The following is a 50,217-nucleotide window of genomic DNA, read 5'->3' on the forward strand; positions in this document are numbered from 1 at the left end:
GGCCTCCAGGTGCCGCCGGGACGTGAAAGGATTCAGGGGAAAAGGCACGCCCGGGCGGGCCCCGGCAGGTGCCGAGGCCGGTCCGCTGATGAAGGAGCTCCGTTGGGTACGTTGCGCTGGCTGACGGCGGGGGAGTCGCACGGCCCCGCACTCGTCGCGACGCTGGAAGGCCTGCCCGCCGGTGTACCGGTCACCACCGCGGTGGTGGCCGACGCGCTGGCGCGCCGCCGGCTCGGTTACGGTCGCGGCGCACGGATGAAGTTCGAGCAGGACGAGGTGACGTTCCTCGGCGGCGTCCGGCACGGCGAGACCATGGGCAGCCCGGTGGCGGTCATGGTCGGCAACACCGAGTGGCCGAAGTGGGAGCAGGTCATGTCGGCCGACCCGGTCGACCCCGAGGTGCTGGCCGGTCTGGCCCGCAACGAGGCGCTCACCCGCCCCCGCCCCGGCCACGCCGACCTGGCCGGCATGCAGAAGTACTCGATCGACGAGGCACGTCCGATCCTGGAGCGCGCCAGCGCCCGTGAGACGGCCGCCCGGGTCGCGCTCGGTGCCGTCGCCCGCGCGTACCTGAAGGAGACCTGCGGGATCGAGATCGTCAGCCACGTGGTCGAGCTGGCCGCCGCCAAGGCCCCGGCCGGTGTGCTGCCGCTGCCCTCGGACGAGGCGCGGCTGGACGCCGACCCGGTCCGCTGCCTGGACGCCGACGCGTCGAAGGCGATGGTCGCCGAGATCGACCAGGCCCACAAGGACGGCGACACCCTCGGCGGCGTGGTCGAGGTGCTCGCGTACGGCGTGCCGGTGGGCCTGGGCTCGCACGTGCACTGGGACCGCCGGCTGGACGCCCGGCTGGCCGCCGCGCTGATGGGCATCCAGGCGATCAAGGGCGTCGAGGTCGGCGACGGCTTCGAGCTGGCCCGGGTGCCCGGCTCGCAGGCGCACGACGAGATCGTCCCGACCCCCGAGGGCGTCAAGCGCACCTCCGGCCGCTCCGGCGGCACCGAGGGCGGCCTGACCACGGGCGAGGTGCTGCGGGTGCGTGCGGCTATGAAGCCGATCGCCACCGTGCCGCGGGCGCTGCAGACCCTGGACGTGCGCACCGGTGAGCCGGCCAAGGCGCACCACCAGCGCTCGGACGTCTGCGCCGTGCCGGCCGCCGGGATCGTCGCCGAGGCGATGGTCGCGCTGGTGCTGGCCGACGCGGTGAACGAGAAGTTCGGTGGTGACCACGTCTCCGAGACCCGCCGCAACGTGCAGGGCTACCTCGACAACCTGATCATCCGATGACCGTTCCGGTCGTTGTGCTGGTCGGCCCGCCCGGCAGTGGCAAGTCCACCGTCGGGCGGGCCCTGGCCGAGCGCCTGGGCGTCGGTTTCCGGGACACCGACGCCGACATCGAGGCGCTGGCCGGCAAGCCCATCCCGGAGATCTTCATCGACGAGGGCGAGCCGCACTTCCGCGAGCTGGAGGTCCGGGCCGTGCGCACGGGCGCCACGGAGCACGACGGCGTCCTGGCACTCGGCGGCGGCGCGGTGATGGCCGAGGCCACCCGCGCCCTGCTGCGCGAGCTGCCGGTCGTCTTCCTGGAGGTCCCGCTGGCGGACGCGGTCAAGCGGGTCGGCCTGGACGCCCCGCGCCCGCTGCTGGCCATCAACCCGCGGGCCCGCTGGCGCGAGCTGATGGAGGCCCGCCGGCCCCTCTACCTGGAGGTGGCCACCGCCGTCGTCGACACCGCCGGCCGCACCCCCGAGCAGGTCGCGGACGCCGTACTGGAAGCACTGGAGCTGAAGACCCCCCATGACTGACCCCATCGTCAGGATTCACGTCGGCGGCAACGCCGGCCACGACCCGTACGACGTGCTGATCGGCCACCAGCTGCTCGGCGAGCTGGCGCCGCTGATCGGCACCCGCGCCAAGCGGGTCGCGATCATCCACCCCGAGGCGCTGTCCGCCACCGCCGACGCCATCCGCGAGGACCTGCTCGGCGAGGGCTACGAGGCGATCGCGCTCCAGGTGCCCAACGCCGAGGACGCCAAGAGCGCCGAGGTCGCCGCGTACTGCTGGTCGGTGCTCGGGCAGACCGGCTTCACCCGCAGCGACGTCGTCGTCGGCCTCGGCGGCGGCGCCACCACCGACCTGGCCGGCTTCGTCGCCGCGACCTGGCTGCGCGGCGTCCGCTGGATCTCCATGCCCACCACGCTGCTCGGCATGGTCGACGCGGCCGTCGGCGGCAAGACCGGCATCAACATCGCCGAGGGCAAGAACATGGTCGGCGCCTTCCACCCGCCGGTGGGCGTGCTGGCCGACCTCGACACCCTGGCGACCGTGCCCAAGCACGACTACGTCTCCGGCCTCGCCGAGGTCATCAAGTGCGGCTTCATCGCCGACCCGGCCATCCTCGACCTGATCGAGGCCGACCCGGAGGGCGCCAAGACCCCGGACGGCCGGCACACCGTCGAGCTGATCCGCCGCGCCATCCAGGTCAAGGCCGACGTGGTCTCCGGGGACCTCAAGGAGTCCGGCCGGCGCGAGATCCTCAACTACGGCCACACCCTCGGCCACGCCATCGAGCGCAACGAGCGCTACAAGTGGCGGCACGGCGCCGCGATCTCCATCGGCATGGTCTTCGCCGCCGAACTCGGCCGCCTGGCAGGCCGGTTGGACGACGAGACGGCCGACCGGCACCGCACCGTGCTGGCCTCCGTCGGCCTGCCGCTGCGCTACCAGGCGGACGCCTGGCCGAAGCTGCTGGACGCCATGAAGATCGACAAGAAGTCGCGCGGCGACCTGATCCGCTTCATCGTCCTGGACGGCCTCGGCAAGACCTCCGTCCTGGAGGGCCCCGACCCGTCCCTGCTGGTCGCCGCCTACGCGGAGGTCTCGGCGTGACCAGGGTCATGGTGCTCAACGGCCCCAACCTCGGGCGGCTCGGCAGCCGTGAACCGGACGTCTACGGCGCCACCTCCTACGCCGGGCTGGTCGAGCGCTGCACCGCGCTCGGCAAGGAGTTCGGCTTCGAGGTCGAGGTGCACGAGACCAACTCCGAGCAGCAGATGGTGGAGTGGCTGCACGAGGCGGCCGACGGCAAGGTGCCCGTGGTGATCAACCCGGGCGCGTTCACGCACTACTCGTACGCGATGCGGGACGCCGCCTCGCAGCGCACCGCGCCGCTGATCGAGGTGCACATCTCCAACCCGTACGCCCGGGAGACCTTCCGGCACACCTCGGTGATCGCCGCGGTGGCCTCCGGCACCATCGCGGGATTCGGGCTCGGCTCGTACGAGCTGGCCCTGCGCGCCCTGGCCGAGCAACTCACCACGCGCTGACGCCTGGTCAGCGGCCCGGCGGCGGACTGTGCCCGCCGCCGGGCCGCCGTGTAGTCTCCCCGCTGAGAGGTGTCGGGAGGTGACCGTGACGCAGTACGCCGGGGGTGGGCACGTCCCGCCGCGTCCCGCCGCTCCGCCGGGGCCGCAGCCGCCGGGGGCCGCCGCGCCGCCGCCGGTGCCGCCCGCTCCGGCTCCTGTTCCCGCTCCCGTTCCCGCCGCCGCGCCGCCGGTTCCGGCCGCTCCTGTTTCCGCGCCCGCCCCGGCCGCACCCGCGCCCGGCGCGCCGGTCCCCGGCGGGGCCACCGGGCACTTCGTGCTGCCCTCCGGCACGCCCGTGCAACTCCCCGCCCACCCGCCGCAGCGGCACGCGCCCACCAGCCCGATCGCCGTGCTGCTGATCGGCCCGGCCGGGGCGGGCAAGACCACCGTCGCCCGGTACTGGGCCGAGCGCCGGCCCAGCCCGACCGCGCACATCAGCCTGGACGACGTCCGCGAGTGGGTGCAGTCCGGCTTCGCCAACCCGCAGTCCGGCTGGAACAACGCCTCCGAGGCGCAGTACCGGCTGGCCCGCCGCACCTGCGGCTTCGCCTGCCGCAACTACCTGGCCAACGGCATCTCCTGCATCATCGACGACGCCGTCTTCCCGGACCGCCCGGCCATCGGCCTCGGCGGCTGGAAGCGGCACATCGGCCCCGGCATGATCCCGGTCGTGCTGCTGCCCAGCCTGGACTCCGTGCTGCACCGCAACGCCCGGCGCGGCGGCACCCGGCGGCTCGGTGACGAGGAGGTGGCGCGGATCCACGGCCGGATGGCGGGCTGGTACAACTCCGGGCTGCCGATCATCGACAACTCGTACCTGGACGTGGCCGGCACCGCCGCCGAGCTGGACCGCGTCATCCTGGCCCGGCTGATGGGCATGCCGGTGCGCTGACCTGCGACGATCCGGCGGTGTCGGTACCGGCTGCGATGATGTGCGGGTCCTGTCGAACCACCCCGGGGGAGCTGACGCCCGTGCCGGAAGGCCACATCATCCACCGCCTCGCCGCCGAGAACCGGAAGGCCTTCGGCGGCCGCCCGGTCGAGGTGTCCAGCCCGCAGGGCCGGTTCGCCGACGAGGCCAAGGCCATCGACGGGCAGCTGCTCACCGCGGCCGAAGCCGTCGGCAAGCACCTGTTCCTCGGCTTCGAGGAGGGCGCCTGGGTGCACGTCCACCTCGGCCTCTACGGCGGCTTCGCCTTCGGCACCGGGCCCGCGCCCGAGCCGGTCGGCCTGGTCCGGCTGCGGCTGGCCAACGACGACGGCTACGCCGACCTGCGCGGGCCCAACACCTGCGCGCTGGTCACCGATGCGGAGAAGGCCGCCGTCGCGGCCCGGCTGGGCCCCGACCCGCTGCGCGCCGACGCCGACCCGCAGGCCGCCTGGCGCCGGATATCGGCCAGCCGGACGACCGTCGCCGCGCTGCTGATGGACCAGAAGGTGCTGGCCGGGGTGGGCAACGTCTACCGGGCCGAGGTGCTGTTCCGCCACGGGATCAACCCGCACCGCGCCGGCCGCGACCTCACCCGGGCCGAGTGGGACGCGATCTGGGCCGACCTGGTCGCCCTGATGCACGAGGGCGTCGGCGCGGGCCGGATCGACACCGTCCGCCCCGAGCACACCCCCGAGGCGATGGGCCGCCCGCCGCGCGTCGACGACCACGGCGGTGAGGTGTACGTCTACCGGCGGGCCGCGATGCCCTGCCTGGTCTGCGGCACCGACGTCCGGACGGAGCAGCACGCCGCGCGCAACCTCTTCTGGTGCCCCGCCTGCCAGGCGGCCTGACCGGGCACTGTCCGGCCGGTCAGCCGACGGCCGTGCTGGGCTCGTGGTGTTCGGCGGCGGCGCACGCGTCGAGGAGGGGGCGCAGGGCCTCGTCCACGAGCCGGTAGCGCACGACCCGTCCGTCCTTGTCCCCGGCGACCACGCCCGCGGTGCGGAGCAGCCGCAGGGCCTGGGACACGGCGGGGTCGCGCATGCCGGTGGCGACGGCGAGGTCGGAGACGGCGAGCGGGCCGGCCCGGTGGAGGGCGAGCAGGAGGGCGAGCCGCCCGGGGTCGGCGAGCAGGGAGAACCGCTCGGCCCAGGTGCGGACGTGCGCGGGGTCGCCGATCGCGGCGATGGCCTCGCAGACCCGGTGTCCGTCGATGGTGCGGTGGCCCGCGCGGTCGGCCGGTACGAGATGCATGCGCACATTGTTGCAGGAGGGGGCCTGTGATCCTGGACACCTGCGCAGGTACGCAGCCTTGCAAGGGTGGGTCCTGGCCCCTACGGTGTTCCCCGCCGTGGTGCTCGGGAAGACCGGTGACGGATCCTCAGGGGTCCCAGTCCGGAGCGGCCCTCGCCACTGTGATCGGGCCATCGTGATCGTCGACGATGGAGAGACGTCCGTACCCACGACGCCACTGGGAGCCTCGCGCACCTGGGAAGGCGGGTACGGGACCCCCGTAAGCCAGGAGACCGGCCACGGCATCTCACGAAGTGTTTCCACGAGGTGCTGGAGCGTGACCCGAATGACCTTGCCCGAAACCGCCGCGGCTGCCGAGGCACCGGCGACACCGTCCGTGCTGCCCACGTTCCGCTGGAAGCGCGAGGACACCGTCCGTACGGCCGGGCTGATGGGGGTGATCCTGGCCATGCACGTGGTGGCCTTCGGGACGCTCATCTTCCTGGTCGCGCCCCACAACTACGCGGTCGGCACCCAGGTCTTCGGGGTGGGCCTCGGGATCACCGCGTACACCCTCGGCATGCGGCACGCCTTCGACGCCGACCACATCGCGGTGATCGACAACACCACCCGCAAGCTGATGGCGGACGGCAAGCGGCCGGTCTCGGTCGGCTTCTGGTTCGCCCTCGGGCACTCCTCGATGGTGGTGCTGATGGCCGCCCTGGTGGCGGGCGGCGCGCAGCTGGCCAGCACGCTGATGGACGACGACTCGACCACCCACAAGTGGCTCGGGATGGTCGGCACGACGGCCTCCGGCGCGTTCCTCTACCTGATCGGCGCGCTCAACCTGGCCGCGCTGCTCGGCATACTCAAGGTGTTCCGGGCGATGCGGGCCGGGTCGTACGACGAGGCGCAGCTGGAGGAGCACCTCAACTCGCGCGGCTTCATGGCCCGGGTGCTGAACCGGGCGACCCGGTCGATCACCCGGCCCGGGCAGATGTTCCCGGTGGGCATGGTGCTGGGGCTGGGCTTCGACACCGCGACCGAGGTCACCCTGATGGTGATGGCCGGGTCGGGCGCGGCGGCCGGGCTGCCCTGGTACGCGATCGTCTGCCTGCCGCTGCTGTTCGCGGCCGGGATGAGCCTGTTCGACACCCTGGACGGGACGTTCATGAACTTCGCGTACCAGTGGGCCTTCGCCAACCCGGTCCGGAAGGTGTACTACAACCTGACGATCACTGGGCTGTCGATCGCGGTGGCCTTCGTCATCGGCACCATCGAACTGGTCGGCGTGCTGCACGAGAAGCTCGATCTGACCGACCCGGTCACCGGCTGGATCGCGGGCATCTCGCTGGACAACGTCGGCTACGCGATCGCCGGGCTGTTCGTGGTGGTCTGGGCCGCGGCGATCGCCTACTGGAAGCTGGCCCGGGTGGAGAAACGCTGGGCGGCCGCCGAGTAGCGACGGCCGCGATCAGCGACGGCAGCGAACAGCGAGCAGCGACGGCGCCTCCCCCGGGATCCCGGGGGGGGGCGCCGTTTCGTCGCTGCGGGGCGTTGCCGGTCAGTGCCGGTCGCCGTAGCGCCGGCGGAACCGCTCGACCCGGCCGGCGGTGTCCATGACGCGGGACTGGCCGGTGTAGAAGGGGTGGCTGGCCGAGGAGGTCTCGACGTCGATCACCGGGTAGGTGTTGCCGTCCTCCCACTCGACGGTGCGGTCGCTGGTGACGGTCGACCGGGTGAGGAAGGCGAGGCCGCCGACCTTGTCGCGGAAGACGACGGGGCGGTAGGCGGGGTGGATGCCGGGCTTCATGGCGGGCTCCTTCGGGCGGGCTGGTGGGCTGGCTGGCGGGGTTCGGCTCGGGTGGGGTTCGGCTCGGGCGGGCGGGGTTCAGCGCTCTTCGCGGAAGTCGACGTGCCGGCGCGCGACCGGGTCGTACTTGCGCAGGACCATCCGGTCCGGGTCGTTGCGGCGGTTCTTGCGGGTCACGTACGTGTAGCCGGTGCCGGCGGTGGAGCGGAGCTTGATGACGGGGCGCAGTTCACTGCGGGCCATGGGTGTCCTCCCGGGTTGGCGGGGTGTTCGGGGCTGGGACGAAACCGTACATCGAAATGGAAGTCATTTTCATCTGGTGTAACGTGAGCTCCGTCCTGCCCATTCCCGGACGCCAGGGAGCACCCATGTCCGCCCACTGCCAACTCACCGGCCGCCGACCCGGATTCGGCAACGCGATCTCACACTCGCACCGCCGCACCCGCCGCCGCTTCGACCCCAACATCCAGCACAAGCGCTACTGGCTGCCCGGCGAGGGCCGGTACGTCCGGCTCACCCTCAGCGCCAAGGGCATCCGCACCATCGACACGATCGGCATCGAGGCCGCCGTCGCCCGCATCCGCGCCCGAGGGGGGAAGGTCTGATGGCCAAGCAGAGCAAGATCGCCAAGAACGAGCGGCGCCGCGCCGTCGTGGCCCGGTACGCCGAGCGCCGCGCCGAGCTCAAGCGGGTCATCGCCCACCCCGGCACCGCCCCCGCCGAACGCGCCGCCGCCCAGGCCGAACTCGCCCGCCAGCCCCGCGACGCCAGCGCCACCCGGATCCGCAACCGCGACGCCGTCGACGGCCGCCCCCGCGGCTACCTGCGCGCCTTCGGCCTCTCCCGGGTCAACCTGCGCGTCCACGCCCACGCCGGCCACCTGCCCGGCGTCCGCAAGGCCAGCTGGTGAGCGGCGTGGACGGGATCAAGCTGCCCGTGGTGGTCGTCGCCGGACTGCACGCCGACCGGCGCCGCGCCGCCGTCCTGGAGTTGGCGGCGGCCGCGGTGGACGCGGTGGTCCTCCACCACGACCTGCGGGACGCCTCGCAGGGCGTCGTCCACCGCGAACTGCGCGACACCGGAGGCGGGTTCGACGCCGCCGACGTCCCGCTGGTGAACGACTGCCCCTGCTGCGCCCTGCGCGAGGACCTGCTGCCGCGACTGCTGCGGATCGCCGACGAAGGCCGGTACGGGCTCGCGATCGTCGAACTGTGGGGTGGCAGCGACCCGCACCCGGCCGTCGAGGTGATCGCCGGGGGAGAGGCGGACGGCCGCCACCTGGAGGACGCCGTCGAACTCGCGGGCGTGGTCACGGCCGTCGACCCGGACCGGCTGGTCGGCGAACTCTCGGTCTCCGACGACCTGGTGGAGCACGGCGAGCACACCGCCCGCCAGGACCAGCGGACCCGCGCGGAGGCGCTCGCCCACCAGGTCGAGTACGCCACCACCCTCGCCGTCCCGCGCGCGACGGCGCACACGCCCGGGCTCGCGCTGCTCCGCCAGCTCCACCCCACCGCCCGGGTCGTCCGGCTCGGCACCGGCGCGCTCACCCGGGCCGCCCTCGGCGGCTTCGACGTCGCCGCCGCCCGCGACCGGGTCAACCCGGCGATCGCGCTGCTCCCGCAGGAGAGCGACGAGGCCGGCGTCACCACGCTGGTCTGGGAGCGCCGCCGCCCGTTGCACCCCGAGCGGCTGCACCGGGCGCTGGAACTGCTCGTCCCCGCCGCCCAGCGCAGCCGCGGCCGCTTCTGGCTGGCCAACCGGCCCGACCTGATGCTGGCCTGGGACGCCGCGGGGGCCAACCTCGCCGTCGAGGAGTGCGGGCCCTGGCTCACCTCCCTGCCCGACGCCGCCTGGGAGCTCTACCCGCCCGCCCGCCGGGCCGCCGCGGCCCTCGACTGGCACCCGCTGCACGGCGACCGGGTGCAGCAGCTCAGCTTCACCGCGGAGGGCCTGGACGTCGACGGCGTCACCGGGCTGCTCGACTCCTGTCTGCTCACCGACGCCGAACTCGCCGCCGGCGAACCCGGCTGGAAGGCCCTGCCGGACGCCTTCCGGGACCTGCTCGACCCCGTTCACTGAGGAGCCGTCACTGTGCGTAAGCGATCGAACCCGCCCAAGGACCGGCCGAACCCGTTGTTCGCGGCCGGCATCGAGTACATCGACTACAAGGACACCGACCTGCTGAGGCGCTTCGTCTCCGACCGCGGCAAGATCCGGAGCCGCCGCGTCACCCGGCTCACCGTCCAGCAGCAGCGCGCCGTGGCCAGGGCCGTCAAGAACGCCCGCGAGATGGCCCTCCTCCCGTACGCCGCCGGCGCCACCCGGTAAACCACGACCACCGTCACCACCGTCACCGCCCCGTCACCAGCCGACAAGGAGCCCCCGATGGCCGTCCCCAAGCGCAAGACGTCCCGCAGCAACACCCGGCACCGCCGGGCCCAGTGGAAGGGCAAGGCCCCGAAGCTCGTCCCGATCACCCTCAACGGCCGCGAACTGCTCGTCCCCCAGAACCTGGTCCCCGCCTACCGCCGCGGCCTGATCGACCCGGAGGGGGCGTAGCGACCACGGAGGGGGCGTGCGGGGGTGGGGTCGCGCCCTGTCGGGGGTTCTCGGCGGGCGGATCGGAGTGGGGGTTCGTAGGCTCGACGCATGTCTGATGCGTACGCGGGTCGGCGGGAGCGGGTGAGGGAGCACTGCAGTGCGGCCGGGGCCGATGCGGCGCTGATCACCCGGGCGGCGAACGTGCGGTATCTGACGGGCTGCGCGCCCTGCGGGGCGACGCTGCTGCTGACCCGGGAGCGGGTGCTGCTGGCAGTGCCGGACGATCTGCCGGCGGACGACACCGGGGAACACCTGATCGCGCCGGACGTCACCCAGATGCCGGTGGCGGCCGCGGCGGACACCGCCCTGGCGGCGGCCGCCGCCGCCACGCGACTGGGCGTGGCGGACCTCGCGGTGGAGGAGCACGACCTGACCGTCAGCCGCCACCGCGCGGTGGCGAGCCTGGTGGAGGGCGCCCGGCTGGCCGACCTGGGGCAGGTGGTCGAGCGGCTGCGGGTGGTCAAGGACGAGCACGAGATCGCCGACCTGCGGATCGCCGCCGAGATCGCCGACCAGGCGCTCGGCGAGCTGCTGGAGTCGATCCTGGTCGGCCGCACCGAACGGCACCTGGCGATGGAGCTGGAACGCCGGATGATCGACCACGGCGCGGACCGGGCGGCCTACCCGGTGTCCGTCGGCACCGGCAGCCACTCCGGCCAGCCCGCCCACCAGCCGACCGACCGCCGGGTGGAGGAGGGCGACTTCCTCACCGTGGTGATGGGCGCCCAGTACCGGGGCTACGGCGTCTCCACCGCCCGGACCTTCGTGATCGGCGCCGCCCCCGCGCCCTGGCAGGTGGAGCTGCACCGGCTGGTGTTCCGGGCCCAGCGGGCCGGCCGGGAGGCGCTCGGGCCGGGCGTGGAGCAGTACGTGCCCGACCGGGCCGCGCGGCAGATCCTGGAGGCGGCCGGCCACACCGAGACCTCCCCGCACCCGGTGGGCCACGGCATCGGGCTGGAGATCCGGGAGGCGCCGCGCCTCGGTCCGTCGGACATGGGTAAACTGGACAGCCGCGTGCCGGTCACCGTCGGCCCAGGGGTCCACCTCCCGGGCAAGGGCGGTGTCCGGATCGAGGACACGCTCGTGGTGCGCCCCCCAGAGGAGGGCGGGCCCGAGCTGCTCACCATCACCACCAAGGAGCTCCTCGCCCTGTGACCGCGGCCGCCCGTCGGCCGTCGGCGGCAGGACGCAAGCCTTGGTTCCTTGACAGCTATATCCAGGAGTAAGTGCGCCCGTGGCTTCCACGAACGATCTCAAGAACGGCATGGTCCTCAAGCTGGAGGGCGGCAAGCTCTGGTCCGTCGTCGAGTTCCAGCACGTCAAGCCCGGCAAGGGCCCGGCCTTCGTGCGCACGAAGCTCAAGGAGGTCCTGACCGGCAAGGTCGTCGACAAGACCTTCAACGCCGGCACCAAGGTCGAGACCGCCAACGTCGACAAGCGCGGCATGCAGTTCTCGTACAAGGACGGCGAGAACTTCGTGTTCATGGACACGGACACCTACGACCAGATCGTGGTCGAGCCGGCCGTCGTCGGCGACGCCTCCAAGTACCTGCTGGAGGGCTTCGAGGCCCTGGTCGCCATGTACGAGGGCTCCCCGCTGTACATCGAGCTCCCGGCCTCCGTCGAGCTGCTGATCTCCCACACCGAGCCGGGCGTCCAGGGCGACCGCTCCACCGGCGGCTCCAAGCCGGCCACGCTGGAGACCGGCGCCGAGATCGCCGTGCCGCTCTTCATCGTCACCGGTGAGAAGATCAAGGTCGACACCCGCGACGGCAGCTACCTCGGCCGGGTGAAGTAAGTCCGTGTCGGCCGCACGTAGCAAGGCCCGCACCCGGGCCTTCCAGATCCTCTTCGAGGCCGACCACCGCGGGGTCGACCCGCAGCGGGTCCTCGCGGACTGGGTGGCCCGCGCCCGCGAGCCGAAGCCCGACGAGGGCACCCCGCAGGTCGGCGAGTACACCATGGAGCTGATCGAGGGGTACGTCCAGCACGCTCGCCGGATCGACGACCTGATCTCGCAGTACGCGGTGGGCTGGACCCTCGACCGGATGCCGATCGTGGACCGCAACGTCCTGCGGCTCGGCGCCTACGAGCTGATCTGGGAGGACGGCGTCCCGGACGCGGTCGTCCTGGACGAGGCCGTGGAGATCGCCAAGGAGTTCTCCACGGACGACTCCCCGGCGTTCGTCAACGGCCTGCTCGCCCGCTTCCTGGAGCTGAAGCCGAGCATCCGCCGGTAGGTCCCCCTGACCACCGGTGGCGGTGAGACCCGCAGAACGGCCGCTGGACCCGGATTCCGGGTCCGGCGGCCGTCGCGCGTTTCACCCGGGCGGCGTAAGGTGGTGCCCTACTCGCCAGTAACTTGGCGTTCGGAAACCCGCAGTGAAGGGCAGGCCACCCCCATGACCACCGCGACCCGCAGCGAGTTCGACCAGGGCATCGCCCTGACCCGGCACCCTGACGAGCCCGGCCGCTACGAGGCCGAACTCGGTGCCGGCTGGCAGATCGGCGGCGGGGTCAACGGCGGGCTGCTGCTCGCCGTCGCCGGACACGCGCTGTCGCTGGAGCACGGCGACCACCCCGACCCGGTGTCGATCAGTGGTTACTACCTGTCCGCCTCCACGCCCGGCCCGGCCACCGTCCGCACCGAGGTGCTGCGCACCGGCCGCGGGCTCTCCACCGGCACCGCCTCGCTCAGCCAGGACGGCGTGGAGCGGCTGCGGGTGGTCGCCAGCCACGGCGACCTCTCCACCGCCGACGGCGAGGTGCGCACCAGCGCCCTGCCGCCGCAGCTGCCGCCGCCGGACCAGTGCGTCGGCGTCGAGCATGCGCCCCGGGAGCTGATCGCCCAGGCCGAGCTGCTGGAGCGCTTCGACCTGCGGCTGGACCCGGCCACCATCGGCTGGGCGCTTGGGCAGCCGTCCGGCAACGGGCGGATCCAGGGCTGGTTCCGGCTCGCCGACGGCCGCGATCCCGACCCGCTGCTGCTCCTGCTGGTCGCCGACGCGCTGCCGCCGGTGACCTTCGACCTGGGCATGCCCGGCTGGGCCCCGACCGTCGAACTGACCGTCCACCTGCGGGCCAGGCCGGTCCCGGGCTGGTTGCGGGTCACCCACGCCACCCGCAACGTGGCCGGCGGGTACTTCGAGGAGGACGCCGAGGTCTGGGACGAGTCCGGCCGCCTGGTCGCGCAGTCCCGCCAGCTCGCCAGGGTGCCGCGAACGGCGTGAATCACATCGTCTTACCGTCGGTTACATTCCTGTGACACGCCGTACGTGTGCGGCGCGCGCGGATGGGGAGATAGACGGTCAGCGGCGAGCCGGCCGCTGACCGTCACCCGCCGACGGTACCCGTCGATGCCAGGAGCCATCCCGTGAGCGAGCGCAGCGAGCGAACCACCGAGAGGCGCGCAGGGGCGCATGCCCGTGCCGAGCGCAGCGAGGTGGGCGCATGAGCCGCAACGGCCGCGCCCGCCGCAACTCCGACTGCACCGCCGGCGGTCCGCGACCCACGGTGCGGGCGCCGCACCAGCGGCGGCGGGGCGAGGGGGCCGAGCAGGCGTTCGTCATCGGGATCCTGACCAGCGCGGCCGACTTCGCCCGGGCCCGTGCCTGGGGGCTGTCGAACGCCGCCGACCACGAGCAGTACCTGGCCGAGACCGCCGAGCTGCTGGCCGACGCCCTGGAGCGCTTCGACACCGTGCGGGCCCGGATGTTCCACCCGCAGGACTTCGCGGAGTTCTGCGTGCTGCACGGGCTGGACCCGGCCGAGCCGCTCGCCCGCGACCGCTACCTGGTCAATCCGCCGTTGCAGACCCAGCTGTTGGCCTATCAGGGCGAGGAACTGGCCGGGGACTTCGTGCCGCGCCTGGTCCGGGCCCGGGAGAACGGGCTGACGCTCTGCCACGCCGACCTGCTGCTGGACGGCGGCCTGTCCGGCGCGGCGGGCGAGGTCGACGAGGACCACGCCCGCTGGGTGCGCGCCGCCCGCCAGCGCGGCGCCGAGGTGTTTCGCCGGATGCTGGTCGGCGCGGGCGCCGGGGTGTACGAGCTGCGGCTGCGGGTGGACGCCCCGGGCGGGCGGCTGAGCGCGGCGGCCCGGGTGCTGCAGTGGGAGGACGGCGTGGTCCGGATCAACGACGAGGACCTGGAGCTGGTCTGCGCGGTGCTGTGCGCCGGACTGGCGCTGGAGCTGCCGGGGGTGGCGGTGCTGCACGGCTCGCAGGGCTCGGTGGCGGCGGGCGGCGCCCGCGGCGGAGCCGCTGACGAGCACTTCCTGCCGGCCTCCTGGGCCTGGTCGAGCGGCGGGCAGGACTGGGCGCCGGCTGCCGGGCCGGTGCGGCTGGACGGTGTGGCGGCGCAGCCCGGCTACAGCCTGGGGACGGTCTGCTGAGCCGGCCGTGGACGCGCGACGGCGCGGCCCCCGGGATGCGGGGTGCCGCGCCGTGACGTTTCTGCAAGGCCCGGGGCGTGGCCCGGACCGTGGACCGAGCCGACGGGAGCCGGTGCGGCGAGCGTCAGCTCGCCTCCTCCTCGCGCACCGCACGGCGCGCGTCGGGGTTCAGCACGCCCCAGGAGATCAGCTGCTCGGTGAGGATCGACGGCGACTGGTCGTAGATGACCGCCAGGGTGCGCAGGTCGTCCTGGCGGATCGACAGCACCTTGCCGTTGTAGTCGCCGCGCTGGCTCTGGATCGTCGCCGCGTAGCGCTGCAGCGGGCCGGCCTTCTCGGACGGGACCTGGGTCAGTCTCTCCAGGTCGAGCACCAGGCGCGGCGGCGGCTCGGCCGCGCCGCCGGGGGTGCCGCCGGGCAGCAGCTCCTGCACCGGGACGCCGTAGAACTCCGCCAGCTCGGCCAGCCGCTGCACGGTGACCGCACGGTCGCCGCGCTCGTACGAGCCGACGACGACTGCCTTCCAGCGCCCCTGGGACTTCTCCTCGACACCGTGCAGGGAGAGACCCTGCTGAGTGCGGATCGCTCGGAGCTTGCCTCCGAGTTGCTTCGCGTAGTCGCTGGACATTGATCTCCCCGGACGAGATTGCTTCGCGTTCAGTGGTGGGTCGCGGACGATTGCCGACGCCGTTACCGGTGGGTTCGACGTCCGTCTCGTAACTCACTGTGAGGTTACGTAGAGTAAGGTAGCTGCGTCAAGCCGAATGGGGCAGTCGTGCGAATGGCCCGCATCCGCGGCGCGTCCGGGGCGTGAACCCGGCGAAGCGGAATGGTGCGTGTCCGGTTGCCTCCCGGCCCGCTGCTAGGATGGCTCGAAGCCCGCGCCCGGTCGGCGGGGGCAGTCCCAGACATCCTTTAAGGCCCGTCCAGTGAGGCGGGGAAGGAGGTCCGCTTCGGCATGACCACACACCAAGATTCGACGCCGCGACCGCCGCACCAGGTGCTGGACGGCACGGACATCGCCCGGGTCGTCACCCGGATAGCGCACGAGATCGTCGAGCGCGCCAAGGGCGCCGAGGACGTCGTGCTGCTCGGCATCCACACCAGGGGCGTCCACCTCGCCCGCCGCCTGCACGGCCGGCTGGCCCAGATCACCGGGCGCGAGATCCCGTTGGGTGCCCTGGACATCACCATGTACCGGGACGACCTGCGGCTCAAGCCCGCCCGCGCCCTGGAGCACACCGAGATCCCGTCCGGCGGCATCGACGGCAAGCTCGTCATCCTCGTCGACGACGTGCTCTTCTCCGGCCGCACCATCCGGGCCGCGCTCGACGCGCTGAACGACATCGGCCGCCCGCGCGCCGTCCAGCTCGCCGTCCTGGTCGACCGGGGCCACCGCGAGCTGCCGATCCGGGCCGACTACGTGGGCAAGAACCTCCCCACCTCGCTGCGCGAGGCCGTGCAGGTGCGCCTGTCCGACAGCGACGGCGTGGACGCCGTACTGGTCGGCGACCGCGACTACACCGAGCGCTCCTCGCAGGCCCTGGCCTCCCAGCCGTCCGAACCGCACCTCCCGGAGTAACCCGCGTGAAGCGCCACCTCGTCTCCGCCGCCGACCTCACCCGCGACGACGCGCTGCTGATCCTGGACACCGCCGAGGAGCTGGCCCAGCTCTCCGGACGGGCCGTCAAGAAGCTGCCCACGCTGCGCGGCCGGACCGTCGTCAACCTCTTCTTCGAGGACTCGACCCGTACCAAGACCTCCTTCGAGGTCGCCGAGAAGCGGCTCTCCGCCGACGTCATCAACTTCTCCGCCAAGGGCTCCTCGGTCTCCAAGGGCGAGAGCCTCAAGGACACCGCGCTCACCCTCCAGGCGATGGGCGCCGACGCGGTCGTCGTCCGGCACCACGCCTCGGGCGCGCCGGCCCGCCTCGCCCAGTCCGACTGGCTGCACGGCAGCGTGATCAACGCAGGTGACGGCACCCACGAGCACCCCACCCAGGCGCTGCTCGACGCCTTCACCATGCGCCGCCACCTCAACGCCGGGCTGGGCAACGACCTCGCCGGGCGCCGGGTGACCATGGTCGGCGACATCCTGCACAGCCGGGTCGCCCGGTCCAACGTGCACCTGCTGACCACCCTCGGTGCCCAGGTCACCTTCGTCGCCCCGCCGACGCTGCTGCCGATCGGCATCGAGAACTGGCCCTGCGAGGTCAGCTACGACCTGGACCGCGTCCTCCCCAAGACGGACGCGGTGATGATGCTGCGGGTGCAGCGCGAGCGGATGAACGCCGCGTTCTTCCCGACCGAGCGCGAGTACAGCCGCCGCTACGGCCTCAACGGCACCCGGATGTCCCAGCTGCCCGAGCACGCCATCGTGATGCACCCCGGCCCGATGGTGCGCGGCATGGAGATCACCGCCGAGGTCGCCGACTCGCCGCGCTGCACCGTGGTCGAGCAGGTCGCCAACGGCGTGTCGGTCCGGATGGCCGTCCTGTACCTGCTGCTCGGGGGAGCCACCCTCAACGACGCCCGCACCGACTCCGTGGAGACCGCTCAGTGACCACCTACCTGATCCGCAACGCCCAGATCCTCGGCGGTGCCCCGCAGGACCTCCACCTCGCCGACGGTGTGATCAAGGCGATCGGCACCGACCTGGCGGTCGAAGCGGACGTCGAGATCGACGCCGGCGGCCTGATCGTGCTGCCCGGTCTCGTCGACCTGCACACCCACCTGCGCGAACCCGGCCGCGAGGACGCCGAGACCGTGCTCACCGGCACCCGGGCCGCCGCGATGGGCGGCTTCACCGCCGTGCACGCGATGGCCAACACCACCCCGGTGGCCGACACCGCCGGCGTGGTCGAGCAGGTCTGGCGGCTCGGCCAGGAGGCCGGCTACTGCGACGTGCAGCCGGTCGGCGCCGTCACCGTCGGCCTGGAGGGCAAGAAGCTCGCCGAGCTGGGCGCCATGCACGAGTCCGCCGCGAACGTGCGGGTCTTCTCCGACGACGGCAAGTGCGTGGACGACGCGGTGCTGATGCGCCGCGCCCTGGAGTACGTCAAGGCCTTCGACGGCGTCGTCGCCCAGCACGCCCAGGAGCCGCGCCTCACCGAGGGCGCCCAGATGAACGAGGGCCAGGTCTCCGGCGAGCTCGGGCTCGGCGGCTGGCCGGCCGTCGCCGAGGAGTCGATCATCGCGCGGGACGTGCTGCTCGCCGCGCACGTCGGCTCCCGGCTGCACGTCTGCCACGTCTCCACCGCCGGCTCGGTCGAGATCATCCGCTGGGCCAAGGCCAAGGGCTGGGACGTCACCGCCGAGGTCACCCCGCACCACCTGCTGCTCACCGACGAGCTGGTCCGCTCCTACGACCCGGTCTACAAGGTCAACCCGCCGCTGCGCACCGCCGAGGACGTCCAGGCGCTGCGCAAGGCGCTCGCGGACGGCACCATCGACGCCGTCGCCACCGACCACGCGCCGCACCCGGACGAGGACAAGGACTGCGAGTGGGCCGTCGCGGCGATGGGCATGGTCGGCCTGGAGACCGCGCTGTCGGTCGTGCAGCAGACCATGGTGGACACCGGTCTGCTGAACTGGGAGGGCGTCGCGGACCGCATGTCGCACCGCCCGGCCCGGATCGGCCGTCTCGCCGGACAGGGCCGTCCCGTCTCGGTCGGTGAGCCTGCCAACCTGGTGCTGTTCGATCCCGCGTACCGTGGTGCCGTGAACCCGGACAGCTTCGCCACCCGTAGCCGCAACACCCCCTACAAGGGCCTTGACCTGCCCGGACGGGTGCACGCCACCTTCCTGCGCGGGCGCGCCACCGTGCTGGCCGGCGAGCTGGCCGAGCAGGGCGGGGCGGCGTGACCGGCCCGGCCGCGCTCGCCCAGGAGCAGGCCAAGGTCACCAACTGGCCCGGGTACATCGGCTGGGCCGTCGGCCTGCTGATCGTCATCGGGCTCGTCTACTGGCTGATGCGGCAGGGCTGGAACTGGCGGCGCACCCTCCAGTCCGGCATGCCGCCGCTGCCCGCCGTGCCGGCCGGCGCCGGGCGGACCATCCTGGAGACCAGCGGGCGCTACCACGGCTCCACCACCGCCGGGAACTGGCTCGACCGGGTCGTCGCGCACGGCCTGGGCACCCGCAGCCGTGCCGACCTCACCCTCGGCGAGGACGGCCTGCTGGTGCGGCGCCCCGGTGACGTCGACCTCTGGATCCCGGCCGAGCACCTGACCGGTGCCCGCACGGACTCCGGGATCGCCGGCAAGGTCGTCCCGGCCGGGCTGCTCGTCGTCAGCTGGACGCACGAGGGCACCGAGCTGGACTCGGGCTTCCGGGCCGACCACCCGGACGAGCACGCCGCCTGGGTCGAGGCGATCGCCCAACTCGCAACACGTACGAAGACGAAGACGGAAGAGGCCGCTCAATGACCGCACCTGCCCCCACCACGCAGCGCCGACGGCGGGAGCGCACCCCCGCCGTGCTCGTCCTGGAGGACGGCCGGACCTTCCGCGGCGAGGCCTACGGCGCGACCGGCGAGACCTTCGGCGAGGCCGTCTTCAACACCGGCATGTCCGGCTACCAGGAGACCCTCACCGACCCGTCGTACCACCGCCAGGTGGTCGTGATGACCGCCCCGCAGATCGGCAACACCGGCTGGAACGACGAGGACGACGAGTCCAAGCGGATCTGGGTCGCCGGGTACGTCGTGCGCGACCCCGCCCGGGTGGCGTCCAACTGGCGCTCCACCCGCTCGCTGGACGAGGAGCTCGTCCGCCAGGGCGTCGTCGGCATCAGCGGCATCGACACCCGGGCGCTCACCCGCCACCTGCGCGAGCGCGGCGCGATGCGCTGCGGCATCTTCTCCGGCGAGGCGCTGACCGACCAGGCCGAACTGCTCGCCCGGGTGCAGCAGTCGCCCGAGATGAAGGGCGCCGACCTGTGCGCCGAGGTGGCCACCACCGAGGCGTACGTCGTGCCCGCGATCGGTGAGAAGAAGTTCACCGTCGCCGCGCTGGACCTCGGCATCAAGGGGATGACCCCGCAGCGGATGGCCGAGCGCGGCATCGAGGTGCACGTGCTGCCGGCGAACTCCACCCTGGAGGACCTCTACGCGGTCCAGCCGGACGGCGTGTTCTTCTCCAACGGCCCGGGCGACCCGGCCACCGCCGACCACCAGGTCGCCGTCGCGCAGGGCGTGCTGGAGCGCGGGACCCCGTTCTTCGGGATCTGCTTCGGCAACCAGATCCTCGGCCGCGCACTGGGCTTCGGCACCTACAAGCTCAAGTACGGCCACCGCGGCATCAACCAGCCGGTGCAGGACCGCACCACCGGCAAGGTCGAGGTGACCGCGCACAACCACGGCTTCGCCGTGGACGCACCGCTGGACCGGGTGAGCGACACCCCCTTCGGGCGGGTCGAGGTCTCCCACGTCTGCCTCAACGACGACGTGGTCGAGGGCCTCCAGGCGCTCGACGTCCCCGCCTTCAGCGTGCAGTACCACCCCGAAGCGGCGGCCGGCCCGCACGACGCGGCCTACCTCTTCGACCGGTTCGTCGAGCTCATGCGAGGCGACGACAAGCACAGCGTGAAGCTCATGGAGGGCCAGCGTGCCTAAGCGCACTGACATCAAGTCCGTCCTGGTGATCGGGTCCGGCCCGATCGTGATCGGCCAGGCCGCCGAGTTCGACTACTCGGGCACGCAGGCCTGCCGCGTCCTCAAGGCCGAGGGCCTGCGGGTCGTGCTGGTCAACTCCAACCCGGCCACGATCATGACCGACCCGGAGATCGCCGACGCCACCTACGTCGAGCCGATCACCCCGGAGTTCGTCGAGCGGATCATCGCCAAGGAGCGCCCCGACGCGCTGCTGCCGACCCTCGGCGGGCAGACCGCGCTCAACACCGCGATCTCCCTGCACTCGGCCGGCACGCTGGAGAAGTACGGCGTCGAGCTGATCGGCGCCGACGTGGTGGCGATCAACAAGGGCGAGGACCGCCAGCTGTTCAAGGGCGTCGTCGAGGCGGTCAACGCCAAGATCGGCCACGGCGAGTCCGCCCGCTCGGTCATCTGCCACTCGATGGACGACGTGCTGGCCGGCGTCGACACGCTCGGCGGCTACCCCGTCGTCGTGCGCCCCTCCTTCACCATGGGCGGCGCCGGCTCCGGCTTCGCCCACGACGAGGAGGACCTGCGCCGCATCGCCGGCCAGGGCCTGGCCCTCTCGCCGACCACCGAGGTGCTCCTGGAGGAGTCCATCCTCGGCTGGAAGGAGTACGAGCTGGAGCTGATGCGCGACAAGAACGACAACGTCGTGGTCGTCTGCTCCATCGAGAACTTCGACCCGATGGGCGTGCACACCGGTGACTCGATCACCGTCGCCCCGGCGATGACCCTCACCGACCGTGAGTACCAGATCCTGCGCGACATCGGCATCGCCGTGATCCGCGAGGTCGGCGTCGACACCGGCGGCTGCAACATCCAGTTCGCCGTCAACCCCGACAGCGGCCGGGTCATCGTCATCGAGATGAACCCGCGGGTGTCGCGCTCCTCCGCGCTGGCCTCGAAGGCGACCGGCTTCCCGATCGCCAAGATCGCCGCCAAGCTGGCCGTCGGCTACACGCTCGACGAGATCCCCAACGACATCACCGAGCAGACCCCGGCCTCCTTCGAGCCGGCCCTCGACTACGTCGTGGTGAAGGTCCCCCGGTTCGCGTTCGAGAAGTTCCCGAGCGCCGACGCCACGCTGACCACCACCATGAAGTCGGTCGGCGAGGCCATGGCCATGGGCCGCAACTTCCCCGAGGCGCTGCAGAAGGCGCTGCGCTCGCTGGAGAAGAAGGGCTCCCAGTTCTCCTGGACCGGCCCGGTCGGCGACAAGGCCGAGCTGCTGGTCAAGGCGGTCGTGCCGACCGACGGCCGGATCAACACCGTGATGCAGGCCATCCGGGCCGGCGCCACCCCGGAGGAGGTGTTCGAGGCCACCAAGATCGACCCGTGGTTCGTCGACCAGCTCTTCCTGCTCGACGAGATCGCCGCCGAGCTGACCGAGGCCGCGAAGCTCACCCCCGAGCTGCTGCGCCACGCCAAGCGGCACGGCTTCTCCGACCAGCAGATCGGCGAGATCCGCGGCCTGAAGCCGGACGTCGTCCGCGAGGTCCGGCACGCGCTCGGCATCCGCCCGGTGTTCAAGACCGTCGACACCTGCGCCGCCGAGTTCGCCGCCAAGACCCCGTACTTCTACTCGTCCTACGACGAGGAGAACGAGGTCGCCCCGCGCACCAAGCCGGCCGTGATCATCCTCGGCTCCGGTCCGAACCGCATCGGCCAGGGCATCGAGTTCGACTACTCCTGCGTGCACGCCTCCTTCGCGCTGGCCGACGCCGGGTACGAGACCGTGATGGTCAACTGCAACCCGGAGACCGTCTCCACCGACTACGACACCTCCGACCGGCTCTACTTCGAGCCGCTCACCCTGGAGGACGTGCTGGAGATCGTCCACGCCGAGCAGCAGGCCGGCCCGCTGGCCGGCGTGATCGTCCAGCTCGGCGGCCAGACCCCGCTCGGCCTGGCCCAGGCGCTCAAGGACAACGGCGTGCCGATCGTCGGCACCCAGCCCGAGGCGATCGACCTCGCCGAGGAGCGCGGCGCCTTCGGCCGCGTGCTGCGCGACGCCGGCCTGCCCGCCCCCAAGCACGGCACCGCCTTCTCCTTCGCCGAGGCCAAGGCCATCGCCGACGAGATCGGCTACCCGGTGCTCGCCCGCCCGTCGTACGTGCTCGGCGGCCGCGGCATGGAGATCGTCTACGACGAGGCCTCGCTCGCCTCCTACCTGGAGCGCCACGCCGGCCTGATCTCCGAGCACCCGGTGCTCATCGACCGCTTCCTCGACGACGCGGTGGAGATCGACGTCGACGCGCTCTACGACGGCACCGAGCTCTACCTCGGCGGCGTCATGGAGCACATCGAGGAGGCCGGCATCCACTCCGGCGACTCCGCCTGCGCGCTGCCCCCGATCACCCTCGGCGGCTACGACATCAAGCGCCTGCGGACCTCCACCGAGGCCATCGCGCGCGGCGTCGGCGTCCGCGGCCTGATCAACATCCAGTTCGCGCTGGCCGGGGACATCCTGTACGTGCTGGAGGCCAACCCGCGCGCCTCCCGCACCGTGCCGTTCACCTCCAAGGCGACCGCCGTGCCGCTGGCCAAGGCCGCCGCCCGGATCTCGCTCGGCGCCACCATCGCCGAGCTGCGCGCCGAGGGCCTGCTCCCGGCCGAGGGCGACGGCGGCACGCTGCCGGCCGACGCGCCGATCGCGGTCAAGGAGGCCGTGATGCCGTGGAGCCGCTTCCGCGACATCCACGGCCGCGGCGTGGACACCGTGCTCGGCCCGGAGATGCGCTCGACCGGCGAGGTCATGGGCATCGACAAGGTCTTCGGCACGGCCTACGCCAAGGCCCAGGCCGGCGCCTACGGCGCGCTGCCGACCAAGGGCAAGGTCTTCGTCTCGGTCGCCAACCGCGACAAGCGCAACCTGGTCTTCCCGGCCCGCGCGCTGGTCGGCCTCGGCTTCGAGGTGCTCGCCACCGCTGGCACCGCCGAGGTGCTGCACCGCGGCGGCATCCCGTCCACGCTGGTGCGCAAGCACAGCGAGGGCGAGGGCCCCAACGGCGAGCGGACCATCGTCCAGCTGATCCACGACGGTGAGGTCGACCTCATCATCAACACGCCGTACGGCACCGGCGGGCGCCTCGACGGCTACGAGATCCGCACCGCCGCCGTGTCCCGCGGCGTGCCCTGCCTGACCACGGTCCAGGCGATGGGCGCGGCCGTCCAGGGCATGGACGCGCTGCTGCGCGACGAGGTCGGGGTGATGTCGCTCCAGGAGCACGCCGCGCTGATCAACGCCGGCCGCAAGTAGCACCACCGCAGTGGGGGGCACCGAGGCCAGTCGGGTGCCCCCCACTTCCATGCCCTGATCCGGGTGCTCACGCTCAGATCCGGGCCCTGATCCGGGAGTTGGGTTTTTGTACAAGCTGCTGTTCGACCTCGTCTTCAAGAAGATGGACCCCGAGAAGGCGCACCACCTCGCCTTCTTCTGGATCCGGCTCGCCTCCTCGGTGCCCGGCCTGCGCACGCTGGTGCGTCTGGTGCTCGCCCCGCGTGACCGGGCGCTGCACACCACCGCCCTCGGCCTCGACCTGCCGGGCCCGTTCGGCCTGGCGGCCGGCTTCGACAAGAACGGCGTCGGCATCGACGGCCTGGCGATGCTCGGCTTCGACTACGTCGAGATCGGCACCGTCACCGGCGAGCCCCAGCCGGGCAACCCGACGCCCCGGCTGTTCCGCCTGGTCGAGGACCGCGCGCTGATCAACCGGATGGGCTTCAACAACCAGGGCTCGGCCCGGGTCGCCGCGCGCCTCGCCGCCCGCCCGCACACCAGCTCCACCCCGGTGATCGGTGTCAACATCGGCAAGACCAAGGTGGTCGAGGAGGCCGACGCCGTCGCCGACTACGTCAAGTCCACCGAGCGGCTGGCCAGGTACGCCGACTACCTGGTCGTCAACGTCAGTTCGCCGAACACCCCCGGGCTGCGCAACCTCCAGGCCGTGGACCACCTGCGCCCGCTGCTCTCCGCCGTCCGCGAGGCCGCCGACCGCACCACCGCGCACCACGTCCCGCTGCTGGTCAAGATCGCCCCCGACCTGGCCGACGAGGACGTCGACGCGGTCGCCGACCTCGCCCTGGAACTGGGCCTGGACGGCATCATCGCCACCAACACCACGATCGGCCGCGAGGGCCTGCGCGCCGACGCCGCCCGGGTCGAGGAGATCGGCATGGGCGGCCTGTCCGGCGCCCCGCTCAAGGCCCGCGCCCTGGAGGTGCTCCAGCGCCTGCGCGCCCGGACCGAGGGGCGGCTGACGCTGGTCTCGGTCGGCGGCGTCGAGACCGCCGAGGACGTCTGGCAGCGGATCGTCCACGGCGCGGACCTCGTCCAGGGCTACAGCGCCTTCATCTACGAGGGCCCGTTCTGGTGCCGCCGGATCCACCGGGGCCTCTCCGCCCGGATCAGGGCCGCGGGCTTCCGCGACCTGGCCGCCGCCGTCGGCAGCGCCGTCGACGGCACCAGGGCCGCCTCCTGAACCACCGTGCGGCCCCCGGCCCGTACGACGCCCCGTACGAGCCGCGCACGACCTCCGTACGGCCTCCGTGCGGCCTCCCCACGACCTTCCGGAAGGACGACATGACCCTCGCCCCGTTCGGCGCCCGGCTGCGCCAGGCCCTCGACACCCGCGGCCAGCTCTGCGTCGGCATCGACCCGCACGCCTCCCTGCTCGCCGCCTGGGGGCTCGGCGACGACCTCGCCGGCCTGGAGACCTTCAGCCGCACCGTCGTCGAGGCGCTGGCCGACCGGGTGGCCGTGCTCAAGCCGCAGGCCGCCTTCTTCGAGCGCTTCGGCAGCAAGGGCGTCGCGGTGCTGGAGAAGTCCGTCGAGGAGGCCAGGGCGGCCGGCGCGCTGGTCCTGATGGACGCCAAGCGCGGCGACATCGGCTCCACCATGGCCGCCTACGCGGAGGCCTTCCTGTCGCCCGGCAGCCCGCTGTTCTCGGACGCCGTCACGGTCAGCCCGTACCTGGGCTTCGGCTCGCTGCGCCCGGCCCTCGACCTGGCCCGCGCGCAGGGCTGCGGCGTGTTCGCGCTGGCGCTCACCTCCAACCCGGAGGGCCACGAGGTGCAGCGGGCGGTGGGCGCGGACGGCGAGTCGGTCGCGGCCTCGGTGCTGCGGCAGCTGGCGGCGGAGAACGGCGACGCCGCCCCGCTGGGCTCCTTCGGCGCGGTCGTCGGCGCGACGCTCGCCGACGCGGGCGTGGAACTGGCGATCAACGGCCCGCTGCTGGCCCCCGGGATCGGCGCCCAGGGCGCGACGATGGCCGACCTGCCGCGGGTGTTCGGCGCCGCGGTGATCAACGTGGTGCCGAGCGTCAGCCGGGACGTGCTCAAGCACGGCCCGTCGGTGGCGGCCCTGCGCTCGGCGGCCGAGCGGTTCGTCGGCGAGTACGCGGACGCGGTGAAGTAGCGGCGATCGCGGGCGCGAGCCCGTAGCGGGGCGATGACCCTGTGCAGTGTGCGCAGCCCGGCGAGGGTCCCGGACCCCACCGGAGTTGACGTGAGCGCCGTCACATCGGCGGTGTCAAAGTTTCGCAATCGCGGTCATTTTGCCCTGGAAAGTCCTGGTCGGCCTTGGCTGACCAGGACTTTTCGTGTTCTTTTCCTGACGTGGCGCCGCAATCCGGGTAGTGTCCGGCGATAGGTCATCGGCGAGCCGCGAAACCCGTAGCTCCCGCAGGTCAAGGGCCCTCTGGTTCCCCTTGCGGACGGTGTCCTGGGATCCAAACCAGTCATAGCTCAATCCCTTCCTTCCACACCCTGAGGTGAACGGCGTGGCTCTTCCGCCCCTTACCCCTGAACAGCGCACCGCCGCGCTCGCCAAGGCCGCCGAGGCTCGCCGGGAGCGCGCCGAGGTCAAGAACCGGCTCAAGCACTCCGGCGCCTCCCTGCACGAGGTGATCAAGGCCGGAAAGGCCGAGAACGACGTCATCGGCAAGATGAAGGTCTCCGCACTGCTGGAGTCGCTTCCCGGCGTCGGCAAGGTCCGTGCCAAGCAGATCATGGAACGCCTCGGCATCAGCGAGAGCCGGCGCGTCCGCGGCCTCGGTACGAACCAGATCGCCTCCCTGGAGCGGGAGTTCGGCGGCGGTGCCGCCTGACCGTGCCCCGTGGTCCCGGGAACGTCCGCGATCCGGGATAATCGGTGCATGAGTGAGCGTCCGCGGCTGACCGTGCTCTCCGGCCCTTCGGGGGTCGGCAAGAGCACGGTCGTCGCTCATATGAGGAAGCAGCACCCCGAGGTCTGGCTCTCGGTGTCGGCGACGACCCGGCACCCGAGGCCGGGCGAGCAGAACGGGGTCCAGTACCACTTCGTCGACAACGACGAGTTCGACAAGCTGATCGCCAACGGCGAGCTGCTGGAGTGGGCCGTCTTCGCCGGCAACCGCTACGGCACCCCGCGCTCGGCGGTGCTGGAGAAGCTGGAGCGCGGCGAGCCCGTCCTGCTGGAGATCGACCTCCAGGGCGCCCGCCAGGTGCGCGAGTCGATGCCCGAGGCGCAGCTGGTCTTCCTGGCCCCGCCGAGCTGGGACGAGCTGGTCCGACGGCTGACCGGTCGGGGCACGGAGTCGCAGGACGTGATCGCGAAGCGGCTGGAGGCGGCCAAGGTCGAGCTCGCGGCCGAGCCCGAGTTCGACACGACCCTTGTCAACACCTCCGTCGAGCAGGTAGCGGCCGAACTGCTAGCCTTGCTCGGTGTAGCCTGACCTGTCTGTCTTTTCCACCCTTTCGGAAGGTTTTAGCGTGTCCTCTTCCATGACCGCGCCCGAGGGCATCATCAACCCGCCGATTGACGAGCTGCTTGAGGCCACCGACTCCAAGTACAGCCTCGTGATCTACGCCGCCAAGCGCGCGCGCCAGATCAACGCGTACTACTCCCAGCTCGGTGAGGGCCTGCTCGAGTACGTCGGCCCGCTGGTCGACACCCACGTGCACGAGAAGCCGCTGTCGATCGCGCTGCGCGAGATCAACGCGGGCATGCTGACCGCCGAGGCGATCGAAGCCGCCTGAGGCGGTGCTCCGAAGCTTGTGGAAGGGCCCGGCGGAATCGTTTCCGCCGGGCCCTTCGGCGTTCCCGGGGGCTGTGGGACCGACCGCGGTGCGCGCGGCGGCTGAGGGGCCGTAGGGTGTGCACGTCCCAGGAGTGGAGGAGAGCGGGAGTATGAGCGCGACTTCGGACCGGAGCGGGTCGGCGGACGCGCCGCGCGTCGCCCTCGGCGTCAGCGGCGGCATCGCCGCCTACAAGGCGTGCGAGCTGCTCCGCCGGTTCACCGAGTCCGGCCACCAGGTCACCGTGGTGCCCACCGAGGCCGCGCTGCACTTCGTCGGCGAGGCCACCTGGGCCGCGCTCTCCGGCCGACCGGCCGCCACCGAGACCTGGGAGCGCGTGCACGAGGTGCCGCACGTGCGGATCGGGCAGCAGGCCGACCTGGTCGTGGTCGCCCCCGCCACCGCCGACCTGATCGCCAAGGCCGCCCACGGCCTCGCCGACGACCTGCTCACCAACACCCTGCTCACCGCCCGCTGTCCGGTCGTCCTGGCGCCCGCCATGCACACCGAGATGTGGGAGCACCCCGCCACCCGGGACAACGTCGCCACGCTGCGCCGCCGGGGCGTGATCGTGCTGGAGCCGGCCGTCGGGCGGCTCACCGGCAAGGACACCGGCAAGGGGCGGCTGCCCGAGCCGTCCGCGATCTTCGACGCCTGCCGGGCCGTGCTGCGCCGGGGCGGGGCCGCCCCGACCGACCTGGCGGGCCGGCACGTGGTGGTCTCGGCCGGCGGCACCCGCGAGCCGCTGGACCCGGTGCGCTTCCTGGGCAACCGCTCCTCCGGCAAGCAGGGCTACGCGCTCGCCGTGACGGCCGCGGCCCGTGGGGCGCGCGTGACGTTGGTCTCGGCCAACGCGGAGCTCGCCGACCCGGCCGGGGTCGACGTGGTGCACGTCTCGACCGCGCTGGAGCTGCGCGAGGCGGCCCTGAAGGCGGCCGCGTCGGCCGACGCCGTGGTCATGGCCGCGGCCGTGGCGGACTTCCGGCCCGCCGAGTACGCCAGCGGCAAGATCAAGAAGGTCGAGGGGGTCGAGCCGGCGCCGGTCGCCCTCGTCCGCAACCCCGACGTCCTGGCCGAGCTGGCGGCGCACCGCGCCCGTTCGGGCCAACTCGTGGTGGGTTTCGCGGCGGAGACCGACGACGTGCTCGCCAACGGCCGCGCCAAGCTCGCCCGCAAGGGCTGCGACCTGCTGGTCGTCAACGAGGTGGGCAACGGCAAGGCCTTCGGGACGGACGTCAACGAGGCCGTGGTGCTGGGCTCGGACGGCAGTGAGACGGCCGTTCCGGTGGGCCCGAAGGAGGCGTTGGCGGACGTGGTCTGGGACCTGGTCGTGAAGCGGCTGGAAACGGTCGGCGACTGATCGAGCCCTGCTGGAGATCGGTCGCGATTTCCGGAAGCGGGTGACGTTCGGCGGAGGCATCCCGTTAGACTCCAGGAATCAAGTCTTTCCGGATGTCCCCGGTTCGCCGGGGGCCTTCAGTCAGCAGCCGCTGCAACCCCAGGGAGCGCTGTGTCTCGCCGCCTGTTCACCTCGGAGTCCGTCACCGAGGGACACCCCGACAAGATCGCTGACCAGATCAGCGACACGATCCTTGACGCTCTCCTCCGGGAGGACCCGACCTCCCGGGTCGCCGTGGAGACGCTCATCACCACCGGCCAGGTGCACGTGGCCGGCGAGGTGACCACCAAGGCGTACGCGCCGATCGCCCAGCTCGTCCGGGACAAGATCCTGGAGATCGGCTACGACAGCTCCAAGAAGGGCTTCGACGGCGCCTCCTGCGGCGTGTCGGTGTCCATCGGCGCGCAGTCGCCCGACATCGCCCAGGGCGTCGACACCGCGTACGAGGCTCGGGTCGAAGGCGACGAGGACGACCTGGACAAGCAGGGCGCCGGCGACCAGGGCCTGATGTTCGGCTACGCGTCCGACGAGACGCCCGAGCTGATGCCGCTGCCGATCACCCTCGCGCACCGCCTCTCGCGCCGCCTGACCGAGGTCCGCAAGAACGGGACCATCCCGTACCTGCGCCCCGACGGCAAGACCCAGGTCACCATCGAGTACGACGGCGACAAGGCCGTCCGCCTCGACACCGTGGTGGTCTCCACCCAGCACGCCAGTGACATCGACCTGGAGTCGCTGCTCACCCCGGACATCCGCGAGTTCGTGGTCGAGCCCGAGCTGAAGGCGCTCGCCGAGCAGGGCATCAAGCTCGTCACCGAGGGCTACCGCCTGCTGGTGAACCCGACCGGCCGCTTCGAGATCGGCGGCCCGATGGGCGACGCCGGCCTCACCGGCCGCAAGATCATCATCGACACCTACGGCGGCATGGCCCGCCACGGTGGCGGCGCCTTCTCCGGCAAGGACCCGTCCAAGGTCGACCGCTCGGCCGCGTACGCGATGCGCTGGGTGGCGAAGAACATCGTCGCCGCCGGCCTCGCCCGCCGCGCCGAGGTGCAGGTCGCGTACGCGATCGGCAAGGCCGAGCCCGTGGGCCTGTTCGTCGAGACCTTCGGCACCGAGACCGTGCCGGTGCTCACCATCCAGAAGGCCGTCACCGACGTCTTCGACCTGCGCCCGGCCGCGATCATCCGCGACCTGGACCTGCTGCGCCCGATCTACTCCCAGACCGCTGCGTACGGCCACTTCGGCCGTGAGCTGCCCGACTTCACCTGGGAGCGCACCGACCGGGTGGAGCAGCTGAAGGCGGCCGTGAAGGGCTGAACGGCCTGATCGTCCGGAAGCGGCGCCTACCCCGGGGCGGGGTGGGCGCCGCTTCTGTGCGTTCTGTCGGTGTGACCTGGTAGTACTGGGAGCGATGAGCAGCACAGAGGAGACGGAGAACACGGAGAACGGGGCCGAGCCGGAGCAGCTGGCGTTCATCCGGGAGACGGTCAAGCGGGCCAAGCCCCGGACGTGGCGCGGCGCCAAGCGGGCCGAGCACCTGCCGGTGGCCCGGGTCGTGGTGGACAAGGGCGTGCTCACCATCGACAAGTTCTTCGACTACGAGGTGCCGGCCGCGATGGCCGAGGAGGCCCGCCCGGGCGCCCGGGTGCGGGTGCGCTTCGGCGCGCGCGTGGTGAAGGGCCAGCGCGAGGGCGGGGAACTGCACGACGGGTTCATCGTCGCCCGGCTGGAGAAGAGCGACTTCCCCGGCCCGCTCGCCCCGCTCGCCCAGGTGCTCTCGCCCGAGCCCGTGCTCACCCCCCAGCTGCTCCGGCTCTGCCGGACCGTCGCCGACCGCTACGCCGGCACCCTCGCCGACGTCCTCCAGCTGGCCGTCCCGCCCCGGCACGCCAAGGCCGAGGCCGAGCCCTCGCCGCCGGCGCTCCCGCGCCCCCCGGCCCCCGCCCCCGGGGGCTGGCAGCGCTACCCGGCCGGGCCCGACTTCCTCGCCGCGCTGGCCGACGGCGGCGCGCCGCGCGCCGTCTGGGCGGCGCTGCCCGGCCCCGGCTGGCCGTACGAGATCGCGCGCGCCGTCGCCGCCACGCTGGCGGGCGGGCGCGGCGCGCTCGTCGTGCTGCCCGAGGGGCGGTCGGTGGCCCGGGTCGACCAGGCGCTCACCGAACTGCTCGGCGCGGGCCGGCACGTGGCCCTGGAGGCCGACCTCGGCCCGCGCGAGCGCTACCGGCGCTGGCTGGCGGTGAGCCGCGGCTCGGTGCACGCCGTGATCGGCACCCGCGCCACCATGTTCGCGCCGGTGCGCGACCTCGGGCTGGTCGTCGTCTGGTCCGACGGCGACAACAGCCACAGCGACCCGCGCGCCCCGCACCCGCACGTGCGCGAGGTCGCGCTGCTGCGCGCCGCCGACGAGGGCGCGGCCGTGCTGCTCGGCGGCCACGCCGTCACGGTGGAGGGCGCGCAGCTGGTCAGCACCGGGTGGGCCCGCCCGCTGGCGGCCGACCGGGAGACCGTGCGCCGGATCGCGCCGCGGGTGCGGACCGTCACCGACGAGGACCAGCACCGCGACGGCGCGGCCCAGGCCGCCCGGCTGCCCTCGGTGGCCTGGGAGGCCGCCCGGGAGTCGCTGGCCGCCGGGCACCCGGTGCTCATCCAGGTGCCCCGGCGAGGCTACGTGCCCCGGCTTTCCTGCGGGCGCTGCCGCACCCCCGCCCGGTGCCGGCGGTGCGAGGGCCCGCTGGAGGCGCCCGCGGCCGACGCCGCGCTGAACTGCGGCTGGTGCGGGGAGGCGGAGACGGACTGGCACTGCCCCGAGTGCGGCTCGTTCCGGCTGCGCGCCCAGGTGGTCGGCGCCCGGCGCACGGCGGAGGAACTGGGCAAGGCGTTCCCGCGTATCCCGGTGCGCACCTCCGGACGGGACGCGGTGCTGGCCACCGTCCCGGACGAACCGTCGCTGGTGATCTCCACGCCCGGTGCGGAGCCGGTGGTGGACGGCGGCTCCGGGTACGGGGCGGCGCTGCTGCTGGACGGCTGGGCGCTGCTCGGCCGGCCCGACCTGCGGGCCGGGGAGGAGACGCTGCGGCTTTGGCTGACGGCCGCCGCGCTGGTCCGGTCCGCCGAGGAGGGCGGCTCGGTGGTCGTGGTCGCCGAGCCGTCGGCGCGGCCGGTGCAGGCCCTGGTCCGCTGGGACCCGCTGGGCCACGCCGGGCTGGAACGCGACGAGCGGGCGCAGCTGCACTTCCCGCCGGTGTCGCGGATGGCGTCGGTCAGCGGCAGCCCGGCGGCCGTGGCCGACCTGCTGGGGCTGATCCGGCTGCCCTCGGAGGCGGACGTGCTCGGGCCGGTACCGGCCCCGGCCCTGCGCGGGGAGGAACAGGAGCGCGCGCTGCTGAGGGTGCCGCCCGGGCAGGGGGCGGCGCTGGCGGCGGCCCTCAAGGCGGCGCAGATCGCGCGGATCGCGCTGCGGACGCCGGAGGCGGTACGGGTGCGGGTGGATCCGACCGACATCGGGTGAGGCCGGCGGGGGCGGGGTGAGCGGCCACCCCGCCCCGGATGGCGCTGGTCGGGCGGCGGCGTCAGCCGCGCAGCGGGATGCCGGTGCGGTCGACCGGGGTGCGGTCGATCGGGGCGCGCTCGGGGGTGGTGCGGTCGACCGGGGGGCGGTCCGGGAGGGGGGTGCGGTCGTGGCTGCCGCGCTCCAGGGCGTTGCGGTCGAGGCTGCTGCGGTCCAGGCCGCCCTGGCGGGCCGCCGGGACGGTCGCCGCCAGGCCGCCGGACGGTGCGGCGGGCAGCTCCTCGGAGCGGTCCGGGCGGCTCTGGCCCGGGACGGCGCCGCTGGCGGCGAGGAGCTCGCTGGTCGGGCGGCGCATCCCGTACCGGCGGTGCACGGCCTGCTTGGTGACCCCGAGGGCCGAGCCCACCGAGTCCCAGGAGAAGCCCAGCGCCCGGTCGAACTCGACCGCCGCCGCGACCAGGGTCTCCACGCTCTCCCTCAGCTCCTGCGCCAGGCGCACGGTCGGCGCGGGCGCCCGCCCGTACACGACGAAGCCGGCCGACGTACTGGGCCGGCGCGGACGGTAGACGTTGCCCAACTGGGCGGTGAGCGTCCGCAGCGCGTCGACCTGCCGCCTCACCCGCTCGATGTCCCGCACCAGCAGGTGCAGGCTCGCCCGCGCCCGGGCGTCGTGGTTGATCTGCTCGGCCATGGCCTACGTGCCACCTTCCGTACGGTTCAGCTCGGCCGGGGCGCGGTGTCCCGTGCGCCCGGCCCCGGTCAATCTCACTTGACCAACGCCGAAGCGGGGGCCGGGGTAACGCCGCCGGGCACACTCGGGATATGCCAGAAGCCGCTGCCGGGGTGGGGGAGGGGCGTTCGGGGCGGTGTGAGGGAGGCTCCGAGGGGCGGTGCGAGGGGCCGCGTGAGGGCATGGGCGGCGGGCCCGGTGCGTTGCATAGACTTGCCGGGAACCCGTAGTTGCCCGCAGCCCCGCACCCTCGACGGACAGGAGCCCGTACCCCGTGGCGATCCAGCCGATCCGGCTCTTCGGAGACCCCGTCCTGCGGGCCACCGCCCAGCCGGTGACCACGTTCGACAAGGAACTGCGCACCCTGGTCGGCGACCTCACCGAGACCATGCTCAACGCCCCTGGTGCCGGCCTCGCCGCGCCCCAACTCGGGGTCTCCCTGCGGGTGTTCACCTACCACGTGGACGGCGTCACCGGGCACCTGATCAACCCGGACCTGTCGCTGACCGAGGAGGAGCAGGACGGCCCCGAGGGCTGCCTCTCGCTGCCCGGACTGCGCTACGACACCAAGCGGGCCTACGGCGTGGTCGCCAAGGGCTTCAACATGTACGGCGATCCGGTCACCCTGGAGGGCACCCAGCTGCTCGCCCGCTGCATCCAGCACGAGACCGACCACCTCGACGGCATCATCTTCATCGACCGGCTCGACCGCGAGCAGCGCAAGGCCGCGCTGAAGGCGATCCGCGACGCCGACTGGGGCGGCGCGCCCGCGCCGGTCGTCAAGGTCTCCCCGCACAGCACGTTCGGCGCCGCGCGCTGACCCCTCTGATCCCCAACGTTCTCTTGCAGAAAGGCACTTGATGCGTCTCGTCTTCGCCGGCACCCCCGAGGTCGCCGTTCCCGCCCTGGACGCCCTGCTCGCCTCCGACCGGCACGAGGTCGTCGCGGTGGTCACCCGCCCCGACGCCCCCGCCGGGCGAGGGCGCAAGCTGGTCGCCAGCCCCGTCGCCCAGCGCGCCGAGGAGGCCGGGATCGAGGTCCTCAAGCCGGCGAAGCCCAGCGACCCGGAGTTCGTCGCCCGGCTCACCGAACTCGCCCCCGACTGCTGCCCGGTGGTCGCCTACGGCGCGCTGCTGCGCCCCGGCACCCTGGAGATCCCCAAGCACGGCTGGGTCAACCTGCACTTCTCGCTGCTGCCCGCCTGGCGCGGCGCGGCCCCCGTCCAGCATGCGGTGCTGGCCGGCGACGAGGTCACCGGCGCGGCCACCTTCCTGATCGAGCAGGGCCTGGACTCCGGCCCGGTCTACGGCGTGATCACCGAGGAGATCCGCCCGACCGACACCAGCGGCGAACTGCTCACCCGCCTCTCGGTGTCCGGCGCGCGCCTGCTCACCGCCACCATGGACGGCATCGAGGACGGCTCCCTGCACGCCCTCCCGCAGCCGGCCGAGGGCGTCACGCTCGCCCCGAAGATCACCGTCGAGGACGCCCGCATCGAGTGGAGCCACCCCGCCCTGCGGATCGACCGCGTGGTGCGCGGCTGCGCCCCGGCGCCCGGCGCCTGGACGGAGTTCCGCGGCGAGCGGCTGAAGATCACCGGGCCGGTGAAGCTGCTGACCGACTCGTCCGCCCTGGCGCCCGGGGAGCTGGCCGTGGTCGGCAAGAACAGCGTGCGGGTCGGGACGGGCAGCCACGACGTCGAACTCGGGGAGGTCCGCCCGCAGGGGAAGAAGGAGATGCGGGCGGCGGACTGGGCGCGCGGGGCGCGGCTGGAGTCCGGGGAGCGCTTCGGCTCCGAGGGCTGAGGCTCAGGTTTAGCGTTACTGTTCGTCTGATAACCACCGATAACCACCGCAGCACCTTGAGGCACCCTGTGACCACCCCCAGCGCCCAGCGCGCCCCCCGCCCGCACCGCCGCCCGAAGAAGGACCCGGCCCGGATCGTCGCGTTCCGCGCGCTGCGCGCCGTCGACGAGCGGGACGCGTACGCCAACCTGATCCTGCCGTCGCTGCTCCGCGAAGCCGAGCAGAAGGGCATGGACCGGCGCGACGCCGCCCTGGCCACCGAGCTCGTCTACGGCACCCTGCGCCTTCAGGGCACCTACGACGCGATCATCGCCGCCTGCATCGACCGGCCGCTCAGCAAGGTCGACCCGCCGGTCCTGGACGTGCTCTCGCTCGGCGCCCACCAGCTGCTCACCACCCGCATCCCCAGCCACGCGGCGGTCTCGGCCACCGTCGAGCTGGCCCGGGTGGTGCTCGGCGACGGCAAGGCCAAGTTCGTCAACGCCGTCCTGCGCCGGATCAGCGCCCACGACCTGGACGCCTGGATCGAGAAGGTCGCCCCGCCGTACGAGAAGGACGCCGAGGACCACCTCGCCGTCGTCCACTCGCACCCGCGCTGGGTCGTCTCCGCGCTCTGGGACTCGCTCGGCCGCTGGCAGCCCGACGCCTCCGGGCGCAGCGCCCTGGAGGACCTGCTGCGCGCCGACAACGAGCGGCCCGAGGTGACCCTCGTCGCCCGACCCGGCCGGATCGACGTCGGCGAACTCGCCGACGCGCTGCCCGAGGCCGAGCCCGGCCGCTGGTCCCCGTTCGCGCTGCGGCTCGCCGAAGGCGGCGACCCGGGCTCGCTGGAGGCCGTCCGGGACAACCGGGCGGGCGTCCAGGACGAGGGCAGCCAGCTGGTCGCCCTCGCGCTGGCCAGCGCCCCACTGGACGGCCCGGACCGGCTCTGGCTGGACGGCTGCGCCGGCCCCGGCGGCAAGGCCGCGCTGCTCGCGGCGCTGGCCGCCGAACGCGGCGCCGGACTGGTCGCGAGCGAGAAGCAGCCGCACCGCGCGCGGCTGGTCGCCCGGGCGCTGGAGGGCAACCCCGGCCCGTACACGGTGATCACCGCGGACGGCACCCGCCCGGCCTGGCGCTCCGACGGCTTCGACCGGGTGCTGGTCGACGTGCCGTGCTCCGGCCTGGGCGCCCTGCGCCGCCGCCCGGAGGCGCGCTGGCGCCGCCGCCCCGCCGACGTCGCGGCCTTCGGCCCGCTCCAGCGGGACCTGCTGCGCTCGGCGATCGACGCCACCCGGGTCGGCGGGGTGGTCGGGTACGCGACCTGCTCGCCGCACCTCGCGGAGACCCGGGCCGTCGTGGACGACGTGCTGCGGGCCGAGGGCGGCCGGGTCGAGTGGATCGACGCGCGCCCGCTGCTGCCCGGCGTCCCCGCGCTCGGGGACGGGCCGGACGTGCAGCTCTGGCCGCACCTGCACGGGACGGACGCGATGTACCTGGCGCTGCTGCGGCGGACGGCGTGATCCGGTGATCGCGTGATCCGGTGATGGCGTGATCGCGTGACCTGGTGGGCGGCGCAGGCGGTGCTGGGCGTGCGCTCAGCCGGGTGAGGGGGGCTGCGGCCGGGCGGGCGTGGGGCCGGGGAGGTCGGTGAGGAGGGCGTGGGCCTGGGCGCGGAGGCGGTCGACCGGGGGGTCCTCGCAGATCACCTCCAGGCCGAGCCCGCTCGCCTGCCCCCAGTGGTAGTACGACTGGTAGGCGAGGTAGGGCCGGTGGCCGTCGGTGGGGTCCAGCCCGACGGCGAGCGTCGCGAAGTGAGTGCGCTCGTTCTCGGTGCGCTCGAACTCCGTCCGGGAGAGCCGCCATTCGAACTCGTACGGCTCCGGATCGGACGGCAGGTCCAGCAGCGCCTGGGCGAGCCGGCGGACGTCCTCCGGCTCGGCGAACGGGAGCGACTCGGACCAGTGGGGCGCGGCGGCGAGCAGCTCCCAGCCGTCGCCGTTGCGGCTGACGGACAGTGCCCACTCGCCGTCCTGGTCGTGCCAGTGGCAGCTGAGGATCGGATCCATGGTGGTCAACCTCCCTGTGAGGCTTGGCCGTTCGGCTCTCCTCATCGTGGCACACCGGACCGCCGAAGGGAGCCTGGCGGCCGGCGGTGGGCGGCCGGCGGTGGGCGGGGCGCGCGGGGCTCTCGGGCCGGAGGCGGGGCCGGGGTGGTCAGTCGGTGGCCGGGTCCGGTGCGGGGTGCCAGGGGCGGTCGGCGCGGGTCGGGCGGGCCGCGGCGGTGAGGCGCAGGGCGTACACCTCGCGGTCGGTGGCCGGATGCGGGACGGGGCCGAGGTACTCGTGGCCGGTCAGGTGGCACCAGGCGGGCAGGTCGAGGGGGGCGGCGGGGTCGGTGGTGTGGATGTGCACCACCGCGCCGGCGGGCAGGTCGGCGATCCGGGCGCGCAGGCGCAGCAGCAGTTGGACGCAGAGCAGACCGGTGCCGTCGACGGTCAGGTCGGGGGCGGGTTTCTGGCCGGGCTGCTGTCCGGGGGTGTGGGTCATGGGGGTGCTGCCCTTCGCGGTGGTGCGGCGGTGCCGGGGTGCAGGGGTGCCGGGCTCAGCCTAGGAGGTGGGCCCGGGCAGGGCGCCGGGAGGGTTCGGAAATCCGGGTGACGGTCGCGTGGGGGCGGTGTTACCGTGGGGGAGTTCGTGTTCGACCAGGATCAAGGGAAACGAGGAGGTGGGGTTGATGACCGCGCCCAAGGCCGTCGCCGTGTGCAGCGCCCGGACCACCCTCACGTCCCGGGCGTCGGCCTGACCTTCCCCCCAATCCCCTGTCCCCGCTGGGAGCGTGAGCTCGCGGGGCCGAGGACGCGTTGACGTCCTCGGACGAACACACCACTGTGGAACGGATCCTCGTTCATCATGACCACGTTCAACGTGACCTCGCACACCCCCTCGCACTCCCCGTGGACCACCCGCGCCGAGACCGCCGCGGACGCCGCAGCCGTCCGGGAGATCGTGCTGGCCGCCTTCGACACCCCGGGGGAGGCCGACCTCGTCGACGCCCTGCGTGCGGACGAGGCCTGGATCGACGAACTGTCGCAGCTCGCCCTGGCCGAGGACGGCCGTCCGGTCGGCCACGCCCTGCTGACGCGCTGCCACATCGGCGACACCCCGGCGCTCTGCCTGGCCCCCGTCGCCGTCCTGCCCGAGTACCAGCGGACCGGTGCCGGCTCCGCCGCCACCCGCGCCGCCCTGGAGGCGGCGCGGCGGCTGGGCGAGCGCTTCGTCGTCGTCCTCGGACACCCGGACTACTACCCGCGGTTCGGCTTCGGCCGGGCCTCCGGGCACGGGATCGGGCTGACCATCGAGGTGCCGGACGAGGCGCTGATGGCCCTCGCCCTGGACCCGGAGCGGCACCCGTTGCCGTCCGGGACGGTGCGGTACGCGGCGCCGTTCGGGATCTAGCGGTTTCTTAGTCCGGCAGTCCGGCAGTCCGACGGTTCGACAGTTCAGCAGTCCGCTGGTTCGTCAGTCGCGGGCTGTGGCCGCCCCCGGCCGTTGGTCGGGGGCGGTGCCGCCGAGGCGGGTGAGCAGGACGGCGAGGCGGCCGAGGTCGTCGGGGCTCCACTGGTCGTCGGCGAAGAGGTCGTCGGCGACCTTCCGGGCCGTGTACAGCATCTCGGCGAGCCGTTCGCGGCCGGTCGGCGTCAGGGCCGCGTAGGCGACCCGGGCGTCGCGGGCCGCCGCCTCCCGGCTCACCAGGCCGATCCGCTCCAGCGGCGCCAGCCCGCGGGTGACGCCCGAGGCGGTGAGGCCGAGGGCCTCGGCGAGGTCGACCCGGCGCATCCGGCCGCCGGGGGCGTGGCCGAGGTGGAGCAGCAGGGTGAAGTCGGACAGGCTCACGCCGTGCAGGCCGCCGAGGCTCGCGTCGAAGCGCTTGGCCACGGCCGCCTGGGCGCGGACCAGTCGCAGGGCGGTGTCCAGCGGGTCGGGCCGGGTGTCCGGGTGTGGGTCGGCCGGGGGGTCGGTCTGCGGGTCGGCCTGGGGGGTCCTGTGCGGGTCGGCGTGCGGGTCTGTCATTGCTACCTCCTTGACTACTCAAGCATACCGGTGCGGAGAGCCGTCAAGGAGGTAGCGGGAGGGGGGAGGGGGCTAGCCGGCGTTGGCGGCGCGGCGCTGGCGCTTGCCGAGCGGTGCCTGCGAGAGGTCCTCGGCCTGGGACCGCAGGTTCTTGTGGCCGTAGCCGCGCTCGGCCAGCCAGGCCCGCGCCGCCTGCTCGGCCCGCTCGGCGGCCGCCAGGATGTCCTCCTCCGCCTCGCCAGAGTCGAGGAAGCGGAAGGTGAAGGCGGCCCGCGCGCCGAGGTCGTAGCTGAGGTGTCCCTCGGGGGTGAAGGCCGCGCGCAGCACGTCGTGTTCGGGCGCGCGGGCGAGGAGTTCGGCGTGCTGCTCGGCGCTGAGGCCGTCGAAGACGCCGCGCACCATGATGCGGAAGGTTCGAGTGGTCATCCACCGACCATAGGCAGAGCGGGCGGTCGACCGCCAACCCGATTTCGACGCTAGGCGCGCCTGGTGGGCAGGCGGGTGCAGACGGTGCCGGTGGCGAGCCGGGCCGGCTCGGCCTTGAGGGCGTCGAGGGTGAAGTCCGTGGTGAGGGCGCTGATGTCGGCGGTCTGCCGGATGAGGTAGTGGTTGGCGCCGGGGGCTTCGTAGCGGGCGAGGTCGGGGACGACCGGGCGGGCCCGCAGGGCGTATTCGAGGGACTGGTTGGCGTTGGCGGCGCTGTGGTCGCCGGTGCCGTGGACGATCAGGACGCGCCGACCGGCGAGGTGGTCGACGGGGTCGCCGCTGGGCAGCCAGGGCGCGATGCCGGCGACGCCGACGACGTTGGGGTGCCCGGCGCACCAGAAGGCGGCGCGCCCGCCGAGGGAGTTGCCGATGAGGACGACGGGTACGTCGCCGTAGCGGCGGGCGAGTTCGTCGAGGGCCCAGCGGGTGTCGACGGCGGTGTCGGCGTCGGCGCCGTTCCAGCCGCTGTAGCGGTAGCGCAGCAGGTGGACGGCGAGGCCGTGCGGGCGGCCACGGTCGGCGAGTTCGGCGGTGAGGTCGCGCAGGCCCAGTTCGGCGACCTTCAGCGGTCCGCGTCGGCTGCGCAGGAACCCGCCGGGCAGCAGCAGGGCGACGCCGTCGACCCGCCCCGTCCCGTCGTCGCCGAGTCGTGGGGTCAGTTGTGCGGTGCGCGGCCGCTGCGCCTGGAACACGCGAAATCCCTCCCTGGTGTCTACCTGCGGATTCTACGGTTCCGCGGGCGGGTCGCGGTGCGCGTGCGGGGGCCGCGGGGCCCGGCCGGTGGCGCGGTTGCGGGGCGTTGGTTGGCCGGCCCAACTCGCCTTCGGGTGCGAGGCGTTGCGGTGAGGTCAGGTGGAGCGGCCCGGCTGGTCGCCGCCGGTGGAGCGGCTCCGGCCGGAGAGCAGGTCCTGCATGCTCGGGAGCTTCCGGCGCTGCGAGCCGGTCGGCGAGCCCGCCTGGGAGCCGGTCTGCGAGCCGGCGGGCGGGGCGATCGAGCGGCGGGGTTCGGGGGCCGGGCCGAGGCCGGCCTTGGCGGCCGCGTCGGCGAGGAAGTCGGAGGCCTGGCGGCGGGCGTTGTCGACCGTGCGGCGCAGGCTCTCGGCGTCGTTGCGCAGCTTGTCGGTCTGCCGGCGCAGCAGGTCGGTGCGCTGTTCGGCCTCGGTGAGCTGCTTGAGGCTGGCGGCCGCCCGGGCGGCCGCCTCCCGTTCGAGCTCCTCGCCGCGCTGCTGGGCCTCGGTGACGATCTGCTGCGCCCGGGCCTCGGCGCGGGCCCGCTGGTCGGCGAGGTCCTGGTCGAGCTGGCGGCGGCGCTGGGCGATGCTGGTCTCGAACTGCAGCGCGACCTGGGCGGCCTGGTCGCGGGTGCGCTGGAACAGCGCGTCCGCCTCCTGCCGGCGGGCGAGGACGTACGGGTCCTCCTCGGCGGCGGGGACGTCCCGGACGGTGGCGTGGTAGCCGGCCGGGGGCCGTTCGGCCTGCTCGGCGAGGCGGAGCAGGCGTTCGGCGACCTGGTCGGCGTGCGGCGGCCGCCGGTCGGGGTCCTTGGCGAGCAGTTCGAGGACGAGGGCGTCGACGTCGGCGGGCAGGCCGGGCCGCAGGGTGCCGGGGGCGGCCGGGTGGACCTCGCCGTGCTGGCGGATGAGTTCGTAGAGGGTGCCGCGGAACGGCGTGCGGCCGGTGAGGAGTTCGTACAGCAGGCAGCCGAAGGCGTAGAGGTCGGAGCGGGCGTCGAGGCCGCCGCTGTCGAAGCGTTCGGGGGCCATGTAGGCGGGGGTCCCGACGATGACGTTGGTGCTGGTGATGCCGTCGTCGGCGGTGCCGACCCGGGCGATGCCGAAGTCGACGACCTTGACCTCGCCGGAGGACTGGATCATCACGTTGGCCGGCTTGACGTCCCGGTGGACGACGCCGGCCCGGTGGGCGGTGGCGAGGGCCTGGGAGATCTGCACGGCCCAGGTGAGGGCCTGGCGCAGGGGCAGCGGCCCGTCGCCGAGGTGGCGGCTGAGCGGGGCGCCGTCGAGCAGTTCCATGACCAGGAAGTAGAGCGGCCGGCCGGCCTCGTCGTGTCGGCCGAAGTCGTGCACGGTGACGATGGACGGGTGGTTGAGCGCCCCGGCGGTGGCCACCTCGCGGACGAACCGGGCCGCGTCCTTGGGGGTGTTGTTGCTGCCCGGCAGCATCACCTTGACGGCGACGAGCCGTTGGATCCGCGCGTCGCGGGCCTTCCAGACCGCGCCGAAGGCGCCCTCGCCGATCTGCTCGACCAGCTCGTACCGCCCGTCGAGTACGTCGCCCGGCTGCATCCCCGCCCCTTTCACGCCCCGGTGCCGCGCCCCGGCCCCCGGGCCAACCTACCGCCCCCGGCCGGGAGCCCACCGGGTGGCCGTGCTCCCGGGAAAGGCTGGTAACACTGTTTCCAGTCGGTTACGTTGTTGCCCATGAGCACGCCCTACCAGGAGGCGCAGCGGGCCGGCCAGGACGCCGTGCGCGCCGTGATCCTCGACAGCGCCATCACCCTGCTGGTCTCCGAAGGCCCCGCCGCGCTGACCGTGCGCCGGATCGCCACCGAGATCGGCTCCTCGACCAAGGTCCTCTACACCATGTTCGGCGGGAAGGAGGGGCTGGTCGACGCGCTGTACCGGGAGGGCTTCGCCCGGCTGCGCCGGGCTCAGGAGCAAGTCCTGTGCGGGGACGACCCGTTGGCCTACCTGACCGAGCTCGGACTGGTCTACCGCGAGCGCGCCCTCGCCGAACCGGCGTACTACCGGGTGATGTTCGAGCAGCCCGTGCCCGAATTCCGGCCCAGCGCCGAGGCGTTGGCCGTGGCCGAGACCGCGTTCGGAGCCTCGGTCGCCGCCGTCGAGGCGTGCATGGCGGCCGGGATCCTGCGGCCCGGCGACGCCTACGAGCTCTCCAGCCTGTTCTGGGCGGCCTCGCACGGCGCGGTCAGCCTGGAACTCGCCGGGCACTTCCCCGCCGCCGACGCCGGACGGCGCTACGACGCGCTGATGGCCGCGGTGGCACGGGCGTTCAGCACCCGGCCGGCCTCCGTCGACCGGGAACCGAGTGAGCAGAGGAGGATCCCGTGACCACCACCCGCAACCGCTACCTGTCGGGGAGCTTCGCCCCGGTGACGGAGGAGGTCACCGCGTACGACCTGCCCGTCACCGGGCGGATACCCGCGCACCTCGACGGCCGCTACCTGCGCAACGGACCCAACCCGCTCGGCATCGAGGACCCGGCCGCGCACCTCTGGACGCTCGGCGCGGGCATGGTGCACGGCGTCCGGATCCGGGACGGGCGGGCCGAGTGGTACCGCAACCGCTGGGTCCGTTCCGGCGCCGTCGCCGACCGGCTCGGTGAGGCGCGCCGGGGCACCCCCGTCGACGAGCGCCTCGACATCTCCCCGAACGTGCAGGTCGCCGGGTTCGCGGGCCGCACGTTCGCGCTCATCGAGGGCGGCATCCGGCCGTACGAACTCGGCTACGAGCTGGACACGGTGGGGCCGTGCGAGCTGGGCGCGACCCCCGAGGGGTACAGCGCCAACGCGCACTCGCTGTTCGACCCGCGCACCCGGGAACTGCACTCCCTGGCGTTCCGCTACGGGTCGGAGCACGTGCAGCACATCGTGATGGACGCCGCCGGGACCGTCCGGCGGACCACCACCGTCCCGGTGCCCGGCAACCCGTACATGCACGACTTCGCGCTGACCGAGCGGTTCGTGCTGCTCTACGACTCGCCGGTGGTGTTCAGCGCCGCGCACCTGCCCACCGGGGTGCCGTTCACCTGGGACGCGCGGCGCGGCGCCCGGGTGGGCGTGCTGCCGCGCGAGGGCGGCGAGGTGCGGTGGTTCGACCTCGCCCCGCACCTGGTGGGGCACACGCTCAACGCCTACGAGCGGACGGACACGCAGATCGTCGTCGACGTCGTGCGGCACCCGCCGGGCATCGACCTCCGGGACATCGGCACCAGCCGGCCGACCCTGGACCGCTGGATCGTCGACCTGGCGGCCGGGGTGGTCACGGAGGAGCGCCTCGACGACCGGATCCAGGAGTTCCCGCGCCTCAACCCCGCCTACTCCGGCCGCCCCCACCGCTACGGCTACGCGGCGGCCGTCGAGCTCTACGCCCCGCCCGCCGGCCCCGACGACGACCGCCCCGACGAGGGCTTCAGCAACGCGCTGCTCAAGCACGACGTGGTCCGGGGGACCACCGAGGCGCACGAGTTCGGGCGTGACGGTGCGGTGGGCGAGGGTGTGTTCGTCCCCGCCGAGTCGCCCGGGGCGGAGGACGACGGCTACGTGATGGCGTACGTGTTCGACCCGGCGCGGGCCGCCACCGACCTGGTGGTGCTCGCCGCCCAGGACTTCACCGGCGAGCCCGTCGCCCGGATCCACCTGCCGGTGCGGGTCCCGCTGGGGCTGCACGGCAACTGGGTGCCGGGCGGGGAGCGGTCGCCGGGCGGGGCGTAGCACCGGGGCCGGGTCCGTCGGTGTTGGCTTCTCCGTCGGTGCGGCCGGGAGTTTTCCGTTGTCTTTGTTCAGGATCGAGCCAGGCTCTGCGATCATCCGATGATCGTCGTTCGTGCGGTGGGCGGCGCTTGACGGGGGAGTGACCGACATGGCCGAGGGGCCCGTGGACAGTGCCGCCGGGGCCGGGTGGGCCCGCAGGTCCGTCCGCCTCGCCAGGGGCGGGTTCGCGATGGACAAGGAGGCCTGGATGGTGGTCTCCGGCGGGGTACTGGGGGCCATGTTCGCGAGCATGGGCCTGGCCGTGCTGATCGGGCCGTCCCAGGGCTACGGCGGCGAGAGCCTCGACTTCATGGGCATCGTCAGCATCCTCGGCCTGATGCCCTGCGGGGCCGGCCTGCTGTGGGCGCTGCTCCACCCCCGGCGCGGCTTCCCCGCGGTCGCCGTCGGGATCCTGTTCGGGCTCGCCGTGTTCGTCTCCTTCGCCGGGACCGGCCTCAACGACGCCTGGGAGGCGCCGCTGGACCGGCCGTCGTCGATCCGCGCCGTCGGCAGCTGGACCAGCGGGGACGTGGTGGTGCGGGTCCGCCCCGACCAGGTGGTGGCCTACCGCGGCACCACCGGGCAGGTCGTGTGGCGGTGGACGCCGCCGGGGGAGGACTCCGTCTGCGCCATGAGCCGCGGGACGGGCCACGGCCTCGGGCTGCTCGGCCACTCCCCGCACGACCGGCCGTGCGCGGCGGTGACGGCGCTCAACCTCGCCAACGGCACGGCCGCCTGGACCGCCTCTGCGGACGCGCCCGGCCGCGTCGGGGACACGGCGGCGCCCGATCTGCTCGCCGTCGCCGGGGACGAGGCCGTCCTCCAGGAGCGGACCGGCTGGCGCGCGGTGCACCTGGCCGACGGGCGCGCCGCCTGGCGCGGTGACGCGGACGCCGGCTGCTCGCCGTTGCAGGTGGCGGGCGGGCCGGCGGAGGTGGTGACGGTCGCGCAGTGCGGCGACGCCGCGCCGGTGCTGCGGTCGCTGGCCCCGGCGGACGGGCGGGAGCGGACCAAGGTCGCCCTGCCGGTCACGGGCGGGCTGAAGGACGTCGCGGTGGTCTCCACCGAGCCCCTCGCGGTCTGGGTCGACGCGCAGGGCGAGCGCGGGACGCACGCTGTCCTCAGCTTCGACGGGGCGGGGCGGCAGCGGGCGTCGATCCCGGTCGCGGGGGACGAGTACGACCTCGACGTCATGCTGGGCGGCGCCCACGCCTACGACGCGTTCGCCGCCCGCCCGCTGTTCGGCGGGGTGGTCGTCGGCGACCAGCTGATCGTCCCCGGCGAGAAGCCGGACGACGTCCGGATCAGCGGGGGGAAGAACCCCAGCCGCATCGCCACCGGGCGCCTGGTCGCCTACTCGCTCGCCGACGGCGGGAAGCGCTGGACGTCCGGGCTGGACGACCAGGTGACGGGGCTGCTGGTGGACGGCGCGTCGGTGTGGGCGCTGACCCGGGACAAGCTGACCCGGGTCGACGCCGCGACCGGGCGGAAGAGCAGTGAACTGGACGTCAACGACTCGAAGTCCGTCCACCCCGTGGACCTGTCGGTCTCCGGGCCCGGCCGGTTCACGGTGGTGGCGGAGGACGGCACGCGGGACGAGCCGCCGGCCCGGGGCATGGGCTGAGCCCGTCCGGGGCCCTCGACCGCCCGCTCTTCGTCACGCTCGGTCACGGCGGCGGCTCGGGGGTGCCGCCCCGAGCGGCTGTGTCAGGCTGGTGGTGGAGCACCGCCGAGATCGGGAGGCTCATGATGGCCGAGATCAGGGTGAACGGGGTGTCGCTGCACTACGAGGCCCGTGGCGAGGGGCCCGGAGTCGTCCTGGTGCACGGCTCGTGGAGCGACGCCGACAGCTGGGCGCGCGTGATGCCGGGCCTGGCCGAGTCGACCACCGTCGTCGCCTACGACCGGCGGGGCCACAGCCGCAGCGAGGACCCGCTCACCCAGGGTTCGGTCTACGAGGACGCGGCCGACCTGGCCGGACTGATCGACGGGCTCGGACTCGCGCCGGCGTTCGTCTGCGGGAACTCGTACGGTTCGCTGATCACGCTGCGGCTCGCCGCCGCCCGGCCCGACCTGCTGCGGGGGATCGCCGTGCACGAGCCGCCCGGCGCCGGTATCCTGCTCGCCGACCCCGAGCTGCGGCCGGTCGCCACCGCGCTCGCCGACCGGATCACCGCCGTCCGGGAGCTGCTGGAGCAGGCCGAGTCGGCCGCGGCGGCGGAGCTGTTCGTGGAGACGGTCACCTTCGGGCCGGGGGCCTGGGCGCAGCTGCCCGCGCCGGTGCGGCACACGTACGTGCGCAACGCGCCGACCTACCTGGACGAGCTGCGGGACCCGGACGCCCTGGACCTCGACCTGAACGCGCTGGCCCGCTTCACGGAACCGGCCCTGCTCACGCAGAGTGACAACAGTCCGCCGATGTACGGCGAGGTGCTGGACATCATCGACCTCACCCTGGCGAAGGCGGAACGGCACCTGTACCCGGGTGCCGGGCACGCGCCGCACCTGTCGCAGCCGGAGGAGTGGGTGCGGGTGGTGCTGCCGCGCGCCCTGGCGTGACCCCACACGCCGGGGGCGCGCCCGGCCCGGTGCGCGCGGGGGCGGAACGGGCCGAGCGCAACGAGCTGAGAGCAACGGGTCGACCGTGTACGTCAGTTGGGCGCAGCGCCCCAGCCGTCGTCCGGGAGGGTGCGGTCCGGCTCGGGGCAGTCGGTGTGGTCGTAGCCCCACAGCAGGGCCTTGTTCAGCAGCCAGTCCTCGGGCGGCGGCGCGTCATGGCCCTCGCGGTCCGCGTGGCCGTCGCGGGCCTGGTGACCGTCGCGGTCGGTGAGGACGAACGCCACCCGGACCTCCTCGGCCACCGCCACCTCCAGGGTGCGCTGGTCGGGGACGTTCTCGTACGTCACGGTCTCCCAGCGGCAGCCGGCGGCGGTCAGCGCGGCGATCAGCGCCGACTCGGCGACGTGCGTGTCGAGTGTCACCAACCCGCCACCGGCCACCGGGAGTTCGAGTTCGCCGTGCCACACGGGCAGGGACAGCGACTGGAGCCGGCGGCAGTGGCAGAACACCGTCTGCACGTCGCCCCAGCTGAAGCCGTGCGGCCAGCGGGACTCGCGGTGGATCCGCCCGCCGTCCCAGGGATCGCCGTAGTGGGCGGCGAGTTCGGGCAGCGAGGCGTTGTAGCGCAGCCCGTCCGGGCCGTCCAGGCCGCCGGTGGCCGCCAGCGCGGTGAGCCGCGCGAGGAAGTCCGTCACCCCAGGCACCCGCGCACCGCCTCGATCAGCCGGTTGGCGCGGGCGTCGCCGTGACCGATCATCCGGTTGGCGACGTAGCCGAAGCCGACGCCGAACTCGTCGTCGCCGAAGGCGAACTGGCCGCCCGCGCCGTCGTTGCCGAAGCTGCGCGCGCCCAGCAGCGGGCGGAAGGCCGGGGAGTCGAGCAGCAGGCCGGAACCCCAGCGGGCGCCCATGTCGAAGCCCAGGAAGCCCGCGCCGGAGGAGACTTCGCGCACCGCGTCGGTGACGGTCCCGTGCGAGAGCAGGCGCGGGCCGCCGTCCAGGCCGGTGGCGGCCGCCGCGTACAGCCCCGCCAGCCCGGTGGCGGAGGCGACCGCGCCCGCGCCGGGCAGCTCGATCGCGTGCAGGGCCGGGTCGTTCCAGCCGTGCGGCACGTCCAGGCCGGGGAAGACCAGGGCGCCGTTCATCGTCACGATCCGGGTCAGCAGGTGCTCCGGGCCGGGCATCGGGCGGCGGCCCTCCGCCTCCACCAGCCGGGCCAGGCGCGGGAGTTCGCTCTCCGGCAGGCCGATCCAGAGCGGCAGGCCGAGCGGCTCGGCGATCTCCTTGCGGAGGAACCCGCCCGGCGTGAGCCCGGTGATCCGGCGGATCACCTCGCCGACCGCGAAGCCCAGGACGTGGCCGTGGTACTCGTAGGCCGTGCCGGGCTCCCAGAGCGGTGCTTGTTCCTCGATCGCGCGGACGACGGGAGCCCAGGCGGCGATCTCCTCGAAGGGGAGCACCGCGTCCAGGGCCGGGATGCCCGCGCGGTGGCCGAGGATCATGCGGGTGGTGATGTCCTGCTTGCCGTGGCGGGCGAACTCGGGCCAGTAGCGGGCGATCGGCGCGTCGAGGTCGAGGCGGCCCTGCTGGGCGAGCAGGTGGGCACTGATGCTCACCGCGCCCTTGGCGCAGGAGAAGACCGGGACGACGGTGTCCTGCGCCCAGGCCCGGCCGGTGCGTTCGTCGGCCGTCCCGCCCCACAGCTCGACCACCTTGCGGCCGCCGGCGAACACCGTGACGGCGGCGCCGAGTTCGGGGAACTCGTCGAAGTTGCGGGCGAACACGTCCGCCACGGCGCCGAACCGTTCGTCGGCCCAGCCCTGGTACTGCTGCATGGTGTCCAGCCCCGTCCTCTGGTCCTCGTGGAGTCGCTGCCCCAAGATCGTCGACCGGACCACGGTACGGCGTCGGGCCGCTCGGCACGACCGGTTTCCCACCCGGGCGGCGGTCGGGAGCCGGCGCCCGGGCGGTGGTCCGTCACCCGCCGTCAGCTGCGGCCGGTGACGTAGAGGGGCTTCATGTCGACGGCCGTCGCGGTGACGGTGTGCCCCAGGCCCTCGCGGGCGGCGTTGGTGAGCACGCCGGGGTCGGCCTCGGCGTGCTCGGCGAACAGGCCGCCGAGGCCCCGGGCGCGGGCGTACTCGGCCTTGGCACGGACGGAGCGGGGGGTGTCGAGGGAGAGGAAGACGCCGGTGCTCGGGTTGTGGAGGTAGTCGGCGTCGGCGACGGCGTCCGTGTACAGCTCGAAGCCGTTGCGGCCCTTGCCCTGCTCCAGGTCCAGGTAGTTGCGCAGCACGTCGGCCCAGGTGCTCGTGCCGGGAGCGAAGGAGCCGACCGTCTGGCCCGAGCCGTTGTCGTACCTGCCGCGCAGCGGCGAAATGCCGGTGATGCTCGCGTGCTTGGCGTTGCGGGTGGTGGTGGCGTAGCCGAGGTGGATGCGGTGAGGAGCCACGCCGGCGTGCTCGACGAGGTGGGTGACGGCGTTGTCGACGCAGTCCGTCTGGCTGCTGCGCGAGTCGCGGCGCAGCGAGGTGTGGTGCCCGAGCCCTTCGGACCAGGGGCTGCCGAAGAAGTCGAAGGACATCAGGTCCAGCCGGTCGGCGCCGGCCTCGATGAGGAGCGGGACGTTCATCGCGTCCAGTTGGGCGGCGGAGGCCGGCACCGCGACGGCGACCGTCGCGCTCAGGTCGGCGGCGGACAGCGCGGCCCTGGTCTCACGGATGAGCTCGGCGAAGTTCCCGGCGTCCTCCGGGCCGTACCCGGCCTCCGGGGCGCCGGCCGAACCGGGCCAGCGCCAGTCCAGGTGGAGGGTCGAGAACATCGGGAAGGCACGGAAGATCCGTACGACGGACTGGGCGAACCGCCGCCGGGAGGCGGGCTCCTGGGCGATCGCGTGGAAGGCCTCGCTCAGGTCCCAGCCGCCGATGTGCAGGCCGACCGAGAGGTCCGGGTTGTGCTCCTTGAGGCGCCGCGCGGCGCCCAGCAGGCCCTGGGCCTTCGGCTGGGTGAACAGGTCCTGGTAGTCGTTGGAGACCCAGCCGTCGAACCCGTAGCCGAGGTAGGCGGCCGCCGCGCTCCAGGCGTCGATGAAGGTCACGGCGCCGCGCTCGGAGGCGGCGATGCCGAAGTCCTGGGCGGCCTGGGAGGTGGCGGCCGCCAGGCTGCCCTGGCCGCCGACGAGGCCGACCAGGCCGAGGACGATCTCGTCGAAGGCGCCGTTCGCGGCCTCCAACCGGGTCAGGTCCGCGCCAGGCCCGCCGGTGGGGCCGCCGCTGTCGTCGGTCAGGCGGCTGTCGTAGGCCCAGGTGGTGTCCAGGAAGCCGGACACGGTCTGCTCGCCGCTGCGCCGGTAGGTGTTGAAGGCGGGCTTGGCGACCCGGCAGGGGGTGTAGGAGAGCTTCGAGTCCTCCCGCGCCGGGTCGAAGCCGTTCATCTCGTACGTGCGCTCGGCCGCGTCCACGGCTTGGCCGTTGAGGCCGGGGTCGGACGGGTACACCAGCTCGCTCATGGCATGCGCTCCCTGTGGTGGTGATGACGGAATGCGCCCGGATCGACGCCGGGCGTGATCACGCTTGGGAGCGTAATGGCGGGAGCTGTGCGTGTGGGGCAGTTCGGATGAACTGGTTGACGGTCGATCAGATGAGCGGTAATGCCGGCGCCGCTCACCGCAGGGGAGGCGGTGAGCGGCGCCGGGTGGTGCGGGGCGGGGCGGGGTGGTGGGTGGTCAGGCGGTGAAGCGGGGGTCGCGGGCTTCGATGGCCTGGATGAAGGCGGTCCATTCGGCCTGGTCGAAGGCGAGGTGGGGGCGGTTCGGGTTCTTGTCGTCACCGAGCCAGACATCGCCGTTGGGGAAGCGGGCGATGATCACGCAGTCGCCGTTGCTTTCTGCGGAATAGGGGGACTTGACCCAGGTGGCAGAGGCGGGATCGTGGTCGTAGGGGTCGTGCCGGTCGGGCATGTGGGCCTCCCGGTGAGTGGTCAGGCGGTGAAGCGGGGGTCGCGGGCTTCGATGGCTTGGACGAAGGCGGTCCATTCGGCCTGGTCGAAGGCGAGGTGGGGGCGGTTCGGGTTCTTGTCGTCACCGAGCCAGACGTCGCCGTTGTCGAAGCGCGCGAT

General features: G+C 73.4%; 54 protein-coding genes, 1 pseudogene and 1 riboswitch. Of the genes and pseudogenes, 39 read left to right on the top strand and 16 right to left on the bottom strand.

From position 1 onward, the window contains the following. Nucleotides 1–102: 102 nt before the first annotated feature. The 6 genes from aroC (at nt 103) to ACFVTF_RS24205 (ending at nt 5,147) form a co-directional block, all read left to right on the top strand. A complete protein-coding gene (gene aroC, locus ACFVTF_RS24180; protein WP_350877858.1) occupies nt 103–1,287 on the top strand; it encodes a chorismate synthase in 1,185 nt (394 codons plus the stop codon). Continuing rightward, nucleotides 1,284–1,805: a shikimate kinase gene (locus tag ACFVTF_RS24185; protein WP_063346780.1), complete on the top strand. Its 522-nt coding sequence runs from the start codon at nt 1,284–1,286 to the stop codon at nt 1,803–1,805. The genes aroC and ACFVTF_RS24185 overlap by 4 nt, the downstream gene beginning before the upstream one ends. Then, nucleotides 1,798–2,889: a 3-dehydroquinate synthase gene (gene aroB, locus ACFVTF_RS24190; protein WP_371516198.1), complete on the top strand. Its 1,092-nt coding sequence runs from the start codon at nt 1,798–1,800 to the stop codon at nt 2,887–2,889. Before ACFVTF_RS24185 ends, aroB begins: the two co-directional genes overlap by 8 nt. A gap of 8 nt (nt 2,890–2,897) precedes the next feature. Next, a complete protein-coding gene (aroQ, locus tag ACFVTF_RS24195) occupies nt 2,898–3,326 on the top strand; it encodes a type II 3-dehydroquinate dehydratase (protein WP_063350970.1) in 429 nt (142 codons plus the stop codon). A gap of 79 nt (nt 3,327–3,405) precedes the next feature. Continuing rightward, nucleotides 3,406–4,257: an AAA family ATPase gene (locus ACFVTF_RS24200; RefSeq protein WP_387816395.1), complete on the top strand. Its 852-nt coding sequence runs from the start codon at nt 3,406–3,408 to the stop codon at nt 4,255–4,257. 80 nt (nt 4,258–4,337) lie between these two features. Then, on the top strand, nt 4,338–5,147 hold the full coding sequence (locus ACFVTF_RS24205; protein WP_371516196.1) for an Fpg/Nei family DNA glycosylase: 810 nt from the start codon (nt 4,338–4,340) through the stop codon (nt 5,145–5,147). A 19-nt stretch (nt 5,148–5,166) separates the two neighbouring features. Here ACFVTF_RS24205 and ACFVTF_RS24210 read toward each other — a convergent pair whose 3' ends face one another. Continuing rightward, nucleotides 5,167–5,550: an ArsR/SmtB family transcription factor gene (locus ACFVTF_RS24210; protein WP_371516195.1), complete on the bottom strand. Its 384-nt coding sequence runs from the start codon at nt 5,548–5,550 to the stop codon at nt 5,167–5,169. An 81-nt stretch (nt 5,551–5,631) separates the two neighbouring features. Beyond that, a riboswitch (cobalamin riboswitch) is annotated at nt 5,632–5,846 on the top strand. 29 nt (nt 5,847–5,875) lie between these two features. On the opposite strand from ACFVTF_RS24210, the gene ACFVTF_RS24215 reads away from it, so the two are divergent. Continuing rightward, a complete protein-coding gene (locus ACFVTF_RS24215) occupies nt 5,876–6,991 on the top strand; it encodes a HoxN/HupN/NixA family nickel/cobalt transporter (RefSeq protein WP_371522587.1) in 1,116 nt (371 codons plus the stop codon). 102 nt (nt 6,992–7,093) lie between these two features. Here the strand turns inward: ACFVTF_RS24215 and ACFVTF_RS24220 are convergent, their stop codons facing one another. Together ACFVTF_RS24220 and rpmG are read right to left on the bottom strand one after the other, a co-directional pair. Next, on the bottom strand, nt 7,094–7,342 hold the full coding sequence (locus tag ACFVTF_RS24220; protein ID WP_387816398.1) for a type B 50S ribosomal protein L31: 249 nt from the start codon (nt 7,340–7,342) through the stop codon (nt 7,094–7,096). Nucleotides 7,343–7,420: 78 nt separating this feature from the next. Continuing rightward, nucleotides 7,421–7,585, bottom strand: a complete 165-nt coding sequence (rpmG, locus tag ACFVTF_RS24225) for a 50S ribosomal protein L33 (RefSeq protein ID WP_363618280.1) — start codon at nt 7,583–7,585, stop codon at nt 7,421–7,423. A gap of 125 nt (nt 7,586–7,710) precedes the next feature. On the opposite strand from rpmG, the gene rpmB reads away from it, so the two are divergent. The 10 genes from rpmB to ACFVTF_RS24275 all read left to right on the top strand — a co-directional run bounded on the left by rpmB (nt 7,711) and on the right by ACFVTF_RS24275 (nt 14,338). After that, nucleotides 7,711–7,947 carry a 50S ribosomal protein L28 gene (gene rpmB / locus ACFVTF_RS24230; RefSeq protein ID WP_350877850.1) on the top strand — a complete coding sequence of 79 codons (237 nt, stop codon included), beginning with the start codon at nt 7,711–7,713 and terminating at the stop codon, nt 7,945–7,947. Next, a complete protein-coding gene (gene rpsN, locus ACFVTF_RS24235) occupies nt 7,947–8,252 on the top strand; it encodes a 30S ribosomal protein S14 (RefSeq protein ID WP_387816401.1) in 306 nt (101 codons plus the stop codon). The genes rpmB and rpsN overlap by 1 nt, the downstream gene beginning before the upstream one ends. Further along, nucleotides 8,249–9,424 carry a CobW family GTP-binding protein gene (locus ACFVTF_RS24240; protein ID WP_387816403.1) on the top strand — a complete coding sequence of 392 codons (1,176 nt, stop codon included), beginning with the start codon at nt 8,249–8,251 and terminating at the stop codon, nt 9,422–9,424. The genes rpsN and ACFVTF_RS24240 overlap by 4 nt, the downstream gene beginning before the upstream one ends. Nucleotides 9,425–9,436: 12 nt before the next feature. After that, the gene (rpsR, locus tag ACFVTF_RS24245; RefSeq protein ID WP_387816405.1) at nt 9,437–9,673 is read left to right on the top strand and encodes a 30S ribosomal protein S18; all 237 of its coding nucleotides are present in this window, start codon (nt 9,437–9,439) and stop codon (nt 9,671–9,673) included. Nucleotides 9,674–9,730: 57 nt separating this feature from the next. Continuing rightward, entirely contained in the window at nt 9,731–9,904 is a 174-nt protein-coding gene (gene rpmF, locus ACFVTF_RS24250) for a 50S ribosomal protein L32 (RefSeq protein ID WP_063346769.1), read from the top strand. Between the two features lie 90 nt (nt 9,905–9,994). Beyond that, nucleotides 9,995–11,101 carry a M24 family metallopeptidase gene (locus ACFVTF_RS24255; RefSeq protein ID WP_387816407.1) on the top strand — a complete coding sequence of 369 codons (1,107 nt, stop codon included), beginning with the start codon at nt 9,995–9,997 and terminating at the stop codon, nt 11,099–11,101. Between the two features lie 79 nt (nt 11,102–11,180). Continuing rightward, entirely contained in the window at nt 11,181–11,744 is a 564-nt protein-coding gene (gene efp / locus ACFVTF_RS24260; RefSeq protein ID WP_350877845.1) for an elongation factor P, read from the top strand. Nucleotides 11,745–11,748: 4 nt separating this feature from the next. After that, entirely contained in the window at nt 11,749–12,186 is a 438-nt protein-coding gene (gene nusB / locus ACFVTF_RS24265) for a transcription antitermination factor NusB (protein ID WP_063346766.1), read from the top strand. 162 nt (nt 12,187–12,348) lie between these two features. Then, nucleotides 12,349–13,176, top strand: coding sequence for a thioesterase family protein (locus ACFVTF_RS24270; protein WP_371516189.1), 828 nt, complete (start codon nt 12,349–12,351; stop codon nt 13,174–13,176). Nucleotides 13,177–13,396: 220 nt separating this feature from the next. After that, nucleotides 13,397–14,338, top strand: coding sequence for a hypothetical protein (locus ACFVTF_RS24275; RefSeq protein WP_387816410.1), 942 nt, complete (start codon nt 13,397–13,399; stop codon nt 14,336–14,338). Nucleotides 14,339–14,462: 124 nt separating this feature from the next. Here the strand turns inward: ACFVTF_RS24275 and ACFVTF_RS24280 are convergent, their stop codons facing one another. Beyond that, the gene (locus ACFVTF_RS24280) at nt 14,463–14,966 is read right to left on the bottom strand and encodes a transcriptional regulator (RefSeq protein ID WP_031072501.1); all 504 of its coding nucleotides are present in this window, start codon (nt 14,964–14,966) and stop codon (nt 14,463–14,465) included. Nucleotides 14,967–15,296: 330 nt separating this feature from the next. Here ACFVTF_RS24280 and pyrR point away from each other — a divergent pair, with 330 nt between their 5' ends. From pyrR to ACFVTF_RS24350, 14 genes are all read left to right on the top strand, one after another. Continuing rightward, a complete protein-coding gene (pyrR, locus tag ACFVTF_RS24285; protein ID WP_387816412.1) occupies nt 15,297–15,920 on the top strand; it encodes a bifunctional pyr operon transcriptional regulator/uracil phosphoribosyltransferase PyrR in 624 nt (207 codons plus the stop codon). 5 nt (nt 15,921–15,925) lie between these two features. Next, a complete protein-coding gene (locus ACFVTF_RS24290) occupies nt 15,926–16,900 on the top strand; it encodes an aspartate carbamoyltransferase catalytic subunit (protein WP_350877841.1) in 975 nt (324 codons plus the stop codon). Next, entirely contained in the window at nt 16,897–18,201 is a 1,305-nt protein-coding gene (locus ACFVTF_RS24295; protein ID WP_387816414.1) for a dihydroorotase, read from the top strand. The genes ACFVTF_RS24290 and ACFVTF_RS24295 overlap by 4 nt, the downstream gene beginning before the upstream one ends. Beyond that, on the top strand, nt 18,198–18,764 hold the full coding sequence (locus ACFVTF_RS24300; protein WP_387816416.1) for a hypothetical protein: 567 nt from the start codon (nt 18,198–18,200) through the stop codon (nt 18,762–18,764). Before ACFVTF_RS24295 ends, ACFVTF_RS24300 begins: the two co-directional genes overlap by 4 nt. Further along, entirely contained in the window at nt 18,761–19,951 is a 1,191-nt protein-coding gene (gene carA, locus ACFVTF_RS24305) for a glutamine-hydrolyzing carbamoyl-phosphate synthase small subunit (protein ID WP_371516186.1), read from the top strand. Before ACFVTF_RS24300 ends, carA begins: the two co-directional genes overlap by 4 nt. Beyond that, nucleotides 19,944–23,252 carry a carbamoyl-phosphate synthase large subunit gene (gene carB, locus ACFVTF_RS24310; RefSeq protein WP_380370784.1) on the top strand — a complete coding sequence of 1,103 codons (3,309 nt, stop codon included), beginning with the start codon at nt 19,944–19,946 and terminating at the stop codon, nt 23,250–23,252. Before carA ends, carB begins: the two co-directional genes overlap by 8 nt. A gap of 106 nt (nt 23,253–23,358) precedes the next feature. Next, nucleotides 23,359–24,474 carry a quinone-dependent dihydroorotate dehydrogenase gene (locus tag ACFVTF_RS24315; protein ID WP_387816419.1) on the top strand — a complete coding sequence of 372 codons (1,116 nt, stop codon included), beginning with the start codon at nt 23,359–23,361 and terminating at the stop codon, nt 24,472–24,474. Between the two features lie 101 nt (nt 24,475–24,575). Beyond that, entirely contained in the window at nt 24,576–25,409 is an 834-nt protein-coding gene (gene pyrF / locus ACFVTF_RS24320) for an orotidine-5'-phosphate decarboxylase (RefSeq protein WP_350877835.1), read from the top strand. Between the two features lie 364 nt (nt 25,410–25,773). Continuing rightward, a complete protein-coding gene (mihF, locus tag ACFVTF_RS24325; protein WP_063346755.1) occupies nt 25,774–26,100 on the top strand; it encodes an integration host factor, actinobacterial type in 327 nt (108 codons plus the stop codon). 48 nt (nt 26,101–26,148) lie between these two features. After that, nucleotides 26,149–26,706, top strand: a complete 558-nt coding sequence (gene gmk / locus ACFVTF_RS24330; protein ID WP_350877834.1) for a guanylate kinase — start codon at nt 26,149–26,151, stop codon at nt 26,704–26,706. A gap of 37 nt (nt 26,707–26,743) precedes the next feature. Continuing rightward, complete coding sequence (rpoZ, locus tag ACFVTF_RS24335; protein ID WP_030240625.1) at nt 26,744–27,010, top strand: DNA-directed RNA polymerase subunit omega; 267 nt, start codon at nt 26,744–26,746, stop codon at nt 27,008–27,010. Between the two features lie 151 nt (nt 27,011–27,161). Then, entirely contained in the window at nt 27,162–28,409 is a 1,248-nt protein-coding gene (gene coaBC, locus ACFVTF_RS24340) for a bifunctional phosphopantothenoylcysteine decarboxylase/phosphopantothenate--cysteine ligase CoaBC (RefSeq protein ID WP_063346753.1), read from the top strand. 150 nt (nt 28,410–28,559) lie between these two features. Beyond that, on the top strand, nt 28,560–29,768 hold the full coding sequence (metK, locus tag ACFVTF_RS24345; RefSeq protein ID WP_371516183.1) for a methionine adenosyltransferase: 1,209 nt from the start codon (nt 28,560–28,562) through the stop codon (nt 29,766–29,768). A 94-nt stretch (nt 29,769–29,862) separates the two neighbouring features. Next, complete coding sequence (locus ACFVTF_RS24350; protein ID WP_387816422.1) at nt 29,863–31,959, top strand: primosomal protein N'; 2,097 nt, start codon at nt 29,863–29,865, stop codon at nt 31,957–31,959. Nucleotides 31,960–32,096: 137 nt separating this feature from the next. Here ACFVTF_RS24350 and ACFVTF_RS24355 read toward each other — a convergent pair. Next, nucleotides 32,097–32,650 (bottom strand): annotated as a pseudogene (locus ACFVTF_RS24355) (hypothetical protein); the annotation flags it as partial. 313 nt (nt 32,651–32,963) lie between these two features. Between ACFVTF_RS24355 and def the strand changes: the two are divergent. The 3 genes from def to ACFVTF_RS24370 all read left to right on the top strand — a co-directional run bounded on the left by def (nt 32,964) and on the right by ACFVTF_RS24370 (nt 35,996). Further along, complete coding sequence (def, locus tag ACFVTF_RS24360; RefSeq protein WP_387816424.1) at nt 32,964–33,509, top strand: peptide deformylase; 546 nt, start codon at nt 32,964–32,966, stop codon at nt 33,507–33,509. A 40-nt stretch (nt 33,510–33,549) separates the two neighbouring features. Then, the gene (gene fmt / locus ACFVTF_RS24365; protein WP_371516178.1) at nt 33,550–34,494 is read left to right on the top strand and encodes a methionyl-tRNA formyltransferase; all 945 of its coding nucleotides are present in this window, start codon (nt 33,550–33,552) and stop codon (nt 34,492–34,494) included. Nucleotides 34,495–34,562: 68 nt separating this feature from the next. Then, nucleotides 34,563–35,996 carry an RsmB/NOP family class I SAM-dependent RNA methyltransferase gene (locus ACFVTF_RS24370; protein ID WP_387816426.1) on the top strand — a complete coding sequence of 478 codons (1,434 nt, stop codon included), beginning with the start codon at nt 34,563–34,565 and terminating at the stop codon, nt 35,994–35,996. 75 nt (nt 35,997–36,071) lie between these two features. Here the strand turns inward: ACFVTF_RS24370 and ACFVTF_RS24375 are convergent, their stop codons facing one another. Further along, nucleotides 36,072–36,542 carry a hypothetical protein gene (locus ACFVTF_RS24375; RefSeq protein ID WP_371516177.1) on the bottom strand — a complete coding sequence of 157 codons (471 nt, stop codon included), beginning with the start codon at nt 36,540–36,542 and terminating at the stop codon, nt 36,072–36,074. Between the two features lie 148 nt (nt 36,543–36,690). Then, nucleotides 36,691–37,023, bottom strand: a complete 333-nt coding sequence (locus ACFVTF_RS24380) for a sulfurtransferase TusA family protein (RefSeq protein WP_387816428.1) — start codon at nt 37,021–37,023, stop codon at nt 36,691–36,693. A 363-nt stretch (nt 37,024–37,386) separates the two neighbouring features. On the opposite strand from ACFVTF_RS24380, the gene ACFVTF_RS24385 reads away from it, so the two are divergent. Next, the gene (locus ACFVTF_RS24385) at nt 37,387–37,932 is read left to right on the top strand and encodes a GNAT family N-acetyltransferase (protein ID WP_387816430.1); all 546 of its coding nucleotides are present in this window, start codon (nt 37,387–37,389) and stop codon (nt 37,930–37,932) included. A 63-nt stretch (nt 37,933–37,995) separates the two neighbouring features. Here the strand turns inward: ACFVTF_RS24385 and ACFVTF_RS24390 are convergent, their stop codons facing one another. From ACFVTF_RS24390 to ACFVTF_RS24405, 4 genes are all read right to left on the bottom strand, one after another. Further along, nucleotides 37,996–38,547, bottom strand: coding sequence for a MarR family winged helix-turn-helix transcriptional regulator (locus ACFVTF_RS24390; protein ID WP_387816432.1), 552 nt, complete (start codon nt 38,545–38,547; stop codon nt 37,996–37,998). A gap of 72 nt (nt 38,548–38,619) precedes the next feature. Continuing rightward, nucleotides 38,620–38,973, bottom strand: a complete 354-nt coding sequence (locus tag ACFVTF_RS24395; RefSeq protein ID WP_387816434.1) for a DUF6204 family protein — start codon at nt 38,971–38,973, stop codon at nt 38,620–38,622. Nucleotides 38,974–39,023: 50 nt separating this feature from the next. Beyond that, nucleotides 39,024–39,725: an alpha/beta hydrolase gene (locus ACFVTF_RS24400; protein WP_387816436.1), complete on the bottom strand. Its 702-nt coding sequence runs from the start codon at nt 39,723–39,725 to the stop codon at nt 39,024–39,026. A 156-nt stretch (nt 39,726–39,881) separates the two neighbouring features. Beyond that, nucleotides 39,882–41,336: a protein kinase gene (locus tag ACFVTF_RS24405; protein ID WP_387816438.1), complete on the bottom strand. Its 1,455-nt coding sequence runs from the start codon at nt 41,334–41,336 to the stop codon at nt 39,882–39,884. Between the two features lie 135 nt (nt 41,337–41,471). Between ACFVTF_RS24405 and ACFVTF_RS24410 the strand changes: the two genes are divergently transcribed. The 4 genes from ACFVTF_RS24410 (at nt 41,472) to ACFVTF_RS24425 (ending at nt 46,102) form a co-directional block, all read left to right on the top strand. Continuing rightward, a complete protein-coding gene (locus tag ACFVTF_RS24410) occupies nt 41,472–42,122 on the top strand; it encodes a TetR/AcrR family transcriptional regulator (protein WP_387816440.1) in 651 nt (216 codons plus the stop codon). Further along, nucleotides 42,119–43,504 (top strand): carotenoid oxygenase family protein, encoded by a 1,386-nt coding sequence (locus ACFVTF_RS24415; protein ID WP_387816442.1) that lies wholly within the window; start codon nt 42,119–42,121, stop codon nt 43,502–43,504. The genes ACFVTF_RS24410 and ACFVTF_RS24415 overlap by 4 nt, the downstream gene beginning before the upstream one ends. Before the next feature lie 148 nt (nt 43,505–43,652). Then, the gene (locus ACFVTF_RS24420) at nt 43,653–45,167 is read left to right on the top strand and encodes a PQQ-binding-like beta-propeller repeat protein (RefSeq protein WP_387816444.1); all 1,515 of its coding nucleotides are present in this window, start codon (nt 43,653–43,655) and stop codon (nt 45,165–45,167) included. Nucleotides 45,168–45,292: 125 nt separating this feature from the next. Then, nucleotides 45,293–46,102, top strand: a complete 810-nt coding sequence (locus ACFVTF_RS24425; RefSeq protein WP_387816445.1) for an alpha/beta fold hydrolase — start codon at nt 45,293–45,295, stop codon at nt 46,100–46,102. Nucleotides 46,103–46,194: 92 nt separating this feature from the next. Here the strand turns inward: ACFVTF_RS24425 and ACFVTF_RS24430 are convergent, their stop codons facing one another. The 5 genes from ACFVTF_RS24430 to ACFVTF_RS24450 form a co-directional block, all read right to left on the bottom strand. Then, entirely contained in the window at nt 46,195–46,797 is a 603-nt protein-coding gene (locus ACFVTF_RS24430) for a hypothetical protein (RefSeq protein WP_387816447.1), read from the bottom strand. Then, nucleotides 46,794–47,936 carry a serine hydrolase domain-containing protein gene (locus ACFVTF_RS24435; protein WP_387816553.1) on the bottom strand — a complete coding sequence of 381 codons (1,143 nt, stop codon included), beginning with the start codon at nt 47,934–47,936 and terminating at the stop codon, nt 46,794–46,796. The genes ACFVTF_RS24430 and ACFVTF_RS24435 overlap by 4 nt, the downstream gene beginning before the upstream one ends. A gap of 152 nt (nt 47,937–48,088) precedes the next feature. Then, nucleotides 48,089–49,609 carry a glycosyl hydrolase family 18 protein gene (locus ACFVTF_RS24440; protein WP_387816449.1) on the bottom strand — a complete coding sequence of 507 codons (1,521 nt, stop codon included), beginning with the start codon at nt 49,607–49,609 and terminating at the stop codon, nt 48,089–48,091. 216 nt (nt 49,610–49,825) lie between these two features. Continuing rightward, nucleotides 49,826–50,059, bottom strand: coding sequence for a DUF397 domain-containing protein (locus ACFVTF_RS24445; RefSeq protein ID WP_387816451.1), 234 nt, complete (start codon nt 50,057–50,059; stop codon nt 49,826–49,828). 20 nt (nt 50,060–50,079) lie between these two features. Next, the gene (locus ACFVTF_RS24450) at nt 50,080–50,217 is read right to left on the bottom strand and encodes a DUF397 domain-containing protein (protein WP_387816555.1); all 138 of its coding nucleotides are present in this window, start codon (nt 50,215–50,217) and stop codon (nt 50,080–50,082) included.

The sequence above is a fragment of the Kitasatospora sp. NPDC057940 genome (assembly GCF_042887425.1).
Lineage (GTDB): Bacteria > Actinomycetota > Actinomycetes > Streptomycetales > Streptomycetaceae > Kitasatospora.

Bases quoted from the DNA above. Each gene is read 5' to 3' on its own strand.
- rpmG (WP_363618280.1), bottom strand. From the start codon at position 7,585: ATGGCCCGCAGTGAACTGCGCCCCGTCATCAAGCTCCGCTCCACCGCC.
- ACFVTF_RS24410 (WP_387816440.1), top strand. From the start codon at position 41,472: ATGAGCACGCCCTACCAGGAGGCGCAGCGGGCCGGCCAGGACGCCGTG.
- ACFVTF_RS24275 (WP_387816410.1), top strand. From the start codon at position 13,397: ATGAGCCGCAACGGCCGCGCCCGCCGCAACTCCGACTGCACCGCCGGC.
- ACFVTF_RS24220 (WP_387816398.1), bottom strand. From the start codon at position 7,342: ATGAAGCCCGGCATCCACCCCGCCTACCGCCCCGTCGTCTTCCGCGAC.
- ACFVTF_RS24210 (WP_371516195.1), bottom strand. From the start codon at position 5,550: ATGCATCTCGTACCGGCCGACCGCGCGGGCCACCGCACCATCGACGGA.
- ACFVTF_RS24255 (WP_387816407.1), top strand. From the start codon at position 9,995: ATGTCTGATGCGTACGCGGGTCGGCGGGAGCGGGTGAGGGAGCACTGC.
- ACFVTF_RS24280 (WP_031072501.1), bottom strand. From the start codon at position 14,966: ATGTCCAGCGACTACGCGAAGCAACTCGGAGGCAAGCTCCGAGCGATC.
- rpmB (WP_350877850.1), top strand. From the start codon at position 7,711: ATGTCCGCCCACTGCCAACTCACCGGCCGCCGACCCGGATTCGGCAAC.
- ACFVTF_RS24440 (WP_387816449.1), bottom strand. From the start codon at position 49,609: ATGAGCGAGCTGGTGTACCCGTCCGACCCCGGCCTCAACGGCCAAGCC.
- gmk (WP_350877834.1), top strand. From the start codon at position 26,149: ATGAGTGAGCGTCCGCGGCTGACCGTGCTCTCCGGCCCTTCGGGGGTC.
- ACFVTF_RS24395 (WP_387816434.1), bottom strand. From the start codon at position 38,973: ATGACCACTCGAACCTTCCGCATCATGGTGCGCGGCGTCTTCGACGGC.
- fmt (WP_371516178.1), top strand. From the start codon at position 33,550: ATGCGTCTCGTCTTCGCCGGCACCCCCGAGGTCGCCGTTCCCGCCCTG.
- rpsN (WP_387816401.1), top strand. From the start codon at position 7,947: ATGGCCAAGCAGAGCAAGATCGCCAAGAACGAGCGGCGCCGCGCCGTC.
- ACFVTF_RS24380 (WP_387816428.1), bottom strand. From the start codon at position 37,023: ATGACCCACACCCCCGGACAGCAGCCCGGCCAGAAACCCGCCCCCGAC.
- pyrF (WP_350877835.1), top strand. From the start codon at position 24,576: ATGACCCTCGCCCCGTTCGGCGCCCGGCTGCGCCAGGCCCTCGACACC.
- coaBC (WP_063346753.1), top strand. From the start codon at position 27,162: ATGAGCGCGACTTCGGACCGGAGCGGGTCGGCGGACGCGCCGCGCGTC.
- carA (WP_371516186.1), top strand. From the start codon at position 18,761: ATGACCGCACCTGCCCCCACCACGCAGCGCCGACGGCGGGAGCGCACC.
- ACFVTF_RS24270 (WP_371516189.1), top strand. From the start codon at position 12,349: ATGACCACCGCGACCCGCAGCGAGTTCGACCAGGGCATCGCCCTGACC.
- pyrR (WP_387816412.1), top strand. From the start codon at position 15,297: ATGACCACACACCAAGATTCGACGCCGCGACCGCCGCACCAGGTGCTG.
- ACFVTF_RS24405 (WP_387816438.1), bottom strand. From the start codon at position 41,336: ATGCAGCCGGGCGACGTACTCGACGGGCGGTACGAGCTGGTCGAGCAG.
- ACFVTF_RS24350 (WP_387816422.1), top strand. From the start codon at position 29,863: ATGAGCAGCACAGAGGAGACGGAGAACACGGAGAACGGGGCCGAGCCG.
- ACFVTF_RS24425 (WP_387816445.1), top strand. From the start codon at position 45,293: ATGGCCGAGATCAGGGTGAACGGGGTGTCGCTGCACTACGAGGCCCGT.
- ACFVTF_RS24435 (WP_387816553.1), bottom strand. From the start codon at position 47,936: ATGCAGCAGTACCAGGGCTGGGCCGACGAACGGTTCGGCGCCGTGGCG.
- ACFVTF_RS24420 (WP_387816444.1), top strand. From the start codon at position 43,653: ATGGCCGAGGGGCCCGTGGACAGTGCCGCCGGGGCCGGGTGGGCCCGC.
- ACFVTF_RS24445 (WP_387816451.1), bottom strand. From the start codon at position 50,059: ATGCCCGACCGGCACGACCCCTACGACCACGATCCCGCCTCTGCCACC.
- ACFVTF_RS24215 (WP_371522587.1), top strand. From the start codon at position 5,876: ATGACCTTGCCCGAAACCGCCGCGGCTGCCGAGGCACCGGCGACACCG.
- rpmF (WP_063346769.1), top strand. From the start codon at position 9,731: ATGGCCGTCCCCAAGCGCAAGACGTCCCGCAGCAACACCCGGCACCGC.
- ACFVTF_RS24375 (WP_371516177.1), bottom strand. From the start codon at position 36,542: ATGGATCCGATCCTCAGCTGCCACTGGCACGACCAGGACGGCGAGTGG.
- ACFVTF_RS24385 (WP_387816430.1), top strand. From the start codon at position 37,387: ATGACCACGTTCAACGTGACCTCGCACACCCCCTCGCACTCCCCGTGG.
- ACFVTF_RS24390 (WP_387816432.1), bottom strand. From the start codon at position 38,547: ATGACAGACCCGCACGCCGACCCGCACAGGACCCCCCAGGCCGACCCG.
- aroQ (WP_063350970.1), top strand. From the start codon at position 2,898: ATGGTGCTCAACGGCCCCAACCTCGGGCGGCTCGGCAGCCGTGAACCG.
- ACFVTF_RS24185 (WP_063346780.1), top strand. From the start codon at position 1,284: ATGACCGTTCCGGTCGTTGTGCTGGTCGGCCCGCCCGGCAGTGGCAAG.
- aroB (WP_371516198.1), top strand. From the start codon at position 1,798: ATGACTGACCCCATCGTCAGGATTCACGTCGGCGGCAACGCCGGCCAC.